Source organism: Brevibacillus sp. WF146, assembly GCF_001673705.2.
Taxonomy (GTDB): Bacteria; Bacillota; Bacilli; order Brevibacillales; family Brevibacillaceae; genus Brevibacillus; species Brevibacillus thermoruber.
The window spans coordinates 4208519-4250000 of the sequence record NZ_CP109943.1 but is presented as its reverse complement, the minus strand read 5'-3'; the positions used below and the strand labels follow the sequence as shown (position 1 = coordinate 4250000).

35 protein-coding genes, 15 tRNA genes, 1 rRNA gene and 2 riboswitches (2 of these 53 cut by a window edge) are annotated in these 41482 nt (G+C 59.1%); all 51 genes read left to right on the top strand.

What is annotated here, in order from left to right; all coding sequences use genetic code 11:
- Positions 1 to 1943 (top strand): 23S ribosomal RNA (locus A6764_RS21100); it begins 985 nt to the left of the window's first position.
- Positions 1944 to 2000: 57 nt separating this feature from the next.
- Positions 2001 to 2076 (top strand) — tRNA-Asn (locus tag A6764_RS21095).
- Between the two features lie 5 nt (positions 2077 to 2081).
- A tRNA-Ser gene (locus tag A6764_RS21090) sits at positions 2082 to 2173 on the top strand.
- 26 nt (positions 2174 to 2199) lie between these two features.
- Positions 2200 to 2276, top strand: a tRNA-Met gene (locus A6764_RS21085).
- Positions 2277 to 2285: 9 nt separating this feature from the next.
- Positions 2286 to 2370 (top strand) — tRNA-Leu (locus A6764_RS21080).
- A gap of 10 nt (positions 2371 to 2380) precedes the next feature.
- Positions 2381 to 2457, top strand: a tRNA-Glu gene (locus A6764_RS21075).
- An 88-nt stretch (positions 2458 to 2545) separates the two neighbouring features.
- A tRNA-Val gene (locus A6764_RS21070) sits at positions 2546 to 2621 on the top strand.
- A 21-nt stretch (positions 2622 to 2642) separates the two neighbouring features.
- Positions 2643 to 2719 (top strand) — tRNA-Met (locus A6764_RS21065).
- 5 nt (positions 2720 to 2724) lie between these two features.
- Positions 2725 to 2801, top strand: a tRNA-Asp gene (locus A6764_RS21060).
- Positions 2802 to 2844: 43 nt separating this feature from the next.
- Positions 2845 to 2920: transfer RNA gene (locus A6764_RS21055), tRNA-Phe, on the top strand.
- A 19-nt stretch (positions 2921 to 2939) separates the two neighbouring features.
- A tRNA-Thr gene (locus A6764_RS21050) sits at positions 2940 to 3015 on the top strand.
- Between the two features lie 5 nt (positions 3016 to 3020).
- A tRNA-Gln gene (locus A6764_RS21045) sits at positions 3021 to 3095 on the top strand.
- Between the two features lie 7 nt (positions 3096 to 3102).
- A tRNA-Lys gene (locus A6764_RS21040) sits at positions 3103 to 3178 on the top strand.
- A 75-nt stretch (positions 3179 to 3253) separates the two neighbouring features.
- Positions 3254 to 3336, top strand: a tRNA-Leu gene (locus A6764_RS21035).
- Positions 3337 to 3472: 136 nt separating this feature from the next.
- Positions 3473 to 3548: transfer RNA gene (locus A6764_RS21030), tRNA-Gly, on the top strand.
- Between the two features lie 50 nt (positions 3549 to 3598).
- Positions 3599 to 3675 (top strand) — tRNA-Arg (locus tag A6764_RS21025).
- A 229-nt stretch (positions 3676 to 3904) separates the two neighbouring features.
- Positions 3905 to 4858 (top strand): AAA family ATPase, encoded by a 954-nt coding sequence (locus A6764_RS21020; RefSeq protein WP_044897702.1) that lies wholly within the window; start codon positions 3905 to 3907, stop codon positions 4856 to 4858.
- A gap of 14 nt (positions 4859 to 4872) precedes the next feature.
- Positions 4873 to 6081 (top strand): DUF58 domain-containing protein, encoded by a 1209-nt coding sequence (locus A6764_RS21015; RefSeq protein ID WP_029100880.1) that lies wholly within the window; start codon positions 4873 to 4875, stop codon positions 6079 to 6081.
- Positions 6082 to 6085: 4 nt separating this feature from the next.
- Positions 6086 to 8311, top strand: coding sequence for a transglutaminase TgpA family protein (locus A6764_RS21010; protein ID WP_065067648.1), 2226 nt, complete (start codon positions 6086 to 6088; stop codon positions 8309 to 8311).
- 20 nt (positions 8312 to 8331) lie between these two features.
- Positions 8332 to 8433, top strand: a riboswitch (purine riboswitch).
- 173 nt (positions 8434 to 8606) lie between these two features.
- Positions 8607 to 10145, top strand: coding sequence for a glutamine-hydrolyzing GMP synthase (guaA, locus tag A6764_RS21005; protein WP_029100878.1), 1539 nt, complete (start codon positions 8607 to 8609; stop codon positions 10143 to 10145).
- Positions 10146 to 10227: 82 nt separating this feature from the next.
- Positions 10228 to 10329, top strand: a riboswitch (purine riboswitch).
- A 123-nt stretch (positions 10330 to 10452) separates the two neighbouring features.
- A complete protein-coding gene (locus A6764_RS21000) occupies positions 10453 to 11823 on the top strand; it encodes an NCS2 family permease (protein WP_065067646.1) in 1371 nt (456 codons plus the stop codon).
- A gap of 46 nt (positions 11824 to 11869) precedes the next feature.
- Positions 11870 to 12103 (top strand): His/Gly/Thr/Pro-type tRNA ligase C-terminal domain-containing protein, encoded by a 234-nt coding sequence (locus A6764_RS20995; RefSeq protein ID WP_065067647.1) that lies wholly within the window; start codon positions 11870 to 11872, stop codon positions 12101 to 12103.
- Positions 12104 to 12150: 47 nt separating this feature from the next.
- Complete coding sequence (locus tag A6764_RS20990; protein ID WP_264622348.1) at positions 12151 to 13770, top strand: M1 family metallopeptidase; 1620 nt, start codon at positions 12151 to 12153, stop codon at positions 13768 to 13770.
- A 72-nt stretch (positions 13771 to 13842) separates the two neighbouring features.
- Positions 13843 to 15375, top strand: a complete 1533-nt coding sequence (locus A6764_RS20985) for a M1 family metallopeptidase (RefSeq protein WP_065067649.1) — start codon at positions 13843 to 13845, stop codon at positions 15373 to 15375.
- Between the two features lie 194 nt (positions 15376 to 15569).
- On the top strand, positions 15570 to 16058 hold the full coding sequence (gene purE / locus A6764_RS20980; RefSeq protein WP_029100873.1) for a 5-(carboxyamino)imidazole ribonucleotide mutase: 489 nt from the start codon (positions 15570 to 15572) through the stop codon (positions 16056 to 16058).
- Positions 16055 to 17215 (top strand): 5-(carboxyamino)imidazole ribonucleotide synthase, encoded by a 1161-nt coding sequence (purK, locus tag A6764_RS20975; RefSeq protein ID WP_065067650.1) that lies wholly within the window; start codon positions 16055 to 16057, stop codon positions 17213 to 17215. The genes purE and purK overlap by 4 nt, the downstream gene beginning before the upstream one ends.
- Complete coding sequence (gene purB / locus A6764_RS20970) at positions 17208 to 18503, top strand: adenylosuccinate lyase (protein WP_029100871.1); 1296 nt, start codon at positions 17208 to 17210, stop codon at positions 18501 to 18503. The genes purK and purB overlap by 8 nt, the downstream gene beginning before the upstream one ends.
- A 241-nt stretch (positions 18504 to 18744) precedes the next feature.
- Positions 18745 to 19260 (top strand): sigma-70 family RNA polymerase sigma factor, encoded by a 516-nt coding sequence (locus A6764_RS20965; protein WP_065067651.1) that lies wholly within the window; start codon positions 18745 to 18747, stop codon positions 19258 to 19260.
- A 154-nt stretch (positions 19261 to 19414) separates the two neighbouring features.
- Positions 19415 to 20113: a response regulator transcription factor gene (locus A6764_RS20960; protein WP_029100866.1), complete on the top strand. Its 699-nt coding sequence runs from the start codon at positions 19415 to 19417 to the stop codon at positions 20111 to 20113.
- On the top strand, positions 20110 to 21126 hold the full coding sequence (locus tag A6764_RS20955) for a sensor histidine kinase (protein WP_029100865.1): 1017 nt from the start codon (positions 20110 to 20112) through the stop codon (positions 21124 to 21126). The genes A6764_RS20960 and A6764_RS20955 overlap by 4 nt, the downstream gene beginning before the upstream one ends.
- 93 nt (positions 21127 to 21219) lie before the next feature.
- Positions 21220 to 21990, top strand: a complete 771-nt coding sequence (locus A6764_RS20950; protein WP_029100864.1) for an ABC transporter ATP-binding protein — start codon at positions 21220 to 21222, stop codon at positions 21988 to 21990.
- On the top strand, positions 21965 to 23863 hold the full coding sequence (locus A6764_RS20945) for an ABC transporter permease (RefSeq protein ID WP_044897716.1): 1899 nt from the start codon (positions 21965 to 21967) through the stop codon (positions 23861 to 23863). The genes A6764_RS20950 and A6764_RS20945 overlap by 26 nt, the downstream gene beginning before the upstream one ends.
- 275 nt (positions 23864 to 24138) lie before the next feature.
- Positions 24139 to 24615, top strand: a complete 477-nt coding sequence (locus A6764_RS20940; protein WP_029100862.1) for an Lrp/AsnC family transcriptional regulator — start codon at positions 24139 to 24141, stop codon at positions 24613 to 24615.
- Between the two features lie 66 nt (positions 24616 to 24681).
- Positions 24682 to 26232 (top strand): ABC transporter substrate-binding protein, encoded by a 1551-nt coding sequence (locus tag A6764_RS20935; protein WP_044897715.1) that lies wholly within the window; start codon positions 24682 to 24684, stop codon positions 26230 to 26232.
- A 31-nt stretch (positions 26233 to 26263) separates the two neighbouring features.
- Complete coding sequence (locus A6764_RS20930; protein WP_029100860.1) at positions 26264 to 27220, top strand: ABC transporter permease; 957 nt, start codon at positions 26264 to 26266, stop codon at positions 27218 to 27220.
- A gap of 8 nt (positions 27221 to 27228) precedes the next feature.
- On the top strand, positions 27229 to 28050 hold the full coding sequence (locus A6764_RS20925) for an ABC transporter permease (RefSeq protein ID WP_264622347.1): 822 nt from the start codon (positions 27229 to 27231) through the stop codon (positions 28048 to 28050).
- Positions 28051 to 28068: 18 nt separating this feature from the next.
- Entirely contained in the window at positions 28069 to 29043 is a 975-nt protein-coding gene (locus A6764_RS20920) for an ABC transporter ATP-binding protein (protein WP_065067653.1), read from the top strand.
- Positions 29040 to 30023 carry an ABC transporter ATP-binding protein gene (locus A6764_RS20915; protein WP_029100857.1) on the top strand — a complete coding sequence of 328 codons (984 nt, stop codon included), beginning with the start codon at positions 29040 to 29042 and terminating at the stop codon, positions 30021 to 30023. Before A6764_RS20920 ends, A6764_RS20915 begins: the two co-directional genes overlap by 4 nt.
- A gap of 21 nt (positions 30024 to 30044) precedes the next feature.
- A complete protein-coding gene (locus tag A6764_RS20910; RefSeq protein ID WP_065067654.1) occupies positions 30045 to 30626 on the top strand; it encodes a chromate transporter in 582 nt (193 codons plus the stop codon).
- Complete coding sequence (locus A6764_RS20905) at positions 30623 to 31153, top strand: chromate transporter (RefSeq protein ID WP_029100855.1); 531 nt, start codon at positions 30623 to 30625, stop codon at positions 31151 to 31153. The genes A6764_RS20910 and A6764_RS20905 overlap by 4 nt, the downstream gene beginning before the upstream one ends.
- A gap of 28 nt (positions 31154 to 31181) precedes the next feature.
- Complete coding sequence (locus A6764_RS20900) at positions 31182 to 32792, top strand: gamma-glutamyltransferase family protein (protein WP_035298848.1); 1611 nt, start codon at positions 31182 to 31184, stop codon at positions 32790 to 32792.
- Between the two features lie 218 nt (positions 32793 to 33010).
- The gene (locus tag A6764_RS20895) at positions 33011 to 33202 is read left to right on the top strand and encodes a hypothetical protein (RefSeq protein ID WP_035298850.1); all 192 of its coding nucleotides are present in this window, start codon (positions 33011 to 33013) and stop codon (positions 33200 to 33202) included.
- A gap of 274 nt (positions 33203 to 33476) precedes the next feature.
- Positions 33477 to 33929, top strand: a complete 453-nt coding sequence (locus tag A6764_RS20890; protein WP_029100852.1) for a prepilin peptidase — start codon at positions 33477 to 33479, stop codon at positions 33927 to 33929.
- A gap of 225 nt (positions 33930 to 34154) precedes the next feature.
- A complete protein-coding gene (locus A6764_RS20885; protein ID WP_029100851.1) occupies positions 34155 to 34985 on the top strand; it encodes a Flp pilus assembly protein CpaB in 831 nt (276 codons plus the stop codon).
- A 3-nt stretch (positions 34986 to 34988) separates the two neighbouring features.
- Complete coding sequence (locus A6764_RS20880) at positions 34989 to 36146, top strand: CpaE/TadZ family protein (RefSeq protein WP_035298853.1); 1158 nt, start codon at positions 34989 to 34991, stop codon at positions 36144 to 36146.
- Positions 36147 to 36158: 12 nt separating this feature from the next.
- Complete coding sequence (locus tag A6764_RS20875; protein ID WP_029100849.1) at positions 36159 to 37544, top strand: TadA family conjugal transfer-associated ATPase; 1386 nt, start codon at positions 36159 to 36161, stop codon at positions 37542 to 37544.
- Positions 37522 to 38448 carry a type II secretion system F family protein gene (locus A6764_RS20870; RefSeq protein ID WP_065067657.1) on the top strand — a complete coding sequence of 309 codons (927 nt, stop codon included), beginning with the start codon at positions 37522 to 37524 and terminating at the stop codon, positions 38446 to 38448. Before A6764_RS20875 ends, A6764_RS20870 begins: the two co-directional genes overlap by 23 nt.
- 4 nt (positions 38449 to 38452) lie before the next feature.
- Positions 38453 to 39391 carry a type II secretion system F family protein gene (locus A6764_RS20865; RefSeq protein ID WP_029100847.1) on the top strand — a complete coding sequence of 313 codons (939 nt, stop codon included), beginning with the start codon at positions 38453 to 38455 and terminating at the stop codon, positions 39389 to 39391.
- A gap of 114 nt (positions 39392 to 39505) precedes the next feature.
- The gene (locus A6764_RS20860; protein WP_065067658.1) at positions 39506 to 39721 is read left to right on the top strand and encodes a hypothetical protein; all 216 of its coding nucleotides are present in this window, start codon (positions 39506 to 39508) and stop codon (positions 39719 to 39721) included.
- A gap of 113 nt (positions 39722 to 39834) precedes the next feature.
- On the top strand, positions 39835 to 41268 hold the full coding sequence (locus A6764_RS20855) for a vWA domain-containing protein (protein WP_065067659.1): 1434 nt from the start codon (positions 39835 to 39837) through the stop codon (positions 41266 to 41268).
- A gap of 22 nt (positions 41269 to 41290) precedes the next feature.
- Positions 41291 to 41482, top strand: partial view of a vWA domain-containing protein gene (locus A6764_RS20850; RefSeq protein ID WP_065067660.1) — the 5' portion only. Its footprint extends 1260 nt past the window's final position; only the first 192 of its 1452 coding nucleotides appear in the window; it begins with the start codon at positions 41291 to 41293; its stop codon lies beyond the right edge, outside the window.

The window sequence follows — 41482 nt, the reverse complement described above, 5'->3', positions numbered from 1 at the left end:
GTCAGACGATGAGTGCTAAGATCCATCGTCAAAAGGGAAACAGCCCAGACCATCAGCTAAGGTCCCCAAGTGTACGTTAAGTGGGAAACGATGTGGAGTTGCCCAGACAACCAGGATGTTGGCTTAGAAGCAGCCACCATTTAAAGAGTGCGTAATAGCTCACTGGTCGAGTGACTCTGCGCGGAAAATGTAACGGGGCTAAACGTACCACCGAAGCTATGGCAGTCCTACGGACTGGGTAGGGGAGCGTTCCAAGCAGCGGCGAAGCCGTACCGGAAGGAGCGGTGGAGCGCTTGGAAGTGAGAATGCCGGTGTAAGTAGCGAAAAGACAAGTGAGAATCTTGTCCACCGAAAGCCTAAGGGTTCCTGGGGAAGGCTCGTCCTCCCAGGGTTAGTCGGGACCTAAGCTGAGGCCGAAAGGCGTAGGCGATGGACAACAGGTTGATATTCCTGTACCACCTCCATTCCGCTTGAGCAATGGCGTGATGCAGGAGGATAGGGCGAGCGGCCTGCTGGATGGCCGTCCAAGCAGCAAGCCTGGTGTGTAGGCAAATCCGCACACCGTCAAGGGCAAGCTGTGATGGCGAGGGAAATGCAAGTACCGAAGTCCCTGATTTCACACTGCCAAGAAAAGCGTCTAGCGAGGAATGAGGTGCCCGTACCGCAAACCGACACAGGTAGGCGAGGAGAGAATCCTAAGGTGCGCGGGAGAACTCTTGCTAAGGAACTCGGCAAAATGGCCCCGTAACTTCGGGAGAAGGGGCGCCCCGGTAGGGTTAACAGCCCGAGGGGGCCGCAGTGAAAAGGCCCAAGCGACTGTTTAGCAAAAACACAGGTCTCTGCGAAGCCGCAAGGCGAAGTATAGGGGCTGACGCCTGCCCGGTGCTGGAAGGTTAAGGGGATGAGTTAGCGCAAGCGAAGCTTTGAACCGAAGCCCCAGTAAACGGCGGCCGTAACTATAACGGTCCTAAGGTAGCGAAATTCCTTGTCGGGTAAGTTCCGACCCGCACGAAAGGCGTAACGACTTGGGCGCTGTCTCGGCAAGAGACCCGGTGAAATCATAATACCTGTGAAGATGCAGGTTACCCGCGACAAGACGGAAAGACCCCATGGAGCTTTACTGTAGCCTGATATTGGACTTTGGTACGATCTGTACAGAATAGGTGGGAGCCTGAGAAGCCGGTGCGCCAGCATCGGTGGAGGCGCCGTTGGGATACCACCCTGATCGTATCGGAGTTCTAACCCGCGGCCCTGATCGGGTCGGGGAACAGTGTCAGGTGGGCAGTTTGACTGGGGCGGTCGCCTCCTAAAAGGTAACGGAGGCGCCCAAAGGTTCCCTCAGAATGGTCGGAAATCATTCGTAGAGTGTAAAGGCAGAAGGGAGCTTGACTGCGAGACCTACAAGTCGAGCAGGGACGAAAGTCGGGCTTAGTGATCCGGTGGTTCCGCATGGAAGGGCCATCGCTCAACGGATAAAAGCTACCCTGGGGATAACAGGCTTATCTCCCCCAAGAGTCCACATCGACGGGGAGGTTTGGCACCTCGATGTCGGCTCATCGCATCCTGGGGCTGAAGTAGGTCCCAAGGGTTGGGCTGTTCGCCCATTAAAGCGGTACGCGAGCTGGGTTCAGAACGTCGTGAGACAGTTCGGTCCCTATCTGTCGCGGGCGCAGGAAGTTTGAGGAGAGCTGTCCTTAGTACGAGAGGACCGGGATGGACGCACCGCTGGTGCACCAGTTGTTCCGCCAGGAGCACAGCTGGGTAGCTATGTGCGGACGGGATAAGCGCTGAAAGCATCTAAGCGTGAAGCCCCCTCCAAGATGAGACTTCCCACAGCGTCAAGCTGGTAAGACCCCTCAAAGACGATGAGGTTGATAGGTTCGGTGTGGAAGCGCGGCAACGCGTGGAGCTGACGAATACTAATCGGTCGAGGACTTATCCACTCCATATCCTTTGCCCACCATGCGTATCCGGTTTTGAAGGCGCGAAGTCTTCAACGTTCCTCGGTAGCTCAGTCGGTAGAGCAATCGGCTGTTAACCGATCGGTCGGGGGTTCGAGTCCCTCCCGAGGAGCCATATGCGGAGAGTTACCCAAGAGGCCGAAGGGGACGGTTTGCTAAACCGTTAGTATGCGAATAGCGTAGCGAGGGTTCGAATCCCTCACTCTCCGCCATCTTCCTTACAACATTCATAGTGCGTGGCGGTGTAGCTCAGCTGGCTAGAGCGTTCGGTTCATACCCGAAAGGTCGGGGGTTCAAGCCCCTCCACCGCTACCATCCTAAGTTGCGGTCGTGGTGGAATTGGCAGACACACCATCTTGAGGGGGTGGCGGGGTGACCCGTGCGAGTTCGAGTCTCGCCGACCGCACCATCAGAAACATGGCCCGTTGGTGAAGTGGTTTAACACAGCAGCCTTTCACGCTGTCATACAGGGGTTCGAATCCCCTACGGGTCACCATAGCAATACGTACCTGGATCATGGGATCCGGGCCCGCAAAGGAATCGGAGTTTGTTGGGAAGAACCGGTTCGCTTTGCGGGGAGACGTGGAGGCTTAGCTCAGCTGGGAGAGCATCTGCCTTACAAGCAGAGGGTCGGCGGTTCGATCCCGTCAGCCTCCACCATTACTGCAGAATGATAATCGTCGCGGGATGGAGCAGTCCGGTAGCTCGTCGGGCTCATAACCCGAAGGTCGCAGGTTCAAATCCTGCTCCCGCAACCAAATATGGAGCTGTGGTGAAGCTGGAGTTCACGCCGGTCTGTCACACCGGAGGTCGCGGGTTCGAGTCCCGTCAGCTCCGCCATTTACTTGCCTCGGATCAAAATGGCGCACCGAGAACCGCTTACGGTTCGGTAGCTCAGTCGGTAGAGCAGAGGACTGAAAATCCTCGTGTCGGCGGTTCGATTCCGTCCCGAACCACCATTTCGTTTCATAGGATTTTGCCGGTGTAGCTCAATTGGTAGAGCACCTGACTTGTAATCAGGGGGTTGTGGGTTCGATTCCTATCGCCGGCACCACGTATTGGGGTATCGCCAAGCGGTAAGGCAACGGACTTTGACTCCGTCATTCCTAGGTTCGAATCCTAGTACCCCAGCCATGTTCATGAGCCATTAGCTCAGTTGGTAGAGCATCTGACTTTTAATCAGAGGGTCGAAGGTTCGAGTCCTTCATGGCTCACCAGTTTTTTTACAACCCCACAAGTGAGCAATGTACTCGCGCATCTTCCGTTTGCTTTGCGGGGACCCCATGACGCATGCGGGTGTGGCGGAATTGGCAGACGCACCAGATTTAGGTTCTGGCGGGCAACCGTGGGGGTTCAAGTCCCTTCACCCGCACCATAGCAGATCGGGAAGGTTTGCGGACAGTGCAAGCCTTTTATCACTGTGATACAGCAAGAACCAGCATCTTCTTCTGGAAGAGTCGCCTGCGTTGGCTGTGCTGTACCAGATCTTTTCATCATAATTACGAAACGATGCGGACGTAGCTCAATTGGTAGAGCGTCGCCTTGCCAAGGCGAAGGTCGCGGGTTCGAGACCCGTCGTCCGCTCCATTTTTTCTGCTCTCTGTCCACGCGTGTCGGTCGGAGAGACAGTTGCTTGTGTGCCCTTAGCTCAGCTGGATAGAGCGTTTGACTACGAATCAAAAGGTCGGGAGTTCGAATCTCTCAGGGCACGCCATAACATTGCATATCGAACCGCAGAGTAGGAGATCTTCCTACTCTTTTTTTCTATAGGCGGTTTCTCAATTTTACAACTATTAACGAATTTTTCCTTGTATCTTCCAGAGTGATCCAGTACCTTAGGAGTAGGTTTCCTCGACGGAAGCCTCCGGATGATCAAGACAAGCGGCAGGCCATCACTATTGCCGTAACTGGACGATAACGTGGGAACAGGAGTTGTGTCATCCATGAATCAAATCAAATTGGAGCAGCCTCATCCTGCTGTGGAAAAGTTGATTGGAAATATCGAAAAAGTGCTGATCGGCAAGCGGTCGATCATTGAATTATGCGTGACGGCCATCTTGGCAAACGGCCACGTTTTGCTGGAAGACGTTCCGGGTGTCGGCAAGACCATGCTGGTCCGCGCGTTGGCCCGCTCGATCGGGGGGGACTTCAAGCGCATCCAGTTTACGCCCGATCTGCTGCCGACGGACGTGACGGGGGTGGCGATCTTCAATCAAAAGAGCATGGAATTCGAGTTCCGTCCCGGTCCCATCTTCGCCAATGTGATTTTGGCCGACGAGATTAACCGGACATCGCCCAAAACCCAGTCGGCCTTACTGGAAGCGATGGAAGAGCGCTCGGTAACGGTAGACGGGGTGACGTATCGGTTGGCTGAGCCGTTTTTTGTCATGGCGACGCAAAACCCCCTGGAATACGAAGGAACCTTCCCGCTGCCGGAGGCGCAGTTGGACCGTTTTCTCCTGCAGCTTCGCCTGGGCTATCCCACGGTGGACGAAGAAATGCGCATGCTGAACCGCTTTGCCGAAACCAATCCGTTGGAACACCTGGAGCCGGTGATGACTGCGGACGATCTGGCCGTCCTGCAGCGCCAGGCTGCCGCCGTCAAGGTGTCGGAGTCGGTCAAGGAGTATATCGTTCGCCTGTGCCACCGGACGCGCGATCATCACCAGGTCTACCTCGGCGTCAGCCCGCGGGGCGCGCTGGCGCTGTTCCGAGCCGTGCAGGCGCTGGCGTTCGTGCGCGGCCGGGATTATGTCATTCCCGATGACGTGAAGGAACTGGTGCCTGTGACCTTTGCCCACCGGATCATTCTCAAACCGGAGGCGCGTCTGGAAGGAGCGACGATCGACCGGATTCTGTCCGCTATCCTGTCGGAAACCCGCGTGCCGGTCAGCTAGAGGCGGTGACGCGTATGAAAGAATGGACATCCGGGAAGATCAAGGCAATTGCGTTGATCGTGACCACTTATGCGTTTGCCAAGTTTCAGGGCGGTTTTGCCAGTTGGTTTTTGTTCTACAGCAGCCTGGTTTTCTTGGCGTACGAGCTGCTTGCCTATTTTCTCATGTTCGCCGGCCTTGAGGTTGAACGTGAAATCGACCGTACTCGCTTGCGGGAAGGGGAGGACGTGATCGTGACGGTCCGGCTGAAGCGGAGGATCTGGTTCCCGCTGGGCTGGAACATGGTGATCGAACCGCTGCCCGACCGGCTGGCCGGCGTTTTCGAGCCGCACCGTCAGCTCATCTTTCCCTGGTTCAAGCGCAGCGTGGAGTTTCGCTACGTCATCCCGGGACTGCCGCGCGGCTACTATCACCTGCAAGCGTGCGTCATCTGCGGCGGGGACTTTTTCGGGTTTATCGAGCGACGAAGAACGTATCCCCTCTTCAACGACTTTTTGGTCTATCCCCGTTACCGGGAGCTGACGAACTGGTCGTTGGGAGACGGCAACTTCAGCGGGACGGTTCACGTCTCGCACCGCCATTCGGATGATGTAGCGGCGGTGCGGGGCGTCCGGGACTATCAGCGCGGGGATCGGCTGAGCCAGATTCATTGGCGGGCGTCGGCCAGGGGAACCGGGCTGAAGACCAAGGAATTCGAGCACCAGGCGATGAACCAGGTCGTGTTCTTTCTCGACGTGGAAAAAGAGCGCTACCGGAACAAGCCACCTCAATTGTTTGAAACGGCGGTCAAACTGACGGCCAGCCTGACCGCGTACGCCAACCGCAACCAGTATCACTACGGATTGGTGTACAAGCAAAAGGACCGGGTGGCCATTCCTCCGGCCTGTTCCCCGGCGCACTTTTTCCGGGTATTTGACCAGTTGGCCCGCGTCATGCCGGAGGGGACGGACTCGTTTGTCCGCATCCTCAGCCGGGAAGCGCTGGAACAGCCGCCGGGCGTGACCCTGACGGTGATCACGGCCCGCCTCGACAAGGCGCTGGTCGCCCTTCTGACGCAGTTGTCCCAGCGGGGCCGGCGCGTCCATCTGCTGTATGTGCATGCCGATCCCCTGTTGACGCTCGAAGAGAAGCAGGCCCTGCGGCTGCTGGCTTCGGGCAGGGTCACCTGCAAGTCGGTGCCGATGAGCGATTTCGAAGAGTGGAAGCGGATCGGAGGTGCATGACGTCGTGAGCGTATGGAAGCGTCCCAAAGGATTCGAGTGGATCGCGGCGCTGCTCTTGTTTCTCATGCTGCGGGAATGGCTGCTGCCGCTTCAGGAGCTGACAGACACCGGCACCCTGTGGCCGTTTTACGCGATTGCGGCTGGCGTTCTTCTGATCGACCTGGTGGTGCCGTACCGCTGGCTGACGTTTCCGGTTAAGCTTGTGGGCCTCCTGGTGATTTTGCACGACGGTTTTTTTGTCACCCCGTTTTTTGATGGCCAATGGCTGAGGGAGCTGTGCGTCCGGGTTGTGCACGACCTGCCGCTGGCGTTTCAGCAGGAGTGGACGTCCATGTCGCCGATCTCGCGCAATGCGCTGTTTGATCTGCTCCTTGCAGTGTTGATCTCGATGCTGTCGTATCTGGTGCTGGAACAGCGGCAGGGGCTCTGGTTCGTCTTTTTGACCGAGCTGTACCTGGCTGTGCTGGATACGTTCATGCCGTATGAAGCGGACGGGGGGATCATCCGCACGCTGGTGTACGGATTTTTGCTGTTGGCCGTCACCCATCTGTTCGCCATGGCCAACAAGGCGCCCATTACCGGCGGTCGGCGCTGGACGCTGTGGAGCTCCTTGATGGCACCGGTGCTGATTGTGGCGGTCACCGTCGGCATCGCCTGCGCGGCGCCGAAAAAGGAGGCTGCCTGGCCGGACCCGATCGCGTTTCTCACCGGTGAGGGGAGCGGTCTCGGTGCCGGGGTGATGAAAAAGGTGGGGTACGACAACAACGACGAGCACCTGGGCGGTCCGTTTACGCTGGACGAGACCGTGGTGTTCGTGGCCATTACCAATGAACGCTCCTATTGGCGCGGCGATTCCAAAGACGTTTATACGGGGAACGGGTGGCAGAAGGGGGACCGGGAGTTCGAAGCGATCCTGGACCCGAAAGCGTATCGGTGGACCCACGCGCTGTTTACGAGGATGGAGACGAAAGAGGTGAAGGCTTCGCTGGAATTCCAGGGGCCGAAGTTTCCGACCGTCTTTTACCCGGGGCAGTTGAAACAACTGACGGACTACACCCCGTCGAGGGCGACGCTGGTGTACGACAAGGAACATCAGCAGGTGGAAGTGCGGAACGGCACGATCAGACTGCTGAAGCAGTCCGGAGGGGAAGCGCTGGTGGGCCCCCATACGCAGCTGTTGAAGCTGGACAATTACCAACTGGTGGCGGAAGTGCCGATCATCAGCGAAAAGGCGATGGTCCAGGCGGGCACCGACTATCCCGAGGAGATCAAGCGGCGCTATCTGCAGCTTCCCGACCACCTGCCGCCGAGAATCCGCGAACTGGCCCAACAGGTGACCAAGGACGCGAAAACGCCGTACGAAAAGGTGCGCGCCATCGAGAATTACCTGCGCTCCAGCGGAGAATATAAATACGAGACCAAGGACGTGCCCGTGCCCGCGCCGGGCCAAGACTTCGTCGACCAGTTCCTGTTTGAGACCCGCAGGGGGTACTGCGATCACTTTTCCACCTCGATGGCGGTGATGCTGCGGACGATCGGCATCCCCGCGCGCTGGGTAAAAGGCTTTGCCCCCGGTCATCGGATCGGTAGCGACGGCAACGGGAACGAACTGCTGGAAGTGCGCAACAAGGACGCCCACTCGTGGGTGGAAGTGTACTTCCCGGGTCACGGCTGGATCCCGTTTGAGGCCACCAGCACGTTTTTGTCGCCGATCCGCGTGAAATACGACCGGCAGACGACGGAGCAGCAAACGCCGCTCCCGCTGCCCGACCTCGGCGGAACAGCGGCCGAGGAGCGGAAAAACGGACGGCTTGACGAGCTGGAAGGATCGGTCGGCACGTCTGGCCCGTCGATCGACATTCCGTGGCAGGTGTACGCGTTTGGACTGGGACTGCTGGCTGTGGCCGGGGCGGTGGCCTGGAAGCGCAGGCGGCACTTCGCGGTCTGGTGGCTGCAGCGCCAGATGAGCCACTATCCGAACGACAGGTACGGGGATCGCTACAAGCTGCTGCTGCGGTTGATGGAGCACCTCTACAGCCGTCGCGGCCAGGGAGAAACCTTGCGCGAATACGTCGGCCGCCTGACGATCTCCGGCGACAAGCGGCAGGACCTGTGGTACCTGACCAACTTGTACGAGCGCATGCTGTACGGCTGCAAGGAAATCGAGGAGAAGGCCCGCGCAGTGGCGGAACAGGTGATCGAACGGCTTACCCGTCAACTGAAACCTTGATCATTCACCCGCAGTCTGTTAGAATGACCTTCAATGAGACTCGTATAATCTCAGGGATAGGGCCTGAAAGTTTCTACCGCTCGACCGTAAATCGAGCGACTACGAGGAGAGGACTTCGGATTTTTGTACATGCAACCGCACAAGTGTACACAAACTGGGACTCTGCCTCCGCGTCGGTAAACCGGAGGCGACAGTCCCGGTTTTTTTGGTGCCGGACCTGAGCGGGTCGTACATCCGAGGGCAGGGTGGAAACTTCCGGTGACAACCTGGCGTAAACAGGAGAAGGAGGATATACATGGACAAGCCAATGGAAATGGTCGTCGTTCTGGATTTTGGAGGGCAGTACAATCAGTTGATCGCGCGGCGCGTTCGCGACCTGGGCGTGTACAGCGAGCTGCTGCCCTACAATACGCCGGTGGAAAAAATCAAGGAGATGCAGCCGAAGGGGATTATTTTCTCCGGCGGTCCTGCCAGCGTGTACGAAGAAGGGGCGCCCAAGGTGGATCCGGCCATTTTTGATCTGGGCGTGCCGCTTCTGGGCATCTGCTACGGCATGCAGTTGATGAGCCACATGCTTGCCGGCAAGGTGGAGCGCGCCGGGAAGCGCGAGTACGGCAAAGCGGAGCTTCGCCTGCAGCAGCCGCACAGCCTCTATGAGAAGTGGGACGAAACCGAAATCGTCTGGATGAGCCACTCCGACAAAGTGGTGGAGCTGCCGGAAGGGTTCCGCGTGGACGCGGTCAGCGAGAGCTGCCCAGTGGCGGCGATCAGCCATCCGGAGCGCAAGCTGTACGGCGTGCAGTTCCACCCGGAAGTGCGCCATACGGTAAAAGGAAACGAGTTTATTGCCAACTTCCTGTTTAACATCTGCGGCTGTGAAGGCACCTGGAGCATGACCACCTTTATCGAGGACGAGATCAAGCGCATCCGCGAAACCGTGGGCGACAAGAAAGTGCTGTGCGCGCTGAGCGGCGGGGTCGACTCCTCCGTCGTGGCGGCGCTGATCCACAAAGCGATCGGCGACCAGCTGACCTGCATGTTCGTGGACCACGGCCTGCTGCGCAAGGGAGAAGCGGAAAGCGTCATGGAGACGTTCGCCGAGAAGTTCTCCATGCGCGTGATCAAAATCGACGCACGCCGCCGCTTCCTCGACAAGCTGAAAGGCGTGACCGATCCGGAACAGAAGCGGAAGATCATCGGCAACGAGTTCATTTACGTCTTTGACGAAGAAGCGTCCAAGCTGACCGACATGGAGTTCCTGGCGCAGGGCACGCTGTATACCGACATCGTCGAAAGCGGAACGGCGACGGCCCACACGATCAAGTCCCACCACAACGTGGGCGGCCTGCCGGAAGACATGAAGTTCAAGCTCATTGAACCGCTGAAAACACTGTTCAAGGACGAAGTGCGCAAGCTGGGGACCGAACTGGGGCTGCCGGACGAGATCGTATGGCGCCAACCGTTCCCGGGACCGGGCCTGGGCATTCGCGTTCTGGGTGAAGTGACGGAAGAAAAGCTGGAGATCGTTCGGGAATCGGACGCCATCCTGCGCGAAGAGATTGCCAAAGCCGGCCTGGACCGGGAAATCTGGCAGTACTTTACGGCGCTGCCCGACATGAAGAGCGTGGGCGTCATGGGCGACGTCCGCACCTACTCCTACACGGTGGGCATCCGCGCGGTCACCTCGATCGACGGCATGACGGCGGACTGGGCGCGCATTCCGTGGGACGTGCTGGAGAGAATTTCGACCCGCATCGTAAACGAGGTGGAGAACGTCAACCGCGTCGTGTACGACATCACCTCCAAACCGCCGGCTACCATCGAGTGGGAATAACCGCATATTAAACGATAAGAAAATTTTAATGTTCGTATTTTCCGTTGACATCGATCATTCTTCCTGGTACACTTCTCGTTGTGAACAGGTAAAGAAGAAGGTTCGTATAATCCCGAGAATATGGCTCGGGAGTTTCTACGAGGCCGCCGTAAACGGCCTGGCTACGAACGAAACGTCAACGGGATACGTATGCAGATCTTATCATTCTGTTTTGCCCGGTGAGTTTTGTTCGGAGTCGAGGCGTTGCTTGCGCCTCGACCTTTTTCATTTGCCGCAAACCGCAAACAAGACTTGGGGGGACCTATCGGTGCGGAAGTATTTTGAGTTTGACAAGCTGGGCACCAACTATCGCCGCGAGACGATCGCCGGCATTACCACGTTTTTGGCCATGGCCTACATCCTGGCCGTCAATCCGTACATGCTCAGCGGGGCGGACCTGCCGCCGGAGCTGAAAGCGAACTATCCGGAATTCGGAGCCGTCTTCACTGCGACCGCGCTGGCAGCCGCCATCGGGACGCTGGTGATGGCCTTCGTCGGCCGTCTGCCGATCGCGCAGGCGCCGGGCATGGGGCTGAACGCCTTCTTTACGTACACCGTCGTGCTGACGATGGGCATTCCCTGGCAGCAAGCGCTGGCCGGCGTATTTCTCTCCTGCTCGATTTTCCTGCTGCTGTCGCTGACCGGCATCCGCGAAGCGATCGTCAACTCCATTCCGCAGGGGCTGAAACACGCGGTATCGGCCGGGATTGGTTTGTTCATTGCCTTCATCGGTCTGAAAAATGCCGGAATCATCGTCGACAATCCGGCGACGTTCGTCTCGCTTGGCCATCTGACGATCAAAGAAGGCATGAAACCGGAAGAGATTGTGGCGGTGAAAAACGCGCTCCTGGCCGTATTCGGTCTGATCCTCACCGCGGTGCTGATGTCCCGCAAGGTGAACGCGGCCATTTTTATCGGCATGCTGACGACTGCCATCGTCGGCATGATCTTCGGGCTGGTCAGCCTGCCGGAGAAGATCGTCTCCATGCCGCCGAGCCTGGCGCCTACGTTCGGCGCCGCGTTCCAGTACCTCGGCGATTTTTCCGCGCTGTTCAGCATGAAGATGCTGATCGTGGTGTTCACGTTCCTGTTTGTGGATTTCTTTGACGCGACCGGTACGCTGCTGGGTGTGGCCAGCCAGGCGGGGCTGTTGAAAGACGGCAAACTGCCGCGTGCGGGCAGCGCCCTGGCTTCCGACGCGATCGCCGGGATGGCCGGTGCGGTGCTCGGCACGTCCACGACGACCAGCTACATTGAGTCGGCTGCGGGCGTAGCCGCCGGCGGACGGACCGGATTTGCCTCCGTGGTCACGGGCGCGCTGTTCCTGCTGTCGCTGTTCTTCTCGCCGGTTCTCGCCGTGGTCACGCCTGCGGTAACGGCCCCGGCACTGATCATCGTCGGCGTGCTGATGGCGTCGCACATGGCGAACATCGCCTGGAGCGAGATGGAGGAAGCGTTCCCGGCCTTCCTGACGATCCTGATGATGCCGCTGACCTACAGCATCGCTTCCGGGATCGCCGCCGGATTCATCGTCTACCCGATCACCCAGCTGATGAAAGGGAAAGGCCGCGAAGTGCATCCGGTGATGTACGCGCTCTTCTTCGTGTTTTTGGCGTACTTCATCTGGCTGCGGGAATAGAAACACAATCACAAAGACTGTCCGCGTCTCGGCGCGGCAGTCTTTTTTGTTTGCGCGGCGGGCGGCCGGCATTCGGGTGGAGCTGGAGCTGTCCGGACGCCGGTTGAAAAAAGCGCTGGATTACGCCAACCGGGAGCGGATTCCGCTCGTCCTGATCTACGGGGAGAACGAGCGGGACGCCGGGGCGGTGACGCTGCGCGACATGCGCTCCGGGGAGGAGCTGACCGTGGCGCTTGCGGGAGATCGGCTGGTCGACGCGATTGCGCAGCTTTTGTCCTAGCTTTTTTTTCCAGATGCGGTAGGATAAAAGGAAAGGAGGGGGGACGCGTGAGGAAGTGGGCGGGTTGGCTGGCAGGCGCCGCGCTTGTCTGGAGCGCGGCAAGCGGCGCCGGAGCAGGGGCGGCCGGAGGATACGGCGCAGACCGGGGCGGCGATGCCGGGGGAAAGACGCGGTATCTGGCGGATGTACGGGTCGAGCCGCAGCAGAAGCGGGTGACGGGCAGCGTCCAGGTGCAATTTTGGCCGCGTGACGGGAAAAAGGCGTATCTGCACGTCTATCCGTTTGCGTTTGCGGAACGTCATGACGGGCCGCTGTGGCAGGAATTTTTAGGAAAGGATGCGGTGCCCGGCACGTATCATATTACCAGGCTGTCCGTCCAGGGCAGGCCGGTGCCGGTCCAACGGGCAGGGACCGTGGTGGAGGTGCCGCTTGAGGGCGAGGCCGGATCGAGCGGTGTGAAGGGCGCGCCAGCCGATGGGAAAGGAGGGGCGGACGGCGTGAGTCGCGTGCCGTCCGCTTCCAACGGCGTGCCGCCCGCTGCCGGCGCGGCGGAGCCGGTCACACTGGAGCTGGCCTTTACAATGACGCTGCCGCTCAATCAGGGCCGGATGTCGCTGGACGAACACGCCATCTGGCTCGGCAACTGGCTGCCCGTCCTGGCGGTCTGCGACCGGAACGGCTGGCATCTCGATCCGTACGAGCCGATCGGCGACCCGTTTTACAGCGAAACATCAGACTATTCGGTAAATGCAACCGTGCCGGAGGGCTACCAGTTGGCCAGCACCGCCGACGATCGGCAGGAAGCCGGCTTCACTTCCGCTCCGGGGTTAAAGACGTACCGGCTGCGTGCCGAAAACGTGCGGGATTTCGCCCTGGTCATCATGGACCGGACGTATCAGCGCACAGAGACGACGGTTGGCGGGACGACGGTCCGCAGTTGGTGGCGGACGACGGACGACCCCGGTCAGGCCAGGCTCGTCCACGACGCCGCCGTGAAGTCGTTCGCGTACTTTCAGCACCAGTTTGGGCCGTATCCGTACAGGGAGTACGATGTCGTGCGAACCGGCGGAGGCATCAACGGCATGGAGTACCCCGGTCTGGTGTTCCTCGACGGCCGCCACTACGAACAGGTCTTTGCGCAGTCGATCGCGGCCGTCGCGCATGAGACCGCCCACCAGTGGTTTTACGGCATCGTCGGGAACGACCAGGTGAACGAGGCCTGGTTGGACGAAGGCTTGACGGAATACGCGTCGCTTTCGTTTCTGGAGCATTGGTACCCGCCGCTCGGCGACGCGCTGGTGGTGCAGCGGCTGGTGCGGGGCACGGCCGCCGATGCCTACGCGGAGAAAAATGTGAGGCCGTGGCAGCCGCTGCGCCTGTTTCCCGACAACGACAGCTACAGCGATCTGGTGTATTCCCGCACGGCAAGCATGCTGTGGCTGCTGCGGGAAGCGTGGGGCGAAGAGCGCCTGAACCGGATGCTGCGCCAGTTCGTAACGAGCCATCGGTTTGGCGTCGCCACCGGTGCAGACTGGAAGGCGGCCCTGTCCCGGGAGGCCGGGGAAGACGCGGAACCGTTCGTGGCCTACTGGCTGCAGCTTGACCAGAGCCGGGAAGCAGCCGCAGAGGCATGGCTGGACCGACAGCGCGGGGCGAAGCGGCAGTAAACGGAGGGGCGGCTGGTACGGCTGCGCATGCACGTGAGCCGAACACGACAGCAAAACAGGCGGAGGGGTGTTATGAAGCGGTGGAGATTGGCGGTCAGTGCGGCGGTGGGAGCGGCGCTGGCTGTTTTTCTGTGGAGCAAGCCGTGGGCAGAGTGGACCGAGGCGGAGCTGCTGCCGCCGGAGCAGGTGTCCGCCCCGGCTGTGTACCGGGCGGATGTGCGGATTGATCCGCACGCGCACACCGCAGCCGGGACGCTTTCCGTCCGATTCGTACCTGGCGACGGCCAGGCCCTTTTTCATCTCTACCCCAACGCCTTTCACGAATCAGCCGATCTGAGCGGGGCCAACTGGGAGCACATCCTGGGCAAACAGCGGCTGCCGGGAGGAATCCGGATCACCGGGGTGAAGGTGGACGGCCGCCCGGTTCCGGTTCGGACGCTGGGCAAAACGGGAACGATCCTGCAGGTGCCGCTGGAAGGGGCGGCGGGCCGCCGGACGGAGGTGGAGATGGGCTTCGAACTGCGCGTCCCGTACAACAGCGGCAGGCTGTCGTACAACGACCACGCGCTGTGGCTGGGCAACTGGCTGCCGATTCTGGCCGTGCAGGATGAGACCGGCTGGCGGCTGGACCCTTATTACCCGATGGGCGATCCCTTTTACAGCGGCACGGCCAACTACCATTTGCGCGTCACCCTGCCGGACGGCTACAGCCTGGCGACGACCGGAACGGAAAGCCAGGCAGTGGTGACCCGGCTTCGCCCGCAGGGGCTGTCGCATTACGAGGTGGATGCGTGGAATGTTCGTGATTTTGCCCTGGTGGTGATGGACGACAGCTACCGCCAGACGGTGAGCCGGGTGGGCGAAACGGTGGTACGCACCTGGTGGCAGGAGGGAGACAGCGAGGAGACCGTGGCCCGACTGCACGACGTGGCCGTACGGGCGCTGCGCTATTACGGAGAGCAGTTTGGCACGTATCCGTACCGGGAGTACGACGTGGTGAAGACAGGCGGCTTTTTCGGCGGCATGGAATACCCCGGCATCGTCTTTATCCAGGGGGATGCTTTCACCCGGCAGAGCGGCATGGGAGCGGCCGTCGTCGCCCACGAGACCGCCCATCAGTGGTTTTACGGGCTGGTGGGAAGCGACGAGGTGCGGGAGGCGTGGGTGGACGAAAGCCTGGCCGATTACGCCGCGATGTCGTTTCTGGAAGACGAACGAATCGCCGCCGACGGCTATATCGGCTACCGGATGGAGCGGGGAAAAGTCTCGGAGCAGTACGCGAACAGGGGACTGCGCGTCCGGCAGCCGCTGGACCGCTTTCCCGACTGGAAGAGCTACAGCGATCTGGTCTATGCGCGGGGAGCGGCGATGTGGTGGAAGCTGCGGCTGGAGTGGGGGAAGGAGCGGCTGCATCGCGTGCTGCGCGACTACGTGCGTGAGCACCAGTACAAAGAGGCGGGCGGAGCGGATCTGATCGAGGCGCTTTCCCGGGCGGTCGGGGAGGACGCGGCGCCGTTTTTCGACTACTGGCTGGGGATGGATTTGGAAAAACGGGACGAGGCGGAGGCGTGGATGCGCAGCGGACGTCCGTTCCGAATCTTTTAAAAACGAATATTTATATGACATGAAATTATTAACGTTCGGAATCAAGGTTGACAGGCAAACTCTCCCCCTGTTACACTGAAGATGTTGATATGCGTGTGATCCATACAAGCAAGCCCAGGCGATGACCGGCCGATGCGTGGCCGGAAGTCGTTTGGGTTTTCTTCTGACATTGACAGAGAGGGGCGAAGTGTGTCATGGTCAAACCGTTGGTGGGTGTCATCATGGGCAGCACGTCGGACTGGGAGACAATGAAGGACGCCTGCGCGATTCTGGACGAGCTCGCAATCCCGTACGAAAAGAGAGTGGTGTCGGCGCACCGCACGCCCGACTTGATGTTCGACTACGCCGAAAGCGCCAGGAGCCGCGGCCTTGAGGTGATTATCGCGGGAGCGGGCGGCGCTGCCCATCTGCCCGGGATGGTGGCGGCCAAGACGGAACTGCCGGTGATCGGCGTGCCGGTCAAATCGTCCAGCCTGAACGGTTTGGACTCGCTGCTCTCGATCGTGCAAATGCCGGGCGGCGTGCCGGTGGCCACCGTGGCGATCGGCAAGGCGGGAGCAGTCAACGCCGGACTGCTGGCGGCCCAGATCCTCGGGATCAAGTATCCGGAGATCCAGGAGCGGTTTGCCGCCAGACGGGACGCGATCCGCAAGAATGTGTTGGAGGCAAGTGAACTGGCATGACGAACAGAACCCCCATCAAACCAGGCGCAACCATCGGGATTCTCGGCGGCGGCCAGTTGGGGCGCATGATCGCTCTGGCCGGCCGGGCCATGGGATACCGCTTCGTCACGATGGACCCGACGGAGGACGCGCCCTGCGGCCAGGCGGCCGACCGGCAGATTGTCGCCCGGTACGACGACGTGGACGCGGCCATGCAGTTGGCCGAGATCAGCGACGTGATCAGCTACGAATTTGAAAACGTGGACGCGCGTGTGGCGGAAGTGCTGGAAAGCCGGGCCTATGTGCCGCAGGGCAGCCGTCTGCTGCGCATCACGCAGAACCGCATCCGCGAAAAGACGGCGATCCGCGAGCTGGGGATTCCGGTGGCGCCGTTTCGCGTGATCGACTCGCTGGACAGCCTGCGGGCGGCGATCGGGGAGCTGGGCCTGCCGGCGGTGATGAAAACGGCCACCGGCGGCTACGACGGCAAGGGACAGTGGGTCCTGAGAAGCGAAGCGGAACTGGCCGAAGCGTACGAAACCCTGTCCAAAGCGGGCACGGAGCTGATCGTGGAACAGTTTGTGCCGTTTCAACTGGAACTGTCCGTGATCGCGGCGCGCAATCCGTCCGGCGAGCTGGCCGTTTTTCCTGCGGCGGAAAATGTACACCGTGAGAACATCCTGCACCTGTCCATCGTGCCGGCGCGGGTGCCGGACGACATCCGGCAGCGGGCGGAAGCGATCGCCCGGACCATCGCCGAACGGCTGGACGTGGTCGGGCTGATCGCGGTCGAGATGTTTCTCACAGCAAGCGGGGAACTCTATGTAAATGAGCTGGCCCCCCGCCCGCACAACTCCGGCCACTACACGATGGACGCCTGCGTCACGTCGCAGTTCGAGCAGCACGTGCGGGCCGTGTGCGACCTGCCGTTGGGCTCGACGGAACTGCTCTCCCCCGTGGTCATGGTCAACATCCTCGGGGAGCACCTGCAGCCGGTGCTGGACCGCATTGGCCAACTGCCGCGGACGGCCAAGCTGCACCTGTACGGCAAACACGAAAGCAAGCCCAAGCGGAAAATGGGGCACCTGAACGTGCTGGCGCCCAGCGTGGAGGAGGCGCTGGCACAGATTGAGCGGCTCGAAATCTGGACGAACAAAGCGGAGGTACACCATGATTGATCGTTATACGCGACCGGAGATGCGCGCCATCTGGACGGAAGAGAACAAGTTCAAGGCGTGGCTGGAAGTGGAGCTCCTCGCCTGCGAGGCGTGGGCCAAGCTGGGCGTCATCCCGGAGGAAGACGTGAAAAAGCTGCGCGAAAACGCCAGCTTTGACATCAAGCGGATTTACGAAATCGAGGAAGAGACGCGCCACGACGTCGTCGCCTTCACCCGCGCCGTCTCGGAAACGCTGGGCGAGGAGAAGAAGTGGGTGCACTACGGCCTCACCTCCACCGACGTGGTGGACACGGCGCTCTCCTACCTGCTTCTCCAGGCCAACAAGATTTTGGAAAAGGATCTGGAAGACTTTATCGCCATCCTCGCCGACAAGGCGCGGGAGCACAAGGACACCGTCTGCATGGGGCGCACCCACGGCGTGCACGCGGAACCGACCACCTTTGGCCTGAAGCTGGCGCTCTGGCACGAAGAGATGAAGCGCAACCTGGCCCGTTTCCGCGCGGCGAAGGAAGAAGTGGCCTACGGCAAAATCTCCGGAGCGGTGGGCACGTACGCCAACATCGACCCGTTTGTGGAGCAGTACGTCTGCGAAAAGCTGGGGCTGAAACCGGCGCCCATCTCCACGCAGACCCTGCAGCGTGACCGTCACGCCGAGTACATGGCGACGCTGGCGTTGATCGCCACCTCGCTGGACAAGTTCGCGACGGAAATCCGCGGCCTGCAAAAGAGCGAGATGCGCGAAGTGGAAGAACCGTTCGCCAAGGGGCAAAAGGGCTCGTCGGCGATGCCGCACAAGCGCAACCCGATCGGCTGCGAGAACATCTCCGGCCTGGCCCGCGTCGTGCGCGGCCACATGCTCTCCGCCTACGAAAACGTTCCGCTCTGGCACGAGCGCGACATCTCCCACTCCTCGGTGGAGCGCGTCATTTTGCCGGATGCGACGCAGCTGTTGAACTACATGCTGCGCCGCTTTATGAACATCGTGAAAAACCTGACCGTCTTCCCGGAAAACATGAAGCGCAACATGGACCGCACGTTCGGCCTGATCTACTCGCAGCAGGTGATGCTGAAGCTGATCGAAAAGGGCATGAGCCGCGAGCAGGCGTACGACACCGTGCAGCCGCGCGCTATGCAGGCGTGGGAGGAACAGCGCTCGTTCCGCTCCATTCTGGAAGAGGACCCGACCGTGACCGCCACGCTGACCAAGGAAGAGCTGGACGACTGCTTCGACTACCGCTATCACCTCAAGCACGTGGATACGATTTTCAAGCGTCTTGGTTTGCTGTAATCCAATAAGAGGATAAACGCTCCCGCCTGGTCGGGAGCGTTTTGTTTTTCCGCCTGCTACGTGCGGTGTGGCTGAGAGGCGACCGATGCATGACGGTTGTGTCCGGCGTACCGTGCGGTTCTCTCCCCACCTTACAAAAATGTAAGGTTCTTGAAATGTAACGCGATGGTTCGGGCAGCCGCCTGCTTTTACAATAAAGACAAATCATTCGGAATTCTTGATGAGGAAACGGGAGAAAACCATGAACACCACACGCACGCATGAACAATGGAATCATCAGCGCATTTACGAAGAGTATTCCGCCCACATTCACCGGTATTTCCGCTATCGCGTCAAAAACGTCTGGGACGTGGAGGATTTGACGACCACCGTGTTTGTCAAGGTGTACGCCAAGCTGGACCAGTACGACGGGCGGCATCCGTTTGGCGCCTGGATCTTCCGCATCGCCCACAATACCCTGGTCGACTACCTGCGCAAAAAGCGGGAGTGCCCGGTCGACACCGAGACGTTTGCGGCGATGAAGGCGAACGACAAGCTGCCGGAGGAGCGGCTGCTGAACCGGGAATCCCATGACGCGCTGTGGAAAAACGTGCGTACGCTGTCTGCGGACCAGCGCCGCGTCATCTCGCTGCGCTACCTGGCCGACCTGAGAATGAACGAAATCGCAAAAATCCTGGACAAGTCGGAAGCGTCCGTGAAGATTTTGCACTTCCGCGGCATCCGCAAACTGCAGCAGCTAATGGCTGCCCAAGGATAGGAAACCACCGATGGATGGACGACAGCGCCATCCCTTTTCTTTCGTGTGCCCGCGTATCGCGGAGGCGAATCCGGGCGGGGGCCCGTCCGCTACTGCCGGCCGAACTCTTTTGGTATAGTACAACATAGGGAGTATGAGAGCGAGGAGTATGCCGATGTCGACGATCATGATTGTGGAAGACGATCCGAAAATCACGAAGCTGCTGCAAAACCAGTTGGAGAAATACGGCTATCACGCGGTCAACATCGAACACTTCGACCGGGTGATGGAGGTGTTTGCCGAGGTGAAGCCCGACCTGGTGCTCCTGGACGTGAACCTGCCCAAGTATGACGGGTTTTACTGGTGCCGGCAGATCCGGCAGGTGTCCAACTGCCCGATTCTGTTCATCTCCGCGCGGGAGAGCAAGATGGACCAGGTGATGGCGCTGGAGAACGGCGCCGACGATTACATCACCAAGCCGTTTGACTACGACGTGGTGCTGGCGAAAATCCGCAGCCAGCTTCGCCGCGCCTACGGGATGTACGCCGTCCAGGAAGGGGAGCGGACGGTGGAGGCGGCCGGGCTGAAGCTGTTTCCGGAGCGGATGGAGCTGGTGATGCACGACAGGAAAGTGGAGCTGAGCAAAAAAGAGGCGCTGCTCCTGGAGGCGCTGATCACCCAGTACCCGCGCGTCGTCAGCCGCGAACGCCTGCTGGAGAAGCTGTGGGACGAGCAGTTCGTGGACGAAAACACGTTGAACGTGTACATTACGCGCGTGCGCAGCAAGCTGAAAGACCTGAACCTGGACGGAGCGATTGAGACGGTTCGCGGCTCCGGCTACCGCCTGCGGGCCACCTGGGAGGACGGGCGATGAGGCTGTTTTGGAAAGACCAGCTCGTCTTTCTGGTGTTTTTCTTTGTCCAGTTGGCGCTGCTCGTGCTCATTTTCGCGCTGGACGGGTACTGGAACCCTTCGCTGATCAGCTACGCGGTGTTTCTGTGCGCGTTTTTTGCCGGCAGCTACCTGGTCGTCCGGTACCTGCTGAACCGGCCGGTCTACCAACGGCTCAGCCATCCCGTCCAGTCGCTGGACGAGCTGAACCAGCGGCACGGCAACGCCGCCCTGGGACGAGCGGTCGACCAGACGTTTCAGGAGCTGTACCGGCTGTTCAAGGAGCAGCTCCACGCCTACGAAACGAAGCAGCGGGAGTACACGACGTTTATCCAGCAGTGGGTGCACCAGATGAAGACGCCGATCTCGGTCATTCACCTGCTGCTGCAGGATGATCCCGATCCGCGGGCGGAAAGCGTCCGCGAAGAGGTGGACCGGATCAAGCGCGGGCTGGAGACGGTTTTGTACATCGCCCGGCTGGACCGGTTTGAACAGGATTTTCTCATCGAATCGGTCTCGCTTAGGCAGTTGGTCCAGGCGGTGGTGTCGGAAAACAAGCGGCTGTTTATCCGCAATCAGGTGTATCCCGAAGTGAAGGTGGACGAGCGGCTTGCGGTGGAGTCGGACGAGAAATGGCTGTCGTTCGTGCTCAATCAACTGCTGACCAACGCCGTCCGCTACTCCGCGGGCAAAAGCAGCAAAGTGGGCATCCTCGCCTATCCGCGCGGGATGGATGTGGTCCTGGAAGTGCGGGACAACGGCATCGGCATTCCGCCGGAGGACGTCCACCGCGTGTTTCAGCCGTACTTTACGGGGGAAAACGGACGCCGATACCCGGAATCGACCGGCATGGGGCTGTATTTGGTCAAGGAAATCTGCGGCCGCCTGCATCACGGGGTGGAACTGGAGTCAAAGGTGGGCGAGGGCACGTCGGTCCGCATCGTCTTTGCCGCCGTCGTCCCAACCTTACAAGAACGTAAGGAGGATGAAAGCTAATTCGATAGCTTGGCTGCGCGCGCTTCCGTATAGTGGGAAGGAGAGCAGGAAGACTGCACGGTTTGAAACGCTTGAACGAAAGGAGAAGCGCACATGGACATGCTGCAAGTCAGGAAACTCAGCAAAATATACGGAGGCAAGGTCACGTATCGCGCGCTGACCGACATCGATTTTACCATTCGCAAGGGAGAGTTTGTCGGCATCATGGGGCCGTCCGGAAGCGGGAAAACGACGCTTCTGAACATGATCTCCACCATCGACAAGCCCACTTCCGGGGAGGTGCTTTTGAACGGCACCAATCCCCACCAGTTGAAGGGGAGCAGGCTGGCGCTGTTCCGCCGCCGGGAATTGGGCTTCGTCTTCCAGGATTTCAACCTGCTGGACACGCTGACCATCGGGGAAAACATCATCCTGCCCCTGACGCTGGACGGCGAAAACGTACGCGTCATGCAGGAGAAGCTTGAGACCGTGGCGGCCAAATTGGGCATCAGCGACATTCTGGACAAACGCACCTACGAGGTGTCGGGCGGCCAGCGGCAGCGGGCAGCCATCGCGCGGGCGATCATCCACTCGCCGTCGCTCCTTTTGGCGGACGAACCGACGGGCAACCTGGATTCGAAAGCCTCCCGCAGCGTGATGGAGACGCTGGAGGCGATCAACAAGAACGACGGCACGACGATGATGATGGTCACCCATGACCCGCTGGCGGCCAGCTACTGTCACCGCGTGATCTTCATCAAGGACGGCCAACTGCACAACGAGATGTACCGGGGAGAGAGCCGGCAGGCGTTCTTCCAGAAAATCATCGACGCCCTGTCGCTGTTGGGAGGGAACGCGCATGACCTTTCGACAATTCGCGTGTAACAACGTCTCCCGCAACAAGCGCACCTATGCCGCGTTTTTCCTGAGCAGCGTCTTTTCCGTGATGATTTTCTTCATCTATGCGATGTTTATCTTCCATCCGGAGATTGAGAACGGGGAGATTAACGCCAACGTGGCCAAGGGCATGATGGTGGCCGAGTACATCATCTACCTGTTTTCGTTCTTTTTTCTGTTTTACTGCGTCAGCGCCTTTTTGAAAAAGCGGGAGAAAGAGTTCGGCATCCTGTTCATGCACGGCATGACCCGCTGGCAGCGCAACGTGCTGATCTTTATGGAAAACCTCATCATCGGCTCGCTGGCGATCGTGTTCGGCATCGGCCTGGGGATGGTGCTGGGCAAGCTGTTCTTCCTGTTTGCCGGCTTTTTGCTGGATGTGGAGGCGCTGCCGTTTTACCTGCCGCTCAAGGCGATTGCCTTGACGGTGGTCGCGTTCCTCTTCCTGTTTGTCGCCATCTCCGTGTGTATCGTCCTGTTTTTGAAGCGGAGCAACCTGCTGGAACTCCTGCAGGGCAGCCAGCGGCCGAAGCGGGAGCCGACCGCGTCCGTCTTTCTCTCGCTGTTGGCGGCGGGACTGCTGGGGACGGCCTACGCTCTGGCGCTTTGGGCGGAAGGGACGTACGTCCCGGTGCTGCTGCTGCCGGTCAGCGCGCTGACGATTGCCGGAACCTACCTGCTGTTCACGCAGTTGAGCGTGTTCATCATCCGGCTGTTGAAGCGAAACCGCCGCGTATACTGGAAGCGCACCAACCTGGTGACGCTTTCCGACCTGGCGTACCGGATGAAGGACAATGCGCGGATGTTTTTCCTCGTCTGCATCGTTTCCACGGTGGCGTTCTGCGCGATCGGGACGCTGGCGGCCCTGGCCGGTTCGATTCAGGAAACGGTGGTCAAGACCAATCCGTTTGCGTTCGAATATCATTCGATGGCGGAAAACAAGCAGGAACAGCAGCATCTGGCCATGATTGAAACGGCGCTGAGAGAAGGCGGCTTTCCGTTTGAAAAGTACGCCCTGACGGTTCGCTACCTGCCCGTCCCGACCAGCGAGGACGAGCGGGACGCCTCGGTCGCCGTGGTGAAGCAGTCCGATTACAACCGCTTTGCCCGCGCGGCTGGCGCGGAGGAAGTGACGGTGGGAGATCGGGAAGCGGTCTACTTCCCGCGCTGGCCGGACGAGAAGCTGATCGAGAGCGGGACGCTGCAAATCGGGAACGTACGGCTGCAGCCCAAAGGGGTGGAGGGATTTCCCCTGCTCCCTTCGCTCACCGGCGGGCCGATCGCCGTCGTGCCGGATGAGCTGTATGATCGGGCAAAACCGGTGGCGGAGCAGCACAGCTATGGGTATGTCGTGGACAACTGGAAGGAGACGAAGGAGATTGGCGAAAAGCTGGAACAGGAACTGGGCGACGGACGTACCAGGTCGTATTCCCTTTCCGCCCGCGCTCCGCAGTACTACATCTTGAAACAGATGGCCAACACCGGCCTGTTCATCGGCCTCTTCGTCGGCGTCCTGTTCTTTGTCGCGGCGGCCAGCTTCCTGTACTTCCGCCTGTACACCGACCTGGAAAACGACAAGCGGCAGTACGGCGCCATCACCAAGATCGGGCTCTCCGAACAAGAGCTGTCCAAAATCGTCACGACGCAAATTGCCCTGCTGTTCTTCGCTCCCATCCTGGTGGCGATCGTCCACAGCGCCGTCGCGTTTGTGTCGCTGCAGAGCATGCTGAAGCTGATGCTCATCGCATCGGTCTTCAAACCGACGGTGATCGTGCTGGCAAGTTTTGTGCTGGTGCAATTCGTCTACTTCTGGATTATCCGCAACCGCTACCTGTTCCACTTGAAAAAAGCGGTGTTATAGAAAGCGGCCTGCGCAGATCCCGCGCGGCAGGAGGACCCTGCTGCCCGGGATCTTTGTCGTTGGAGGGAAGCCGGATGAATATGGCGAAACAGCATATGTTTTCAGAAAGTATATTGAAAATGCTGTGTAGAAGAAATTTTGAGAAAACTATTGCACTCAGGTGAGAATCGTATTATAGTATCTAAACATAGACGATATTCGTCGGAAAATTTATTTTTATTGCCGCAATAGGTAATGACTTACAGGAAATCTGGTCGAAAAAAGGTAGGGGAGTTATGGAAGAGAAATATCATCGCTCACTGTATTCCCAACTGGACGATTTGGATTACGCCATCGCCCGCGCGCTGCAGGACAATGCGCGGCTGCCGTTTACGCAGATCGCCAAGGAATTGGGCGTCACGGAAAAGACCGTGCGGATACGCGTCCAGCAGATGCAGGACGAGGGCGTGCTCAGCCTGGTAGGAATCGTCAACCCGGTCAAGGCCGGAATCACGGTGCAGTCGCTGATCCAGGTGGCCGTCGAGGCGGACAAGCTGGACGACGTGGTGGCGGAACTGCAGGACATCTACGAGGTCAGGCTGGTCGTGCTGACCACGGGCGATTACCAGTTGATGATCCAGGTGTTGAACCGCGATTACGAGGAATTGTCGCAATTTTTAATGAATAAGCTCAACAAAATCAAGGGCATCACCAAGGTCAACGTCATCAACGAACTGAAAGTGCTGAAATCGCGCTTTCGCTTTATCCGCTGAAGACAATCGTTCCTGGCAGCAGGAGCGGTTGCCATATACATTCAACAAAAAGGAAGGGGAGGACTTATGTTATCGAAAAAGATGGGCAAAACGCTGCTGGCAGCGGTCTTGGGAACAGCGCTGCTGGCCGCCGGTTGTGGAGGAGGTGGCGGCAGTCAGACGGGGACCGCTCCGTCCGCCAGCACAGGCAAAAAAGTGATCAACATCGGGTTGAAAGCCGATCCGCCGACGCTCGATCCGAGCACCTCCACCGCGCTGGTCGACCGCATGGTGTACGCCAGCATTTACGACAAGCTGTTTGACATCGATCCGAGCGGCAAGATCGTGCCGATGCTGGTCAGCTCGTACGAAGTGTCGCCGGACGGCAAAACCTACACGCTCAAGCTGAAAGAGGGCGTCAAGTTCCACGACGGCACCGACTTTGACGCGGAGGCGGTCAAGTTCAACTTCGAGCGCAACATGAACGGCGAAAAGTCCAGACGCAAAAGCGAGCTGAAAGTGGTGGACTCCGTCACGGCCGTTGACAAGCACACGGTCAAGATTCAACTGAAGGAGCCGTTCGCGCCGCTGCTCTCCATCCTGGCCGACCGCTCGGGGATGATGGTCTCGCCGGCGGCTGTCAAACAGTACGGGGACGACTTCCTCAACCATCCGGTCGGTACCGGGCCGTTCGTCTTCGTCGAGCACGTCAAAGGGGACCACGTGACGCTGAAGCGCAACGACAACTACTGGAACGGCAAGGTGAACGTGGATGAGGTCACCTACAAGGTGTTCACCAACGGCACGGCCAAGGTGCAGAACCTGCGCTCCGGCATGCTGGACATCATCGACGAGGTACCGGTGAAGGAGATTCCGGCGATCAAAGGAGATGCCAACCTGCAGTTGGTGGCCGAACCCAGCATGGGCTACATGGGCTTCTACCTGAACAACAGCAAGCCGCCGTTTGACAACAAGTACCTGCGCCAGGCCGTGGAGCGGGCCATCGACCGGGAAGCCGTGGTCAAGGTGCTGTTCAACGGCTACGCGCTGCCGGGCCGTTCGCCGTTTGCGCCGGGCAACCTGGCGTACAGCAGCGATCTGGACAAGCCGGTCAAGCCGAATCCGGATGAGATCAAGCAGCTTCTGGCCAAAGGCGGCAAGCCGAACGGATTCAGCTTCAAGCTGAACATCGCGACCTCGACGGAGAACGAACAGTTCGGCGCCGTGATCCAAAACATGCTGAAACCTTACAACATCAACGTGCAGTTGGAAAAGTTGGAATTCGGTCAATTGATCGAAAAAGGAGACAAAGGCGACTTCGAGGCGCTCAACCTGGGCTGGTCCGGACGCCAGGACCCCGACCAAAACTTCTATGATTTCGTCGTCACCGGCACCCCCAACAACGACGGCCGCATCAGCATTCCGAAGCTGGACGAGCTGGCCGCCAAGGCGCGCGTGGAGCTTGACGAAGCGAAGCGCAAGCAGATGTACGAGGAGGCGGTCAAGATCCTGCAGGAAGAAGCGGGCTACGTCTACGTCTACCACCAGTACAACCTGCTGGCGATGAGCAAGAAGATCAGCGGCTTTACCTACGTGCCGGACGGCCTGATCCGCACGGCGACGCTGGACAAGCAGTAACCGACACACCGTAGTACGGGGAGGAATTGTCATGATGTTTGTGGTGAGACGCCTGCTGCTGACAATCCCGATTCTCCTTCTGGTGTCGATCATGACGTTCTCCTTAATCCACTTGATCCCGGGCGATCCAGCCCGGGTCATTTTAGGACAAGAGGCGACACCGGAGGCGTATCAGGCGCTGCGGGCTGAATTGGGGCTGGACAAACCGATTGTGGTCCAGTACTTTTCCTGGCTGGGCAAAGTGCTCCAGGGAGATCTGGGCATGTCGATTACCGACCGCGTGCCGGTCTCCGAACTGATCATGCAGCGGCTGCCGGCCACCGTGGAGCTGACCATCGGCACGTTTCTCGTCGCGCTTCTCATCGCGTTTCCGGCCGGCATCCTGGCCGCTGTGCGGCGGGGAACGTGGATCGACTACACCAGCACGTTTGCCGCGTTGGGCGGCATGAGCATCCCCAGCTTCTGGCTGGCGATGATGCTGATCATTTACTTCGCCGTGGAAAATCAATGGCTGCCGTCTTCGGGCTACGTGCCGTTCAGCGAAAACCCGGCGCAGAACATCATGGCGATGATTCTGCCCTGTCTGGCCACCGGCCTGCGCGAATCGGCCGTCTTGATGCGGATGCTGCGCTCGTCCCTGTTGGAAGTGGTCAACATGGACTTTATCCGCACGGCCAAGGCCAAGGGGCTGAACGAGGTGCGCACCGTGCTCGGCCACGCGCTGCGCAACGCACTCATTCCCGTGGTCACCACCTCCGGTCTGATGATTGCCGGCCTGCTGGGCGGGCTGGTCATCACCGAATCGATTTTTTCCATTCCGGGATTCGGTCGGCTGATCGTGGAATCGGTGTTTAAGCGGGATTACGTCACGGTCCAGGGAGCCATCCTGGTGTCGGCCATTCTGGTCGTGGCGGTAAACCTGGTGGTGGACCTCCTGTACGCTGTCATCGATCCGCGCATCAAGGCGGGGAAAGGGGCGGAAGGATAATGAACGCGATGCGAAATTTTGTGCGCAACGGCCTGGGCGTTCTCGGCGGGTTGATCATCCTCTCGCTGATCGTCGTCGCCATCTTCGCGGAGCAGATCGCCCCCTACGATCCCAACGCGCAAAACTACGACAAGGTGCTGATGCCGCCCAGCGCGGAGCATCCGTTCGGTACGGACGATCTGGGACGGGACATCTTCTCCCGGGTCATCTACGGCTCCCGCATTTCGATTGAAGCGGCGGTCATCTCCGTCGGCATCGCCATGCTGATCGGCGTGCCCATCGGCCTTTTGTCCGGCTACTACCGCGGCTTCTGGGACGAGTGGATCGTCATGCGCACCGTGGACGCGATGCAGGCGTTTCCGTTTCTGATTCTGGCGCTCGCCATCTCCGCCGTGCTCGGCTCCGGCTTCGGCAACGCCATGCTGGCGATCGGGATCGGCTTTTCCCCCGCCTTTGTCCGCATTACGCGGGGACAGGTGCTGTCGCTTCGCAACATGGAGTACATCCAGGCGGCCCGAGCGGTGGGCGTCAAGGACAGCCGGATCATTTTCCGCCACATCCTGCCCAACGCGCTCAACCCGATCGTCATCCAGGCCACGCTGGCGATGGCGGCGGGGATTCTGGCGGAAGCCTCGCTCTCCTATCTGGGGCTGGGCGTACAGCCGCCGACGCCGTCCTGGGGCAGCATGCTGAATCAGGCCCAGACGCTGATGTCCGTCGCGCCGTACGCCACCTTTTACCCCGGCATGGCGATCTTCCTGGTCGTGCTCGGCTTCAACCTGCTGGGCGACGGTCTGCAGCAAATACTAGATCCGCGGGTGCGGAAATAAACTGGGGAGGAGAGCCTCATGACGACCATACTGGAAGTGGAACAACTGAGAACGCGGTTTCGCACGGAAAACGGCGTCGTCAACGTGGTCGACGGCGTCGACTTCTCCATCCGCGCCGGCGAGACGCTTGGCGTCGTAGGCGAATCCGGCTGCGGCAAAAGCGTCACCAGCCTCTCGATCATGCGCCTGCTGCCGCCCAACGGCAGGGCGGAGGGAACGATCCGGTTCAACGGCACCAACCTGCTGGAGCTGTCGGAAAAAGAGATGCAGGCGGTGCGCGGCAACGAAATCTCGATGATCTTTCAGGAGCCGATGACCTCGCTCAACCCGCTGCACACGGTGGGCAGGCAGATCGAAGAAGCGATCCTGCTGCACTGGAAAGTGAGCAAGGCGCAGGCCAAGGAACGGGCGATCGCGATGCTGAAAGCGGTGGGCATGCCGCGCGCGGAAGAGATCTACGGGGAGTACCCGCACCAGCTCTCCGGGGGGATGCGGCAGCGCGTGATGATCGCGATGGCGATGGCGTGCGACCCCAAGCTGATCATCGCCGACGAGCCGACGACGGCCCTGGACGTGACGATCCAGGCGCAGATTCTCGACCTGATGCGGGAACTGAAGGAGAAGACGGGCACATCGATCATGCTGATCACGCACGATCTGGGCGTCGTCGCCGAGATGTGCGACCGCGTCATCGTCATGTACGCCGGGCAGGTGGTGGAGGAGACCGACGTGGAGACGCTGTTTGAACAGCCGAAACACCCGTACACCATCGGCCTGATGAGATCGATTCCCGAGCTGGACGAGGAGCGGGAGTACCTGGACACCATCCCGGGCGCGGTGCCGCTGCCCAACCAGATGCCGAAGGGCTGCCGGTTTGCCCCGCGCTGCGCGCAGGCCATGCCGATCTGCCACGAACAGCCGCCCGAGCTCTTGCAGTTGGACGGCCACAAATGCCGCTGCTGGCTGTACACGGAAGGGAGGGATGAGGCATGAAGCCGCTGTTGGAAGTAAAAGGGCTGCAGAAGCACTTTCCGATCAAGTCCGGCTTTTTCAAGAAAACGACGGGATACGTGAAGGCCGTCGACGGCATTGACCTGCAGGTGTTTCCAGGAGAGACGCTGGGCATCGTGGGCGAGTCGGGGTGCGGCAAGTCGACCACCGGCCGGACCATTTTGCGGCTGCTGGAACCGACCGCAGGGGAGGTCTGGTTTGACGGCAAGGATCTCGCCAAGCTGTCCAAGGAAGAGATGCGGCGCATGCGCAAGGACCTGCAGATGGTCTTTCAGGACCCGTACGCCTCGCTCAATCCGCGCATGACGATCAAGCAAATCCTGATGGAGTCGCTGGAGGTGCACAACATCGGGACGCGGGAGGAACGGCTGAAAACCATCGAAGAGATCATCGAGATCGTCGGTCTTCGCAAGGAGCACCTGAACCGGCATCCGCACGATTTTTCCGGCGGCCAGCGGCAGCGCATCGGGATCGCCCGGGCGCTGGTGGTGAAGCCGAAGCTGATCATCGCGGACGAACCGGTGTCGGCGCTGGACGTCTCGATCCAGTCGCAGATTCTGAACCTGTTGAAAGATCTGAAAAAAGAGTTTAACCTGACCCTGATGTTTATCTCGCACGACTTGTCGGTCGTCAAACACCTGTGCGACCGGGTGGCCGTCATGTATCTGGGGCGGGTGGTGGAAATTGCCGACAAGCGGACGCTGTTCGACAATCCCAGCCATCCGTACACGCGGGCGCTGCTGTCCGCCGTTCCCGTGGCCAAACCGCGGCAGAAGCGGGAACGCATCCTGCTGACCGGCGACCTGCCCAGTCCGGCCAATCCGCCGAGCGGCTGCACGTTCCATCCGCGCTGCCCGCATGCGACCGACCTGTGCAAGACCAAAGCGCCGAGCCTGACCGATATCGGGGGAGGACAGTTCGTCTCCTGCCACCTGGTACATGCAGGCGAGCTGGCGACCTGACGGCGGGACGGAGGCATTCAGATGATCTACTGGCAGTTGTTTCTCGCGTTTTTTCGCATCGGCATTTTCGGCTACGGCGGCGGCCCGACGATGGTCCCCCTGTTTTACGCCGAGTGCGTGCAGAAGTACAAATGGGTAAGCGAAGAGGACTTTACCGACAACCTGGCGCTGGCCAACGCCCTGCCCGGCCCGATTGCCACCAAGCTGGCAGCGTTTATCGGGTACCGGGTCAAAGGCTGGAGCGGCGCGCTGGTGGCCAACTGCGCGGTGGTGCTGCCCATCGTGCTGGTCATGATCGCGCTGCTGCAGGTGATTTACCAGTGGAAGGACACGCCCGGCGTGTACGGGATGATTCAGGCGATCCAGCCGGTGATCGCCGTCATGACCGGCGTGCTGACCTGGGAGTTTTTGCAGAAGGGCTGGCAGGGAGCGGGGAACAAGAGCGGCGTCGCCCTCATGCTGGTCCTGTCGCTGGTGGCCCTGCTCTTCCTTGACCTGCACCCCGGCATTGTGGTGGGCATTGCCCTGGCCGGTTCGTTTGCCTATTCCACCTGGGTGCTGCGGAAGCGGAAAACGCCGGGCGGCAAGGAGGGAGCGGCATGATTTACCTGCAGTTGTTCTGGGCGTTTTTTATCTCCAACATTCTCGGCTACGGCGGCGGGCCGCCCAGCATCCCGCTGATCCAGAACGAGGTGGTCGACCACTATCACTGGATGACGATGAAAGAGTTCGGGGAGGTGCTGGCGGTCGCCAATGCCCTGCCCAGTCCGATCGCCACCAAGCTGGCGGGTTACGTCGGCTACCAGGTGGCCGGCGTGCCGGGGGCGACGGTCGCGCTCTTGGCGACGATCGCGCCGACGGCCATCGCCATGATCCTGCTGCTGAACTTCCTCAACGTGTTTCGCAACGCGCCGCAGGTGAAAGCGATGACGCAATCGGTCCGTCCGATTGTCACCGTGCTCTTGGGTACGATGACGTACGAGTTTTTCCTCGGAGCCGTGGAGGGCATCGGCTGGATGCAGACCGGCATCCTGGCCATCGCCTCCTTTCTCCTGCTGGAAAAGTGGAAGCTGAACCCTGCGCTTGTAATCGCCCTGTCCATGGGTTACGGGTTTTTCTTCATCGGCTAACGATTACAGTTGAATCGGAGGTATACGTATGACACACTTTGACGCAATGGAGTACCCGTACGCGTCCCGGCGTATGACGACGTATGCGAAAAACGGCATGGTGGCCACCTCTCAGCCGCTTGCGGCGCAGGCCGGATTGGACATCTTGAAAAAAGGAGGGAACGCCATTGACGCCGCGATCGCCACGGCCGCCTGCCTCACCGTGGTGGAACCGACGGGGAACGGCATCGGCAGCGACGCGTTTGCGCTGGTCTGGACCAACGGGGAACTGCACGGGCTGAACGCGAGCGGTCCCGCGCCGCAGGCCATTTCCATCGAAGCGGTGAAGGCGAGAGGGCACGAAACCATGCCCACCTACGGCTGGATTCCGGTTACGGTGCCGGGGGCGCCGGCGGCATGGGCGGAACTGTCCCGCCGTTTCGGCCGCCTGCCGCTCGCGGAAGTGCTGAAGCCGGCGATCGAGTACGCGGAAAACGGCTACCCGCTTTCCCCGACGCTGGCCCGCTACTGGGCGATCGCCTACAACAAGTTTTCCCAGGTGCTGAGCGGTGAGGAATTTGCCCCCTGGTTCTCCACCTTTGCTCCGGACGGTCGGCCGCCAAAAGCGGGCGAGATCTGGAAGTCGCCCGGCCATGCCGAGACGCTGCGGCAGATTGCCGAGACGGGAGCGGAAAGCTTCTATCGCGGCGAACTGGCGGAAAAAATCGACGCGTTTTCCCGGCAGTGCGGCGGTTTCCTGCGCAAAGAGGATTTGGCCGCCTACCGGCCGGAGTGGGTCAAGCCGATCAGCGTCAACTACCGCGGCTATGACGTCTGGGAAATTCCGCCCAACGGCCAGGGCCTGGTGGCGCTGATGGCCCTGAACATTTTGAAGGGTTTTGCGTTTGGGGAAAAAGAGACGGTTGACACGTACCACAAGCAGATCGAGGCGATGAAGCTGGCGTTTGCCGACGGGTTCCGCTACATCACGCAGCAGGACAAGATGAGCGTGACCGTCGAGGAGCTCCTGTCCGACAGGTACGCCGACGAGCGGCGCCGCCTGATCGGCGAGCGTGCGCTCACGCCGGAGCCGGGCGACCCGCGCTCCAGCGGGACGGTCTACCTGGCGACGGCCGACGGGGAAGGCAACATGGTCTCGTTCATCCAGAGCAACTACATGGGCTTCGGCTCGGGCATCGTCGTGCCGGGAACGGGCATCGCCCTGCAAAACCGGGGCCACAACTTCTCGCTCGACCCCGCCCACGACAACCGTCTGGAGCCGGGGAAAAAGACGTACCACACGATTATCCCGGGTTTTTTGACCAAGGACGGCAAGGCGGTCGGACCGTTCGGCGTGATGGGCGGCTTCATGCAGCCGCAGGGGCACGTGCAGGTGGTGATGAACACGATCGATTTTCACCTCAATCCGCAGGCCGCGCTGGACGCCCCGCGCTGGCAGTGGCTGGAAGGGAAAACGGTGGAGGTGGAGCGCCACTTCCCGGAACATATCGCCCTCGCCCTGGAACAAAAGGGGCACCAGATCAAGTGGGGATCGTTTTCGAGCAACTTCGGCCGCGGCCAGATCATCTGGCGGGACGAAAACGGCGTGCTGATCGGCGGCACCGACATGCGCACGGACGGCTGCGTGGCCGCGTGGTAAGCGTTTGAGGCAGGTGAGAATCGTCAGACAACGGAAGACGCACAAAATCGCGTGAGGCGATAACAGGAATGCCAAAAGAACTATACCGTTCTTTTGGCATTTTTGCTATATTTTTCTTGTTATTGGCAATGGTGAATGAGGCTGTCTGTCGGTACCGTCACAGAGAGCAATCGTTGAAGGGAGGCAGGCTGCAAACTCATGGAAAGGGGGCAGGGATCTTGAGTGTAGGTCTTTACATCGGACTGATCGTGTTCAACTCTTTTCTGACAATCTTGGTGCTGCCCGGATTTGTGCGAAATTGGAAACGGCTCAAGACCCATGTGATGAAAGGCCGAGCCATTGCCGCGGCATTCACCGTAATCTGGCTGTGGCTGTGCATTCTGTACCAGACCGCTGTCTACCTAAGGTAGTGGTGCAGTGGTGAACCAATCGCGCCCGTGCGCCATCACCGCCCAGACTCTTGCTTGTCATCTCCCGTACCAATTGAAGCTCTCCGGTTTTCTCCACCATCCCCCCGACCATTCGTTGAACCGCCGGGCTGTCCGCCCTTCCTGCAGCCGGACGCGAAAAACGTCCCTGGGTCTTTTCGACCAAAAATTTTTCAAACCTTGCAACCTTTTCCTGACAAATTCCGTCGATGATGGTGAAAACACCCACCCCAAATAATGGGAAGGAGGGCATGGATTGCTGTCCCCGTTCGTGACCGTTCCCGTTTTTCTCATCATGGCCGTGTCCGTCTACACCGACCTGCGCCGACGCATGATTTACGACTGGCTCACGCTGCCGGGGATCGCGTACTTCCTCATCTTTCATGCCATCGCCCACCCCGGTCAATGGGTGACGTATGCGCTGGGCGCGATCGTGTTGGGCGGGATCTCGCTTGGCATGGCTGTCGTCAGCAGCGGCCAACTGGGGGGAGGGGATATCAAGCTGTTTGCGCTTGTGGGCTCCGCCGTGGGGTGGCAGGCCGGGCTGCTGATCATGGCCCTTGCCTACATCATCGCGGGATTTGTCGCCATTCCCCTGTGGGCCATCGGAAAAAGATGGGCGGCAGTAGGAAAATGGAAAGAGGTTCCGCTGGCTCCGTTCATAGCGGGGGGGACGATTCTCTTATACATGACGGCAGCCGCTGTCTGATCCACCCCGGGGAGACGGCCGTGCTGCGGCAAATATTTTCCTTATTTTGTAACTTACAAATTACTTTCGAAATCTTTCGACATGTTTCGCGGCTGGCATGATGGAGCATCCAGGAACCCCATCCTGCGCTTTCCGACCCAGTCGTGAGCCGATCCGCATGGTCTGACAGCATCATGCCGTGTCTCGCGGCTGACACCATTTATCCAAGGAGAGGGAATCATCTGCATGCTGGAATCCAAACGACGTGCCATCATTTTTCTCACATTGTCCTTTTTGCTTGCGGCTCTGGCGGGCTTTCTGTTTCTGAAAAAAATCAAGGATTTGAACGCCGAACTGGGGGAAATGGTGGAGATTTACGTGGCGAACGCCGACATTCCGTCCCGCTCGCTGATTCAGCCGGATCAGTTGACGACGAGGCCCATCCCGAAGAAATACGCGGATCAATCCTACGTGACCGACAAACTGAGCCTGAAAAACCAGGTGACGGTCGTTCCCCTGTCCAAGGGCGACGTCATTACCAAAAACATCCTCAAGCCCGCCAACATCGTCCGGGACCAAAATCACCGCCTGATCACGGTGTATGCCGGGGGGAACATCATCTTCGACCAGGAACTGGAGGCGCTGGACCGCGTGGACGTCATCATCTCGCACGAGGTGAACGGTAAGCCGGTGACGGAAGTGTTCATGAAAGACGTGCCGGTGGCGATGGTGGCCAAATCGGAGGGCAAGTTTAAAGGCGTGGCGCTGGAACTGCCATTTGAGGACGTGCCCCGGTTCATCCATCAGCAGAACTACGCTGAGCTCATGCGGATCCTGAAGGCCAATGTCGGCAAAGGAGAAGCGGCCATTCCCGAGCCGTTTCAAGAAACGAAACCCGGCCAGCAGGAGACGCCTGGCAAAAGCCCTGCGCCCGGAACCAAACCGGCCGCAAGTCCGGCGGCAAAACCGGCGTCACAGGCGCCGCAGACACCTCCTGCGCCGCAGACATCCCCTGCGACGGCGCCAAACGCGGGACAGCCCGCGAAGCAGCAAGCAGGAACCAAAACCGGAGGGTAAGGCATGAAAACGGAACTCAACATTCTCGTCGTAGCCGATTACGATTCGGTGAAAGACCTGTTGCGGGAATGGCTCGCTCCCTACGAGCATGTGCAGTACACCACATCGATGGAAGTGAAGAAAGAGATTGACCGGATCGGACCCGATGTCGTCCTGCTCGTGCAGCCGGAAGACGGGGCGGGGGTGGAACTGGTTCAGTACATACAGGGCGAGCTGCCCGAGGGAATTGTCATTTTTCTCACGGAAGAGCAGGATTTCGTCCTGCTGCGGGATGTCGTCCGCGCCGGTGCGGTTGAATACATCGTGATGCCCGACGAACTGGCGCTGCTGACGGACCGTCTGGAGAAAATCTCCGAGCTGGCGCAGATGCAGCAGCGCAAAAAGGGAGCGGACGCGTCCGGCAAGGCGTTGGTCCGCGGCCGGGGAAAAGTGTATTCCTTTTACAGCGGAAAAGGGGGGAGCGGCCGCACGCAGCTTGCCACCGGCTTTGCGCAGGCGTTGAAACTGGAATCCACCGCCAGCGTCCTGCTGATCGACCTCAACCTGCAGTACGGCGGCGTGGAAACCTTTCTCTCGCTAGACAGCAATCGCACGCTGGCCGATCTGATGCCGGTCATGAACGAGATGAACGAGAACCACATTCGCAATGTGGCGCAGCGGGAGATCCATTCCAAGCTGGAAGTCCTGGTCAGTCCGCGTGATGCGGAGACAGCGGAGCACATCTCGGAGGAATTTGTCACCCGGTTAATCCGCGCCAGCCGCCGCAGCTACGATTTTGTCATTGTCGACCTGCCGTCGTACATGAACGAGCTGACCTACACGGCGCTGACGGAGTCGGACCTGATCTACTACGTGATGAATCTCGACACGCCTTCGGTTCAGATCTACCGGCTCGCGGAAGAATTGTTCAGACGGCTTCGGATCGATACCGCCGGCAGGCTGGAAGTCGTCGTCAACCAGGTGGGCAGGGACAACGAATTGGCCGTTTCCGACTTGAAGGGGTTGATCACCGCCCCGATCACCGCCGAAATCAGCAGGGATCACCAGGGCGTTCAGGCGGCCGTCAATCAGGGGAAGCCGCTGCAAAAAGAAGCGAACGAGAAAAAGCTGTCTCCTGCGGCGAAGGACATTCGCAAATGGGTGCTCAGGAAATTGTCGTAAGGGGGGAGTTCGATGGCATTATTCCGACGCAGGCATGAAAAGACTCCGCCTGGCGATGAGGCACCCCGGACCCTTGCATCTCCGCTTGCGGCTCCTTCCTACAATCCGTACCTGGACGAATTGGCGGAACATTACAAGGCCCGACTCTTGCGGGAGACCAACCTGGAACGGCTGACCAGCCTTTCGTCGACCGAGATGCGCCTGGCGATTGAGCGCCTGGTATCCCAATACATGTCGGAAGAAAAGGTCGTCATTCCGCGAAACGAAAAGGAACTGCTGCTCACCCGCCTGATCAACGAATCCGTCGGTCTGGGACCGCTGGAGCCGCTGCTAAACGACCCGGAGATCACGGAAATTTCGATAAACGGCCACAGTCAGGTGTACATCGAGCGGAACGGCCGCCTGGAACTGACCGATTTGAAGTTTCGCGACGAGGAGCATCTGCGCCACATCGTCGACCGGATCGTGGCGCCGCTCGGACGGCGGATCGACGAGAGCTCCCCGATGGTGGACGCCCGCCTGAAGGACGGCAGCCGCGTCAACGCGGTGATTCCTCCCATCAGCCTGAATGGCACGCTGGTCTCGATTCGGAAATTCCGCAAAGACCCCTACACCATGGATGACCTGATGCAGTTTGGCTCGTTCAACGAGGCGATGTCCCGCTTCCTGCAGGCGGTCGTCGAAGCGAAAATGAACGTGCTCATCTCCGGAGGCACCGGGAGCGGGAAGACGACGCTGCTCAATGCCGTAGCCTGCGCCATTCCCCCCTATGAGCGCGTCATCACGATCGAGGATTCGGCGGAACTGAGGCTGGCCCACCCCAACTGCGTCGGGCTGGAGGCCCGCCCGCCCAACATGGAGGGAAAAGGGGAGATCACCATTCGACAGCTCGTGAAAAACTCCCTGCGGATGAGGCCGGACCGGATCATCGTCGGGGAGGTGCGGGGCGCCGAAGCGTTTGACATGCTGCAGGCGATGAACACGGGGCACGAAGGATCGCTCACCACCGTTCACGCCAACTCGCCCCAGGATGCGTTCAACCGGCTGGAGGGCATGGTCGTGATGGCCGGCATGGATTTGCCGTCTTCCATCATTCGGGAGTACATCGTCAGCGCCCTCGACATCATCGTGCAGGTGACGCGTCTCTCCGACGGGACGCGCAAGATCGTCTCCATTTCGGAAGTGGTGACAACCGAAGAAAAACGCGTGGAAGTAAACGAAATCTTCCGCTTCCAGCGCACCGGCATCGGGAGCAGGGGGGAAGTGCTGGGGTACTTCGCCGCAACCGGCGTCGTGCCCCGTTCGCTGGAAAGACTCAGAACGTTTGGTATCGAGATTGACGAATCGCTGTTTGCGACAGGCGAGGTGAAACGACGTGAGCATCTCCATTCTGTTTAGTCTCTCCGTTCTGCTCGGGATATGGGGGCTCTATGAATACCTGGGATACCGGGCGAAAAAGACGGAATGGAAAAAACGAGCGGAAGAGTGGTACGATGTCAAATCCCAGCGCAAAAGTTTTCTCCTCGACTGGGGGGATCGCTTCGACCGTACCCCCCATGCCAGGCAGATACAAGGCAAGCTGATCAAAGCAAATATTTCCCTTGCCCCTTCCGAGTATTACGGCATTATGCTGGTTGGCGCGTTTGGGTTGGCCTTCTTTTTCAACAACGTCGTCGGGCTGACATTTCCCTACAATCTCATCGCCGGCTCCGCCGCCATGTACCTGCTGCAAAACCTGCTGTTTCTCGTGCGGCGAAACAAGTACCAGGAGCGCTTGAACGATCAACTGTCGGAGGTGTGCCGCCTGCTTGCCAACTCGCTGCGCGCAGGGCTTACGCTGACACAGGGAATTGAACTGGTGGCCAAGGAAATCCCGCAGCCAGCCGGGCAGGAGTTTACACGCATGGCGCGTGAAATGCGGTTGGGAGTCAGTTTTGACAGGGCGCTCGCCGATATGGAAAAGCGCATTCCGACCCGGGATTTTCGGATTTTTGCGGCCACGCTGTACATCCAGCGGCGCGCCGGAGGGAACCTCAGCGAAGTGTTGCAGGAGATGGCAGAAACGCTGGAGGATCGGCGGATCGTCAACCAGGAGATCAAGACGATGACCGCCGAACAGCGCTACGTCTCCATTCTGGTGCCGATCATGCCGATCGCCCTGGTGCTGATGATGAACACGATGAACAAGGGGTTTATCGATCCGCTGTTCTCCGGCTTCGGCCTGATCCTGCTGGGCGTGTTTATCCTGGGAACGATCCTGTCCTACGTGCTGGTCCGAAAAGTAACCAATATAAAGGTGTGAGACGATGGACGCGCTCATGGTCACCTGTCTGTTCCTGTGTTTGCTCTTTTTCGCCATTTTTTTGAAGGAAACCTACCGCTATTCCGTGGAGAAGGAAAAGCTGCTCACCCACATCCACGAAACCACGGGAAGACGGGGATACGAGATCCGCAAGCGGGAAACTTCTGCCGAGAAGTGGATGAAAAAACTGCTGCAGTACAGCGACGATTACGCGGCACTGGGGCAGAGGATCAACTTTTTCAGCGAGTCGCACGAGGTGGAGGAGTGGCTGCTGAAAGCGGGCCGCCCGTTGGACCTGAGCGTGGAACGCTTCCAGGGGACAAAAATCCTGCTCGCCCTGATTGGCGTCATCGCCGGTACCGTTTTCTTTGTCCTCGGCTTTCCGCTCGCTCCCTACGGACTGATCGTCTGGCCGATGGTCGGCTACTTTTTGCCGATCATCCTGCTGAAAAGAAAGGCGAGGGAGCGGCAGGAGCGGCTTCGCTACGATCTGCCCGAGTTTCTCGACACGGTCAGCGTGACGCTGCAGGCAGGCGTCAGCCTGGATCAATCGCTGCGCTCGGTTATTCAATTTTTTCCCGGACCGCTGCAGGAAGAGTTCTCCCGCTTCAATCAGGAGCTGGATCTGGGGGTGCCGCGGGAAAAAGCGTATGAACAGCTGCTGCGGCGCAATGACAACCCGGAGTTTCAAATGCTGATCAAAGCGCTGATACAGGGGATGCGTCTGGGCGTTCCGATCGCGGTCACGTTCAAAATCCAGTCCGAGAACATGCGGCGCATACGCAAGGAGCTGATCAAGGAGAAAGCGGCAAAAGCCTCGCCCAAAGTAACCCTGATCACCACGTTTGTCGTGGCGCCTACCGCGATCGCCCTGATCGGCGGATTAATGGTGTTAAACATCTTGGAGAACACTTCGATGTTTTCCGACATGTTGAGCAAATAAAGCATGGACTTTGGGGGAGGTGATACCTTCGTCAGAATGGTTGTTTGAAGGGTTGGGAAGTTTGGAAAAATGCAGGATCACAAACATTTTTATTCATGAAGGGAGACATGAAACATGATGACAAACACGATTCAAAAATGGTATGCCAAGATGCTGGTATCCTTGAACAATCAAAAAGGGGCCCAGGCAATTGAGTGGATAGCGCTGGCCGGGGTGATTCTGGCTGTGTTTGCTGCGGTTCAGGCGTATTTTAATGATGGTGAAAGAAACGTAGGGAATGCCATTTCCAATACGCTGTCCAAACTCATTGAAGGCATTGGTGGTGAATAACGGATTAGGCGTTTGAAGATGCAGGCGAGACATTCTTCATGCCTGCATCTTTATATACATAATGAGGCTTCGCTTATTGATTTTTGCTGAAAAAGGGAGGTGTTGTTGCGGTTATGAAGGTAAACACGGTTAAGCTTCTCTCCACCCTCCTGGCATGTTTTCTTTTCTTGTCAGCATGCTCATCCGATGAGGAGAATCCAACCGATACAAATGCTCCAGATGCTTCAACAACCCAAACTCAACAACCTGTTACTGATCATCAGATAGGGGAATCAACACCTAAGGAAACTCCCAACAGCCGGGAGGAAAAAATAAAGTTGCTCAAAGCACTGATCCCGGACGGCCTGACCAAACGCCCGGAGACAGCGGAGGAGTTTTACAACCTGCCTCCGGGGCGATTTTCCGGTGTCCAGTATGGCAAGCAGTATGAGGAGATCGAAAAGGTACTGCAGCAATTCCCGAACATCGAAAACCCCGATCCCGAAATAATCGAACTGTACTACCTCGCCCTGCTCGGCCTGTTTGCCGAAGATTACCCGGAACCGCAGGAAATCATCAACCAGATCAAGCTTGCTTCATTTGGCAGCCCGGAAATGGATGATCCGCGTTTTCAGTTCAAGGAGCAGTACAACGTGATGATCGTGCTGGACGCCAGCGGCAGCATGGGCAATATGGCGGGCGGCAAGACGAGAATGGAAGCGGCCAAGGAAGCGATCCGCTCGTTTGCCGCCTCCCTTCCCGCCGGTGCCCGGGTGGGACTGCGCGTCTACGGACATGAAGGGACAGGATCGGAAGCAGACAAAGCGCTTTCCTGCAGCAAAAGCGATGTGATGTATCCCCTGCAGGCGTATGACCGGCAAAAACTGGACAGTGCGCTGGCGCAGTTCAAGCCTGCCGGCTGGACGCCGATTGCCCTCGCCCTCGAGCAGGCGCAGAAAGATTTGCAGTCGTACAAAGGGGAGCAGAACACCAATATCATCTACCTGGTCAGCGACGGGATCGAGACATGCGGCGGCAATCCGGTAAAGGTGGCAAAACAACTGGCCGACTCTGACGTGACGCCCATCGTAAATGTCGTCGGCTTCGGAGCGGACGGGGAAGCGCAGCGCCAGCTCAAGCAGGTAGCGGAAGCCGCAGGGGGCCGCTACGTACTGATCCAGGATCAAAAGGAACTGGAGAAGGAATTTCAGCAGGCCGAAGAGATTGCCCGCAAATGGTTTGAGTGGAGAAGTGGCGCAACTTATGATGCCTTATCAAAACAGCTTTCTCAAGGAGGGGAGATTCTTGCTTTTGGATTTACCTGGGATCAAATGGAAACGCGTGAAAGCAATAATTTTCTCGGGGCTTTTTTAAAATTGGAAGGGAGCAAAATTTTGGAAAAAAGCACCATTACCAAACTGAAAGAGCTCGAAAAAATACAGAGCAAGTTGATCAAACAACGCGGGAACGAACTGAAGACTTTCCTTGAAAAATTGAACGCCAAAACATATAAAGAAGCAATTGACGCGATCAACCAGCAATATAGCGAAAATGTAAAGAGAAAATAGCTGATGCAAGGAGGTGGAGGAGATGAACAGACAAGTAAAAAAGGGACAAATGCTGATCGCCATCCTTCTCGCATGTTTCATCAGTCTGTCAGCTTGTTCGGGAGAAGAGCAATCGACCAGCACAGACTCGTCCGAAACCTCCTTGCAGAGCACCGACATGGAACAGGCAAAGACGGCAGACAGCAACCCTGCCGAAGAGACCATATCCAAACAA

Excerpts from the sequence above, each read along its gene's own strand:
- A6764_RS21020 (WP_044897702.1), top strand. The coding sequence starts at position 3,905 with ATGAATCAAATCAAATTGGAGCAGCCTCATCCTGCTGTGGAAAAGTTG.
- A6764_RS21015 (WP_029100880.1), top strand. The coding sequence starts at position 4,873 with ATGAAAGAATGGACATCCGGGAAGATCAAGGCAATTGCGTTGATCGTG.
- guaA (WP_029100878.1), top strand. The coding sequence starts at position 8,607 with ATGGACAAGCCAATGGAAATGGTCGTCGTTCTGGATTTTGGAGGGCAG.
- A6764_RS20985 (WP_065067649.1), top strand. The coding sequence starts at position 13,843 with ATGAAGCGGTGGAGATTGGCGGTCAGTGCGGCGGTGGGAGCGGCGCTG.
- purE (WP_029100873.1), top strand. The coding sequence starts at position 15,570 with ATGGTCAAACCGTTGGTGGGTGTCATCATGGGCAGCACGTCGGACTGG.
- purK (WP_065067650.1), top strand. The coding sequence starts at position 16,055 with ATGACGAACAGAACCCCCATCAAACCAGGCGCAACCATCGGGATTCTC.
- purB (WP_029100871.1), top strand. The coding sequence starts at position 17,208 with ATGATTGATCGTTATACGCGACCGGAGATGCGCGCCATCTGGACGGAA.
- A6764_RS20965 (WP_065067651.1), top strand. The coding sequence starts at position 18,745 with ATGAACACCACACGCACGCATGAACAATGGAATCATCAGCGCATTTAC.
- A6764_RS20960 (WP_029100866.1), top strand. The coding sequence starts at position 19,415 with ATGTCGACGATCATGATTGTGGAAGACGATCCGAAAATCACGAAGCTG.
- A6764_RS20955 (WP_029100865.1), top strand. The coding sequence starts at position 20,110 with ATGAGGCTGTTTTGGAAAGACCAGCTCGTCTTTCTGGTGTTTTTCTTT.
- A6764_RS20950 (WP_029100864.1), top strand. The coding sequence starts at position 21,220 with ATGGACATGCTGCAAGTCAGGAAACTCAGCAAAATATACGGAGGCAAG.
- A6764_RS20945 (WP_044897716.1), top strand. The coding sequence starts at position 21,965 with ATGACCTTTCGACAATTCGCGTGTAACAACGTCTCCCGCAACAAGCGC.
- A6764_RS20940 (WP_029100862.1), top strand. The coding sequence starts at position 24,139 with ATGGAAGAGAAATATCATCGCTCACTGTATTCCCAACTGGACGATTTG.
- A6764_RS20935 (WP_044897715.1), top strand. The coding sequence starts at position 24,682 with ATGTTATCGAAAAAGATGGGCAAAACGCTGCTGGCAGCGGTCTTGGGA.
- A6764_RS20930 (WP_029100860.1), top strand. The coding sequence starts at position 26,264 with ATGATGTTTGTGGTGAGACGCCTGCTGCTGACAATCCCGATTCTCCTT.
- A6764_RS20925 (WP_264622347.1), top strand. The coding sequence starts at position 27,229 with ATGCGAAATTTTGTGCGCAACGGCCTGGGCGTTCTCGGCGGGTTGATC.
- A6764_RS20920 (WP_065067653.1), top strand. The coding sequence starts at position 28,069 with ATGACGACCATACTGGAAGTGGAACAACTGAGAACGCGGTTTCGCACG.
- A6764_RS20915 (WP_029100857.1), top strand. The coding sequence starts at position 29,040 with ATGAAGCCGCTGTTGGAAGTAAAAGGGCTGCAGAAGCACTTTCCGATC.
- A6764_RS20910 (WP_065067654.1), top strand. The coding sequence starts at position 30,045 with ATGATCTACTGGCAGTTGTTTCTCGCGTTTTTTCGCATCGGCATTTTC.
- A6764_RS20905 (WP_029100855.1), top strand. The coding sequence starts at position 30,623 with ATGATTTACCTGCAGTTGTTCTGGGCGTTTTTTATCTCCAACATTCTC.
- A6764_RS20900 (WP_035298848.1), top strand. The coding sequence starts at position 31,182 with ATGACACACTTTGACGCAATGGAGTACCCGTACGCGTCCCGGCGTATG.
- A6764_RS20885 (WP_029100851.1), top strand. The coding sequence starts at position 34,155 with ATGCTGGAATCCAAACGACGTGCCATCATTTTTCTCACATTGTCCTTT.
- A6764_RS20880 (WP_035298853.1), top strand. The coding sequence starts at position 34,989 with ATGAAAACGGAACTCAACATTCTCGTCGTAGCCGATTACGATTCGGTG.
- A6764_RS20875 (WP_029100849.1), top strand. The coding sequence starts at position 36,159 with ATGGCATTATTCCGACGCAGGCATGAAAAGACTCCGCCTGGCGATGAG.
- A6764_RS20865 (WP_029100847.1), top strand. The coding sequence starts at position 38,453 with ATGGACGCGCTCATGGTCACCTGTCTGTTCCTGTGTTTGCTCTTTTTC.
- A6764_RS20860 (WP_065067658.1), top strand. The coding sequence starts at position 39,506 with ATGATGACAAACACGATTCAAAAATGGTATGCCAAGATGCTGGTATCC.
- A6764_RS20855 (WP_065067659.1), top strand. The coding sequence starts at position 39,835 with ATGAAGGTAAACACGGTTAAGCTTCTCTCCACCCTCCTGGCATGTTTT.